Origin of the sequence: Georgenia yuyongxinii, from assembly GCF_006352065.1 — a bacterium.
Lineage (GTDB): Bacteria > Actinomycetota > Actinomycetes > Actinomycetales > Actinomycetaceae > Georgenia > Georgenia yuyongxinii.
Window position 1 is genome coordinate 3,024,686 of the sequence record NZ_CP040915.1, and the last position, 57,671, is coordinate 3,082,356.

The window sequence follows — 57,671 nt, forward strand, 5'->3', positions numbered from 1 at the left end:
GCGCCCACGTTCGCGGGGCCCTCCTCCCCGTCGACCTCGATCGTCGTGGTCTCCGGCACGTCGTTGGGCCGCAGCGGCACAGGCCGCTTGCCCATCGCCGAGCCGGCGCGACGGGGCAGGGTGAGCACGAAGGACGAGCCGATCCCGGGGCGGCCGGCCGCCTCGAGGGTGCCGCCGTGCAGGCGGGTGTCCTCCCGCGAGATGGACAGGCCCAGCCCGGTGCCCCCGGTGGTCCGGGCCCGCGCGGGGTCCGCTCGCCAGAACCGGTCGAAGACGTGCGTCGCTTCCTCGTCCGACATGCCCACACCGTGGTCGAGCACCCGCACACCGACGGCGGTGGGGGTGCGCCCGACCGTGATGTCGATGGGGCGGCCCTCGCCGTGCTCGATGGCGTTGTTCACCAGGTTGCGCACGACTCGCTCGATGCGGCGGGGGTCGATGTCGGCGGTGCAGGGTTCCTCGGGCGCGGTGACACGGACCTCCGAGCCCTTGCGTTCGGCGAGGATGGCAGACATCTCCACCACCCGGGCGACGATGTCGCGCACGTCGCGGTCCTCGACGTCGAGGACCGCGGCGCCGGCGTCGAACCGCGAGATCTCGAGCAGGTCCGCGAGCATGGACTCGAAGCGGTCCAGCTGGGTCTGCATCAGCTCGGCGGAGCGGCGGACCACCGGATCGAAGGAGTCCTTGTTGTCGTGAATGACCTCGCTGGCCATGCGGATGGTGGTCAGCGGGGTGCGCAGCTCGTGGGAGACGTCGGAGACGAAGCGCTGCTGGAGCCGGGAGAGCTCCTCCATCTGCTCGATCTGGCGCTGCAGGGACCCCGCCATCTCGTTGAAGGACTCCCCGAGCAGGGCCAGCTCGTCGCGGCCGCGCACGTCCATGCGCTCGTCGAGCATGCCGTCGGCGATGCGCTCGGCGGTGTGGGCGGCATCGGTCACCGGGCGCAGCACCCAACGGGTGATCACCCACGTCAGCGCGGCGAGCAACGCGACCAGGGCGACGGCGCCCACCGAGAGGATCCGCAGGACGAGGAAGATCGTCTGCTCCTCGGGGTCGAGCGTGTAGACCATGTACAGCTCGTACGCCCCGGCCGCGGGCAGGGTCACCGGTGACCCGACCACGATGCCCGGCCCCTCGCCGTCGGCCGTGGGCACGCTGACGGCCTGCCAGTGCTGCCCGCCGGCCCCCTGAACGGCCTGGCGCATCTCGGGGCTGACGAGGTTGCGCACGGCGCCGTTGGTGGCCGGCTCGATGATGCTCACCGAGGAGATCGCCTGGGGCGAGCGCATGAGCACGGCGCCGACCGCGCCGGAGCTGGCCGACTGCAGGGACCTGATCCACTGGACGGCGACGGACTGGACCTGCTGGCTGGTGACCGCGGTGGCGGAGTCGAAGTCCTTCTGGGCGTCGGCGGTGCGCAGGGCCGCGTCGGCGAGCATCTGCTCGACCCGCTGGTTGTACAGGCCGTCGCGGATCTGCGAGGCCAGGACGCCGCCGAGCAGCCCGAGCGCGACGAAGCCGCCGACGATCGTGGCGGTGACCACCCGCAGGCTCAGCGAGGTCCGCCAGCGCCGGGCGATGCGCAGCAGCTTGCGGCGCAGGCGGATGCGCAGGCTGCGCCGGCGGCGGGGCCGGTAGGTGGTGGCCGGGCCGGCGGGGTGCGGGATGGCGCCGAGGTCGTGCTGCGGGGCACCCGGGACGGCGGGTATGTCGGGGTCGAGCATCTCGGCGGCGAGCGCCGGGGGGATGGTGTGCTCCAGGCCGAGGCCGAGGAGGTGGTCGCCGTCGGGTGCCACGGGGTCGCCGGGGCCGGGACGGTCCTTCTCGGTCCGTCCCGGCTCGGCGGGGAGCAGCGGCCCCGCGGCCGGCTGGGTCACGCCTGCAGGGCCCCCGCCCGGTAGCCGACCCCGCGCACGGTCACGACGACCTCGGGGTGCTCCGGGTCCTTCTCGACCTTGGCGCGCAAGCGCTGCACGTGGACGTTGACCAGGCGGGTGTCCGCCGCGTGGCGGTAGCCCCAGACCTGCTCGAGCAGCACCTCACGGCTGAACACCTGCCACGGCTTGCGGGCCAGGGCGACGATGAGGTCGAACTCCAGCGGGGTCAAGGAGATGGACTCCTCCCCGCGCTTGACCTCGTGGCCGGCGACGTCGATCTCCAGGTCGCCGATGCGCAGCTTCTCCGGCTCGGGCACGTCCTGGCGGCGCAGCCGCGCGCGCACACGGGCGACGAGCTCCTTGGGCTTGAACGGCTTGGCGATGTAGTCGTCCGCGCCTGCCTCCAGCCCCGCGACGACGTCGAGCGTGTCGGACTTGGCGGTGAGCATGACGATCGGGACGTCGGACTCCGCGCGGATCGTCCGGCACACCTGGATTGCCGTCCATGCCCGGGAGCATGAGGTCGAGCAGGATCAGGTCGGGGTTCTCGGCGCGAAAGACGTCGGGCGCCAGGGCGGCCGTCGGCGCAGAAGATCGGGCTCGAAGCCCTCGGCCTCGAGCACGATGCCGATCATCTCGGCGAGCGCAACGTCGTCGTCGACCACTAGGAGACGAGAATTCATGCCCTTATGCTCCCAGATCTGCGGACATGGCCGTGCACGACGCCGCTCCCGGCGTCGTGTAGCCGGCCTCGCACCGGCCTGGGGTGGGGTTCCTGACCTGGTAGGACACCGGTCCCGTCCCGCGGGGCTTGCCCGCGACGTGAGGTGCGGCATGGGACGATTGGCCCGACTGCACGATCTGGACGCGGGACTGCCCCGCGGAGGAGGCGCCGAGATGTCGACAAACGAGCCCGTTCCGGGCGAGCCGGGCCGCGAGGCCGGTCCCGAGCGCGACGGCGGCACGCCCTGGGTGGGTCAGGGTCCCGGGTCCGCCCCGTCCGGGCAGCAGCCGCAGTACGGGCAGTACGGGCAGCCCGCCCCGCAGTTCGGCCAACAGCCACCGGCCGGTCAGCAGTACGGCCAGTACGGGCAGCAGCAGCCCACCGGCCCTCAGCCTCCCATGGGCCAGTACGGCCAGCCGGCCCCCCGGTACGGCCAGTACGGCGCCGGCATGCCGTACGCGCCCGTGCCCCAGGGGTACGGGCGCCGCACAGCCGGGCATCGTCCCGCTACGACCCATCAACGTCGGGGAGATCCTCGACGGTGCGTTCCGCTCGATCCGCGCCAACCCGAAGGTGATGTTCGGGCTGTCGCTGCTGGTCATGGGCGTGCTCGCGGTCATCGAGGCCGTCGTGCTGGCCATCTTCCTCGACGAGGCCATGCCGTTGCTGGACCCCACCGCCTCCCCGGAGGCGCTGGCAACCGTCGGCGTCGGCAGCATGCTCGGCTATCTCACGGCGACGCTGGCCATCTCCTTCGCGTCCGTGGTGCTCACCGGGCTGCTCATCATCTCGGTGAGCCAGTCGGTGCTCGGCCGTGTCATCTCAGTGCAGGACCTGTGGACCCAGGCGAAGAGCCAGGTCTGGCGGCTCATCGGGCTCACCCTGCTGCTCGGGCTGATCAGCATCGCCGTAGCAGCGGTCCTCACGCTGGTGCTCGCCCTGCTCATCGGCGGCGCGATCGCCAGCGGGAACGACGGCTCCGCCGGCGTCATGGTCGTCCTGGCCCTGCTGCTCATGCTCGCCACGGCGGTGCTCGCGGTCTTCCTCTCCGTGCGCCTCGGCCTCGCCGCCCCGGCTCTCATGCTCGAGAAGACCGGGGTGCTCACGTCGATCAAGCGTTCCTGGTCGCTGACCTCGCGGAACTTCTGGCGGATCTTCGGGGTGCTGGCCCTGGCCGTGATCATCGTGGCGGTGCTCTCCTCCATCCTGATGATCCCCGTCGCGATCATCACCGCCCTCATGCCCACCTCGGCCGTGTCGGGCGCCGCGCTGCTGGTCAGCACGGTGCTGTCCGTCCTGATCTCCGCCCTGACCACACCTTTCCTCTCGGCCGTGCTCGCGCTCGTCTACATCGACGTGCGCATGCGAAAGGAGGGCCTGGACGTCGAGCTGGCACGGGCCGCGGAGGCCGCCTGAGGTGCCAGTCGCAGTCCCTGTCCTGCTCGGTGTGCCGGTCGACCCCGACGCCGCCGAGGCGCGCCGGCTCGCTGAGGAGGAGCTCGCCAAGGCGATCTACGACCACTCCCCCAGCCTCATCGACCGGCTCCTCACCTGGCTCCAGCAGCTGTACGAGGCGCTCACCCGGCTGGGTGGGCAGACCCCCTCCGGCGTCGTCCCGCTGCTCCTCGTCCTCGCCTTCGCGGCCGTCGTGGCCCTCGGCCTGCTCCTCGGTGGTCGTGCCCGACGGCGCCGCCTAGCCCGGACCGCCGGCGCCTCGGCCGGGCTGTTCGAGGACGCCCGCACCAGCGCCGACCTCACCCGCGAGGCTGACGCCGCCGCCCGGCGCGGGGACTACTCCCTGGCCGTGCTCGAGCGCTTCCGCGCGACCATCCGGAGTCTCGACGAGCGCGCCCTGCTGGGACGACCGTCCCGGGCTGACCGCCCACGAGGCCACCGTCCTCGCGACCGCGGCGCTGCCCGGCCTCTCGGCCGAGCTGGACCGGGCCGGCCGGCTGTTCGACGACGTCCGCTACGGCCACGCCGTCGCCGACGCGCGAGACGACCAGGCCATGCGCCACCTCGCCGAGCAGGTCGGCCGCACCCACACCCGCGCCGTCGCCCCGGTGGCGGTCCCGTGAGCGCCCCCGTCACCGACCCCACCGCATCGGCTCCCGCCCGCGCCGATGCCCACGGCGCCGCAGGTCCCGAGGGCCCGTGGCCCGACGGCGCAGCCCAGCCGGCCGGGGGGTCCCGGACCCGCGCGCCCACGCCGGGCCGGTTGGTGGCGCCGGCACCGGCTCGCCGTCGTCGTCGTGGTCGCGTTCCTGCTCCTCACCGTCCTGGCGTGGGCGCTGTCGGCGCGCACCTCGGCCCGCCCGCTCGCCCCGGACAACCCCGCCCCCGACGGCGCCCGGGCAGCCGCGCAGCTGCTCTCCGACCAGGGCGTGCGCGTGCAGGAGGCCACCACCCTTGCCGAGGTGGGTACCTTGGCCGGGCCTGGCAGCACCGTGCTGATCACCGACCCGTCGCTGCTCCTGGACGACCAGCGCACCGCCCTGCTCAGCACCGGCGCGGACCTGGTGGTCGTCGGCGCGACCTTCAGCAACCTGGACGCCTTCGACGGCGACGTCACGCCCGGCGGCGCCGGCTCCGCCGAGCCCGTGACCGCCCGGTGCGCCGACCCGGACGCCGCGGCCGCCGGAGAGATCTCCTTCAGCCGCGGCTCCGTCAGCGCCGACCCGGGCTCGGCCGCCGTCGTCTGCTTCCCGGTGGGTGACAACGGCGCCGGCGCCTACGCCGTGTGGGAGCGCGGCGAGCAGACCGTGCGCTACCTCGCCGACGCCCGGCTTCTGTCGAACGCCCACCTCGCCGAGGACGGCAACGCCGCCCTGACGCTCCGGGCCCTGGGGCACCACCCGGATCTGGTCTGGTACCTGCCGTCGCCGCTGGACCTGGGCACCTCCGTCGACGAGCCGGTCCCCGCCCTGCCGGTCCGGCTGCAGCTGGTGCTGGCCGCGCTGGCCGCCGCCGCCGTCCTGCTCGCGCTCGCGCACGGCCGGGCGCTGGGCCCGGTGGTCACCGAGGTGATGCCGGTGGTGGTGCGCGCGGCCGAGACCACCCGCGGGCGTGGCCGGCTCTACCGACGTTCCCGCGCCCACGGCCACGCCGCCGCGGCGTTGCGCGCCGGCACCGCGGCGCGGCTGGCGCGGGCGCTGGGGCTCGCGCACTCGGCCGGCGCCGACACCCTGCTGGACGCCCTCACCCGGGCCACGGGGCACCCCGCCGAGCTGCTGCGTGCGCTGCTCTACGGCCCGCCCCCCACCGACGACGCCGGCCTGCTGGCGCTCACCGCCGCCCTCGACACCCTGGAAAGCGAGGTTCACCGATCGTGACCCACTCCCCCTATGGCCCGCCCCCCGCGCAGCCCGGCGCCCCGACCGTGTCCCCGGGCGGCGCACACGTCGCCCACCCGGGTGCACCCGCCCAGCCCGGCGCCCTCACCCAGCCCGGCGCCCCCGCCTCGCCCGGCGCCCCCGCCAAGCCCGGCGCCCTCGCCGGGCCGACCCACCCGGGTGCACCCTCGCCCGCCGCGCCCGCTTCGCCGTCGGCCGCCCGCGAGAAGCTCGGGCAGCTGCGCACGGAGGTGGGCAAAGCCGTCGTCGGGCAGGACGGTGCGGTCACCGGCCTGGTCATCGGGCTGCTGTGCGGCGGCCACGTGCTCCTCGAGGGCGTGCCGGGCGTCGCCAAGACCCTGCTCGTGCGGGCCCTCGCTGCGTCGCTGGACCTGGAGACCAAGCGGGTGCAGTTCACCCCCGACCTCATGCCCGGGGACGTCACCGGCTCGCTGGTCTACGACGCGCGCACCGCCGAGTTCTCCTTCCGGAGGGCCCGGTCTTCACCAACCTCTTGCTCGCCGACGAGATCAACCGCACCCCGCCCAAGACCCAGGCGTCGCTGCTGGAGGCCATGGAGGAGCGCCAGGTCTCCGTCGACGGCACCCCGCGGCGGCTGCCGGACCCGTTCATGGTCGTCGCCACCCAGAACCCCGTGGAGTACGAGGGCACGTACCCGCTGCCCGAGGCGCAGCTCGACCGGTTCCTGCTCAAGCTCGTCCTGCCGCTGCCCGAGCGCGGCGAGGAGATCGAGGTGCTGCGGCGCCACGCCGCGGACTTCAACCCCCGCGACCTCGCCGCCGCCGGCCTACGCCCGGTGGCCTCGGCCGCGGACCTCGCGGCCGCCCGCGCCGAGGTCGCCCAGGTGCAGGTGGGGCCGGAGGTGCTCGGCTACGTCGTCGACCTGGTGCGCGCCACCCGCACCTCGCCGTCGTTGTCGCTGGGCGTCTCGCCACGCGGGGCGACGGCGTTGCTCGCCACCGCGCGGGCGTGGGCGTGGCTCTCCGGGCGTGGCTACGTCACGCCCGACGACGTCAAGGCCCTCGCGCACCCCACGCTGCGCCACCGGGTGCAGCTGCGCGCCGAGGCCGAGCTCGAGGGCGTCACCGCGGAGACGGTGCTGGCCGGCGTGCTCGCCGCGGTGCCGGTGCCGCGTTGATGGTGCCCACTCCCCGGGCGGCGGCGCTGGTCGCCGCCGGCGTGGTGCCCGTGCTGCTGTGGCCGCGCTGGTCGACGTTGTGGGCGTGGCTGGCGCTGGTGGTGCTCGGGTGCCTGGTCGACGCGGCGTTGGCCGCCCCGCCCCGTGGTGTGCGTGTCCGCCGGGAGGTGCCGGCATCGGTGCGCCTCGGCGAGCCGACGACGTCGACCCTCACCGTGGCACATCCCGGCCCGCGGGTGCTGCGCGCCCTGGTGCGTGACGCGTGGCCGCCGTCGGCCGGTGCTTCCGGCAACCGGCACCGCGTCCGCGTGCCAGCCGGTGAGCGCCGTCGGGTGCGCACTTCCCTGGTGCCCACCCGCCGCGGCGATCGCCCCGCGGACCAGGTGACCGTCCGCGCCTTCGGCCCGCTCGGGCTGGCGGCGCGGCAGGCGTCCCTGCCCGCCCCGGCCACGCTGCGGGTGCTGCCGGCCTTCGCCTCCCGCAAGCACCTGCCCTCCCGGCTGGCCCGGCTGCGGGAGCTGGACGGCCGTGCGGCGGTCCAGCTGCGCGGGCAGGGCACGGAGTTCGACTCGCTGCGCGAGTACGTCATCGGCGACGACGTGCGCGCCATCGACTGGCGCGCCACCGCCCGCGGCGGCGACGTCGTCGTGCGCACATGGCGGCCCGAGCGGGACCGGCGAGTGCTGCTCGTGCTGGACGTCGCGCGGCTGTCCGCCGCCCGGCTGGGCGACGCGCCGCGTCTGGACGCCCAGATCGAGGCGGCGCTGCTGCTGGGGGCGCTGGCGTCACGGGCCGGGGACCGGGTGGACCTGGTGGCCATGGACACCCAGGTGCGTGCGCGGGTGGCCGGTGTGCACGGGCCCCGCCTGGTGGGCGCGCTGGCCTCGGCGATGGCGCCGCTGGAGCCGTCGCTGGTGGAGCTGCGGTGGACCGGGGTGACGCAGGTGGTCCGTGACACCCTCTCCCAGCGGGCGCTGGTGGTGCTGCTCTCCGCGCTCGAGCCCAGCGCGGTGACCTCGGGGCTGCTGCCGGTGGCCCAGGCGCTGAGCCGGGACCACACCGTGGTCCTCGCTTCCGCTTCGGACCCGGAGGTGGAGGCGATGCGTCGGGACCGGTCCAGCTCGGAGGCGGTGTTCGACGCCGCCGCGGCCGAGCGCGGTGAGCTCGAGCGGCAGGCCGTGGCGGCCCGGCTGCGCCGGCGCGGCGTGGAGGTGGTGGAGGCGGGCCCGGACGGCCTTGCCCCGGCCCTGGTGGACACCTATCTGGCGCTCAAGGCGGCCGGTCGGCTCTGAGGGGCGTTGGCGCGCGGCCTCGTTCGCCCTCCACTCCCCCTTCCGTTTGCCCACTCCCCTCCGCCTCCGCTGCCCTCCACCAGCCCGCCCCATTCTCATCGACGGCGCGCATGCCCCGTCATCGACCGACTGTCGCCGGGCCGAGCGAGGGTGGCCGGCCACCGTCGCTCGGCCCGGCGACAGTCGGTCGATGGAGCGAGGCCGGGACCGAAGGGCGACGGCCCCGCCACATCGTGACCCAAGGGCAACCGGCCGCCCTGGTGCCGCCCCCAGGGAAAGCGCAGAATCTGGCCATGAGGCCCTCCGGCGCGCGGTTCAGCCGCGACACGGGGCGGCGGACGCCGCTCGCCGCCGCGCTGGGCCTTGCGCTGGGCCTTGAACTGCTCCTCGGTGCGTGCAGCGGACCCGGTACGGGCACTGGTACCGCCGGGCCGGGCGGTCCCGCCGAGAACCCCGGCATCGTGCCCACGGAGACGGCGCCGACGCTGGTTGCCTCCTCTGGACCTCTCGCTCCCAAGCCGGTGCCCACCGCCCACGCCGCCGCCCCGGAGCCGTCGCCGTCACCGTCGACCACGCGGCCGCCGTCCGCCGCCCCGGCAACCGCGACCGAGCCGGCACCGAGCCTGTCCACCACGCCCACGCCAGCACCGGGCCCGAGCTCCGCGGCGTCCGGTGTGCCCGCCGCCTGGCGTGGTCAGGACGTCGAGGTGCTGCCGACGTCGTCGAACGTGGTGGCGCTGACCTTCGACGGTGGTGGGTCGGACGCGGGTGTGGCCTCGGTGCTGGCCACGCTGGACCGCTACGACGTGCCGGCGACCTTCTTCGTCACCGGCGCCTTCGCCCGCGCCTACCCCGAGGCGGTGCGGTTGATGGCCGCCGCCGGACACCCGGTGGGCAACCACTCCGACACCCACCCGTCGTTCCCGGACAGCACGAATAGCGAGATCCGTGACCAGCTGGGAAGCGCCGAGGCGTCGATCGCCGCGGTGACCGGCCGCAGCACCAAGCCGCTGTTCCGCTTCCCGTTCGGCGCCCGCACGCCCGCGGACATCGCCATCGTCAACGACGCCGGGTACATCCCCTTCCGCTGGACCGTGGACTCGCTCGGCTGGCAGGGCACCGCCAAGGGGCTCACCGCCGACGGCGTGCGCCAGCGGGTGCTCGACGCCGCCCGCCCTGGGGAGATCGTGCTCATGCACGTCGGCGCCAACCCGGACGACGGCACCACCTTCGACGCCGACGCGCTGCCCGGCATCATCGAGGGCTTCCAGGCCATGGGGTACGGGTTCGTGAACCTGCGGGAGTTCGTGGGCTGAGCAGCCGGCTCCGCAGGAGTCCCGCTCGCGTCGCCGCGAGCCGCGCGCTCAGCCCGCCTGCGCCAGCGTGTGCCCGGCGAGGTCCTCCTCGAGGTCGCCGGTCTCCCCCGCGGCCACGGCCCGCCGGCCCAGCACGATCGTGTAGGCCCAGTACCCGGCGAGCACCAGCGCACCGATGGCGACCTTCGCCCAGCCCGGCAGTGCCGACGGCGTCACGAAGCCCTCCACCAGCCCGGAGACGGCGAGCACGAGCACCAGCCCGACCGCCACGGTGATCAGCGCCCGGCCCTCCTCGGCCAGCGCCCGGGCCCGTGTGCGCCGGCCCGGCGCCACCGCCGTCCAGAACAGCTTCAGCCCCGTGCCACCGGCGATGAAGATCGCCGTGAGCTCCATGAGGCCGTGCGGGAGGATCAGCCCGAAGAACACCGTCAGGTCTCCGTGGGCCGCCATGATCGCACCCGCCTGCCCCACGCCGATCGCGTTGGCGCCGAGCACGTAGACGGGAAAGACCCCGGTGATGCCCAGGCCGATGCACTGGGCGGCGATCCAGGCGTTGTTGGTCCACACCTGTGCGGCGAAGTCCGGCGCGGGGAAGTTGGAGTAGTACGCGGCGAAGGCCTCGTCGGCGTACCGCTCGAGCTCCGCCGGGCTGCCCAGACCGGCCAGGACCGCCGGCGTGCTCGCGGTCCACGCGCCCACGACGACGGCGAGCGCCACGAACGCCACCATCACCACAACCGTCCACCACCGCACCCGGTAGAACGCGGCGGGCAGCGAGACGACGAAGAAGCGGGCGACGTCGGACAGGCGCAGCTCGTGGGCGCCGGCGATCCGGCCGCGGGCCAGCCCGAGCAGGGCGGACAGGCGCCCGACGAGGTACGGGTCGGGGGCGGCGGTGCGCACGGCGGAGAGGTGCCCGGCGGTGGCTTGGTAGAGGCGCACGAGCTCGTCGGCCTCGGCACCGGTCAGCCGCCGCTGCTTGCTGAGCTGCTCGAGCCGATCCCAGTCGGCCTCGTGCACCGCGGCGAAGGCGTCGGTGTCCACAGCCGTTACCCTGCCACACATGACCACCCCCTCCCGGCGCACCGGTCCGGAGGCCGCACTGACACGTGCCCGGCTCCACGAGGACCTCATCGTCACCGGGGAGGCCGTGGCGCTGGAGGTGCGGCCCACCTCCGTGGGCCTGCGGGTGCTCGGGGCGATGGTCGACGCCGTCGTCTACGTTCTCGCGGCCGTGGGGCTGATCGCGCTGGCCACCCAACTGCTCGAGGGACTGAACGAGGCCCAGCTGGGCGTGGTGCAGGTGAGTACCTTCGCCGTCGTCATGGTGATCGCGCCGACGGCGGTCGAGACGCTCAGCCGCGGGCGGTCCCTGGGCAAGCTCGCCACCGGCATCCGGGTGGTCCGCGACGACGGCGGACCGGTGCGTCTGCGGCACGCGCTGGCGCGGGCGCTGACCGGCGTGGGCGAGCTGTGGCTGTCGGCCGGCTCGATCGCCGTCATCGCGGCGGCGGTGAACAAGCGCGGCAAACGGCTCGGCGACCTCCTCGCCGGCACCTACGCGGTGCGGGTGCGCGAGGGCGCCCGCCGCCCCGCCCCGCTGATGATGCCGCCGGAGCTGGCCGCGTGGGCGGCCGGCGCGGACATCCGGGCCCTGCCGGACGGTCTGGGGCTCGCCGCACGCACCTACGCCTCGCGTACCTCGATGACCCCGCAGCACCGGGCCGAGCTGGGCGCGCGGCTGGCCGCGCAGGTGGAGCCGTTCGTGGCCCCGCCGCCGCCCTGGGGCACCGCGCCCGAGCGATTCCTCACCGCGGTGCTCGTGGCGCGGCGGGACCGGGAGTACGCGGCCGGGCTGCGCGCGCGGGAGCGGGAGACGACCGAGGCGGCGCAGATCGCCCGCCTCCCCCACGAGATCCCCGGCTGACCGGCCCCAGCCCCGCGAGACGTCAACTCCTCCACGAGACGTCAGGTCCTCCACGAGACGTCAAGTCCTCCACGAGACGTCACCGGCCGCGTTCCTATCGCACGCGCACGGCCAGGCCCGGGTAGTCGACCACCAGCCCGGCACCGTCGAACCGAAGCTCATGGGCCGTGTCGAACGTCGGCGCGGCATAGGCGAACCGTCGCTCACCCCCTGGCAACCGCTCGTAGGTCTGCTCGAGCCGTTCCACGGCGAGTCCGTCCGCACGGACGTACGCCGCGGGCGCGGCCGCCGGCTCGCCTGGCGCCAGCGGCAAACGGTGGACCGGCAGAGAGTTGGTCATCGCCGAGGCCTCGAGGTCGACGTCCAGGCAACCCTGCAGCCGAGGCGCCGGGCGCCCGTCCACCCGCCAGCTGCCGTGGGCGTCGCCCTCCAGCTCGACGTGGAACAGCCCGGCCACGGACCGCGAGGTCACCCGGGCGTGCAGGGTGCGCCATCCGGCGTCGACCTCGATCGTGTACTCCACTATCCACGCCTGACCAGCCTCAACGGCGGCGGTGCTGCCCTGCAACCGCCAGCCAGACCCGTGCCGCCGGAAGAACGTGACTTCGAACCCCTCGCGTGCGTCGTTATGACGCCAGGCGGCCACTGACGGTGGCGACTGCCAGGCGCCAGCCGCTGCAGACGGCGTCGGTGCCGTCACTGGGCGTCCCTCCGAAGTGGTGACACCGGCGAGCACGCGCCCGCCCTAGACCGGCCCGGGCCGGCGCCTCGTGATGTGAGAGCGACGAGCCACGCGGCCATGACATCTCGCGGAGGAGTTGACATCTCGACATCTCGCGGAGGAGTTGACATCTCGCCGGCATGTTGGCGGAGGCCTCTCAGAACCGCACCTCCTCGACGGGCACGATCGCCACGCCCTCGGCGGCGAGCTCCTCCTCGACGGCGCGCGCCAGCTCGGTGGCCGGGGCCTCGTCGTCGTACGTGGCGTGCGCGCCGCTGGGGATCGTCACGCGGAAGCCGGCCTGCAGGGCCGAGCGGCTGGTGGCGCGCACGCAGTAGTCGCTCTGCATGCCGGCGATGACGAGGTGGTCGACGCCGCGGCCGCGCAGGGTGTCGGCGAGGTCGTCGTTGGCGGCGAACGTGTCGGAGGCGGTCTTGCGCAGCGTGAGCTCGCCGGGCCGGGTGTCGAAGACCAGCCCCCAGCCGGCGGTTCCCGGCTCGTCGGGGTACCCAGGACGGCCGTCGTTCTGCACGTGGATCACCGGGCTGCCGGCCGCCCGGGCCCGGGCGAGGAGGTCCGCGAGCGCGGCGCGCACGGTCGTGGCCGCCGGTACCGCGCCGGCGCCCTCGAGCACGGTGCGTTGGGCGTCGAGCACGAGCAGCGCCGTCGTCATGACCATCAGTGTCGCCCCCGACGGCGGCGCGAACCAGAGCGAATTGTGCCTTCTCCCGGACCACCTGTGACTTCTCGACACCAACTGAACACGCGTGTAGCGTCTTGAACATGAGTTCAGCCCGGTCCTCGCGGACCGCGGCGGACCTGACCGCCCGGGCCCGGATCCGCGACGCGGCCATCCGTCGCTTCGCCACGGAGGGCATGAACGCCTCGCTCCGCAGGGTCGCCGCGGACGCCGGGGTCAGCGCGGCACTGATCCTTCACCACTTCGGCTCGCGCGCCGGACTGCGCACGGCCTGCGACGAGCACGTGCTCGCCGAGATCCGCGAGACCAAGTCCGCGGTGCTCGGCACGGGGGGCGGCAACGGCGGCGCCGCGGGCGTCATGCTGGCGCAGCTCGCCCAGGTCGAGGGCTACGCCCCGCTGGTGGGTTACGTCCTGCGCTGCATGCAGTCCGGCGGCACGCTCGCGGCCGACTTCGTCGAGCACCTCGTCGCCGACGCCGTCGCCTACCTCGAGGAGGCGGTGGCCGCCGGCACCGTCCGGCCCAGCCGCGGTCCGGAGGCCCGGGCCCGGCTGCTGGTCGAGCAGGGCATCGGCGCCCTCCTCCTCCAGCTCCCCGCCCACCAGGACCACCTCGACCTCCGGGAGCTGCCCGGCTGGCTGCGTGGCTACATGGACCGCATCGCCCTGCCGCTCCTCGAGCTTTACACCGAACCCCTGCTCATGGACGCCAGCCTGCTCGACGCCTACCTCGCGACGAGCACCCCCGCACATCCGGCCGACCCATCCCCCATCCGGAGCTCCTCATGACCGATCTTGCCCTCGAGGCCCGCGGCCTCGAGAAGTCCTTCGGCACCACCCGCGCCCTCGACGGCTTCGACCTGACCGTGCGCACCGGCGAGGTCGCCGGCTTCCTCGGACCCAACGGCGCCGGGAAGTCGACAACCATCCGCGTGCTGCTCGGGCTGCTGCGCGCCGACGCCGGCACCGCCCGGGTGCTTGGCCGCGACCCGTGGGTGGACGCCGTCGACGTGCACCGCCGCTCCGCCTACGTGGCCGGTGACACCACCCTGTGGCCCAACCTCACCGGCGGGGAGACCATCGACCTGCTCACCCGCCTGCACGGCGGCCCGGCCCGCACCCGACGGCGCGCCGAGCTGCTCGAGCGGTTCGAGCTCGACCCCACCAAGAAGGCCCGCACCTACTCCAAGGGCAACCGGCAGAAGGTGGCCCTCGTCGCGGCGCTGGCCTCCGACGCCGAGCTGTTCCTGCTCGACGAGCCGACCGCCGGCCTCGACCCCCTCATGGAGGCCGTCTTCACCGACGAGGTGCGCGCGCTGCAGAGTCAGGGGCGCACGGTGCTGCTCTCCAGCCACATCCTCGCCGAGGTGGAGAAGCTCTGCGACACCGTGACGATCATCCGCGCGGGCCGCGCCGTCGAGACCGGCACCCTCGCCCAGCTGCGCCATCTCACCCGCTCCACCATCACCGCGACGACGACGGCGGACCTTGCCTCCCTGCGCACGTTGCCCGGGGTCCACCACCTGACCCATTCGGGCGGCTACCTCGCCTTCGACGTCGACGACGTGCACATCGCCGCCGTCCTACGGGTGCTGGCCGACACGGGCGTGCAGAACCTCACCATCGCCCCGCCGTCGCTGGAGGAGCTCTTCCTGCGCCACTACGGCGACGAGCTCCGCGCACCCGAGGAGGTACCGGTGCGATGACCGTCACGCTCACCGCTCCCCCGCCCGGCGTGACGGCGCGCGGGCGGCGCACGAACCGGCCGTGGTCCGGCACCGGCGCCCTGGTGCGGCTGTACCTGCGCCTGGACCGGGTGCGGATCGTCATCTGGGTGCTCGCCCTCGGCCTGACCGTCGCCGCGACGGTGCCCGCGCTCGAGACCGCCTATCCCGACGCCGCGGCCCGCCAGACCCGCGCCACCCTCATGTCCAACCCGTCCGCCGTCCTCATGAGCGGACCCAGCTTCGGCCTGGACCACTACACCTTCGGCGCCATGGTCGCCAACGAGGTGAGCCTGACGGTGCTCGTCGCGACCTCGATCATGGCCATCCTGCTCGTCGCGCGTCACACCCGCGCCGACGAGGAGGCCGGCCGCACCGAGGTCCTGCGAGCCCTGCCGGTGGGCCGCTACGCCCCTGCCGCCGCGGCACTCGCAGCCGTGACCGTCGCCACCCTCGCCGTCGGCGCCGCGGTCGCCGCCGGGCTGGCGAGCGCCGGCCTAGAGACGGCGAGCTCGCTCGCGATGGGCCTGGGAACGGCGCTGACGGGGCTGGTGTTCGGCGCCGTCGCCGCGGTGACGACGCAGCTGACCGCGCACGCCCGGGCCGCGTCGGGCATGGCGATGGCGGTGCTGGGGGCGGCGTTCCTGGTCCGCGGCGTCGGCGACATCCTCCACACCGGCGGGTCCTGGCTGTCCTGGTTCTCCCCGCTCGCGTGGGCCCAGCAGACCCGGCTGTTCGTGGACCTGCGCTGGTGGCCGCTCGGGGTCTCCCTCGCGGCGACCCTGGTGCTGCTCGCCGTCGCCGTCTCCCTCGCCCAGCGTCGGGACCTCGGTGCCGGCCTGCTGACCGGCCGGCCCGGCCCCGCCGTCGCCCCCGCCTCGCTGCTCTCCCCGGTGGGCGTGGCCCGGCGGCTCCTGCGCGGCTCGTTCGCGGGCTGGGGCACGGGCCTGCTGTTCTTCGCCGTCGCCTTCGGTGCCCTGGCGAACTCCCTGAAGGACGCCGTCGCCGACCTGCCCAATCTGGGCCAGTGGATCGGCGCCGGCGCCGCGCTGGACGACCTGACCGCCACGTTCGCCGCGGCCATGCTCTCCTTCCTGGTGCTCGCGGTCGCGGCGTTCGCCGTCTCAGCGGTGCTGCGCCTGCGCGCGGAGGAGGAGGCCGGGCGCACCGAGCTGGTGCTGGCCTCGGGCACGTCACGGCCCGGCTGGCTGGGCGGGTGGCTGACGGTCGTGGCGGCGCAGACGCTCGTGCTGCTCGTCATCGCCGGGTCGGGCCTGGGCCTGGGCATGGCGGTGGTGACCGCGGATGCCGGCTGGGTGGGCCGCCTGGCCGTGGGCGCGCTGGCCTACCTGCCGGCGGTGGCCGTGATCGCCGGGCTCGCGGTGGCGCTCGTGGGCCTGCTGCCGCGCCTGGCCGCGCTGGTCTGGGTGCTGGTGGCCTACGTCATCTTCGTGACGTGGTTCGGCGGCCTGCTGAACCTGCCCGGGTGGGCGCACGACCTCTCGCCGCTGGCCCGCACACCGTACGTGCCGGTCGAGGACGTCGCGGCCGGTCCGCTGGTTGGTCTGGCGGTCGTCGCGGTGGTGCTGGTGGGGCTCGGGTTCGTCGGGTTCCGACGGCGCGACCTGGGCGGGTAGGCCAGGCGCCGGAAGCGGCCGGAAGCGGCCGGTCGCGCCGCGCGCGGGTCTTGGCGGCACGCGCGCCCGGTCCGCCACCCGCCCGTGCCGCGAACGACAGCGCTCGGCGAGGGCGGCCGGCGCGGCACGGCGGCCCCGGAGTCACGCCCTGTGAGGCTCCCCACCGTTTCCGCGCAGGGGCTGTGGCGGACCACCTCGCCGGGTTAGCGTCGACATCAATCCGCTACGGACGTGCCCGCGAGGGCGGCGCCAGTCGCACGGCGGTACTCTCGAATCCGACGGCGCGGGGCCATCTTCCTCCCCGCGGCAGAAGCCCGGAGAAGCGATGACGCGTCAGCTCGTGGTGACCGCGGACGATCTCGGCCTCGGCCCGCAGACCAACGCCGCGGTCGTCGACCTGCTCGCCGAGGGCCGTGCCCTGACCTCCACGACGCTCATGACCGTGGCGCCCGGCGCGGCCGACGCCGTCGCGCGCGTCCGGTCCGCCGGCATCGCCGCGCCGCGCCTGCACGTCACGATGACCAGCGCCCGCGAGATGAGCCCGTGGCGCCCGCTCGCCACCGACGTACCCACCCTGACCGACGGCCGCGGCACCTTCCACGCCGCGCTCGGTCGCCTCACCGGCACCGCCACCCCGGAGGACGTCACCCGGGAGATGACGGCGCAGCTGGCGTGGATGCGCGCCGCCGGCCTGCAGCCCGCGGCGCTCGACTCGCACTCGGGCATCCTCTACGGCGCGCGCGGCAAGAGCCTGCTCACCACCGCGATCGACTTCTGCGCCGACAACGGCCTCGGCTTCCGCCTGCCCCGCCGCCTGCCCCGGCTGGTCGACCTCGCCTGGCGCGGCCGCATCCGGCGGCGCTACGACGAGGGCGTGGCCCTGGCCGAGGCGCACGGCGTCCGGCTCCCCGAGACCATCGTCGGCTGCTGGCTGCCCGGCCGGCTGCTGCTCAGCTACGCCCAGCTGCGCGCGAACGTGCTCAGCCAGCTGCGCCAGCTGCCCGAGGGCATCTCCGAGCTGATCCTGCACCCCGCCCCCGAGGGCGTGGCGCGCCGGCTCGACCGGGCCGAGGGCCGCAAGCGGGTCTGGGAGCTACGGCTCCTGCGCGACCCGCTGTTCCTGCGCACGCTACGCAGCGAGGGCATCGGGCTCGTCCCGGCCTGGTGAGCCGCAGCCTTCTGGCCGAGTCAGCCTTGCGCGTGGCGGGCCATGAGCCGCAGGCGGTCAGGCCCGGTCCGGCCCGTCCGGCGTGAGGCTCGACGGCGCAGCTTCCGCGGGCGGTACCGTGTCCCCCGCCAAGGCGGGCTCCGCCGTCGGGCCTGCGGATGCCCTTTGGCCGGCAAGCGGCATCGGCGCCGCCCTCAGCTCGTCGTAGCGCACCGCGACCAGCCCGGCCACGATGAGAACACCACCGAGCAGCTGGACCGGCAGCGGCAGCTCCCCGATGAGCAGCCAGGAGAAGAGCACCGCGAACATCACCTCGGTGAGCCCGAAGAACGAGGCGATCTTCGAGCCCAGCCGCCGCGTGCCGGCGATGCCGGTGGCGTAGGCGAACGCCGTCGCGATGAGCGACAGGGCCGCGAGCGGGACCAGCCAGTGCACCTGCGTGCCCGCGAGCTCGACCGGCACGGCCCGCGCCCGCATCGGCATGATCCCCACCAGGCCGGCCAGCCCCAACGCGACGGTGGCCACCACCATGGCGCCGGCCGCCATCACCAGCGGCGGCAGCCCGGTGGCCGGGCGCGCGGAGAGCACGAAGTACGTGGCCAGCCCGACGGCGGCACCCAGCCCCCACAGCACGCCGCCGAGGTCGATGCGCAGGCCGCCGGTGACGTCGAGGACGAGCACCAGCCCCGCGAGCGCGAGCGCGATCCCGAGCAGGGTGAACCGCCGGGGGCGCTGGGCGTGGCGCACCCACAGCCACAGGACGACCAGCAGGAACCCGAGGTACTCCAGCAGCAGCGCCACCCCCACGGACAGGGTGGTCACCGCGTTGAAGAAGAAGAGCTGGCAGGCGGCCATGGCGATGAGGCCGTAGGTGATGATCAGCCCGGCGTTGCGGCGCAGCAGGTACCAGCGCCCGCGCAGGGCCAGCAGGGCCGGTCCGAGGAGGACGACGGCGGCCCCCGCCACCCGGGCCGTGACGGCCGCGCCGGGGCTCCAGCCGACCTCGAGCAGCGACTTCGCGAAGGCGCCGGAGGTGCCGAACGCTGCGGCGGAGGCGAGCGCGAACCACATGCCGGCGCGCAGGCGTCCCTGGTCGATGCTCACGGTTCTCCTGTTCTCGCCCTGGCCCCGACGCGCACCGGGACGGCGGCATGATGATGTCAGGAGTCAAACTCGTTACACTGCTGACAGTACTCGGACGTGGGAGAGGGGGTCAACGTGGTCTTCGCTCGCGACACGGAGGTCGCCCTGGCGACCGCGGCGTCCCTGGTCAACACCCGCGGACGGGACGAGGACCGGCTCACCACGGCCGCCGAGCTGGACGAGTTCCTCGCCGGATGGGAGTTCACCGGGGCCCGCACCCACGACGCCGTCGAGCTGGCAGCGGTGCGCGACCTGCGGCCGGTGCTGCGCCGGCTGTGGACGGCCGGCGACCCGGACGTCGTCGCCGCGGGCGTCAACGCCCTGCTGGCCGAGGCCGGTGCGCTGCCGCAGCTGGTGCGGCACGACGGCTGGGACTGGCACCTGCACGCCACCCCCCAGCAAGCCCCGCTGGCCACGCGGATGGCGGTGGAGGCGGCGATGGCGCTGGCCGACGTCGTCCGGGCCGGTGAGCTCGACCGGCTGCGGGTGTGCGCCGGCGAGCACTGCGCGGACCTGGTCGTGGACCTCTCGCGCAACCGCTCACGGCGCTACTGCGACTCCGGCTGCGGCAACCGCGCCAACGTGGCGGCCTACCGGGCACGGCGGGCGGTGCCCTGAGCCAACCTCCTCACGCGAGATGTCATCTTCTCCGCGAGACGTCATGACATGTCGCGGAGAAGATGACATCTCGCCGGGCGCGGGGTCAGTGCGGCGGCAGGTGCGCCGGGTCACCGTGATCGCGACGGCGCAGCATCGGCGCCACCACGAGCGCGGCGACGACCGCCAGCACACCCATGAGGGCCACCATGGCGAACCCGCCGCCGGAGCCGTCGGCGTCGATGAGCGAGCCTGCGACCGAGGAGCCCACGGACACGCCCACGTTCACGCCGGTGCTCAGCCAGGTCAGGCCCTCCGTGAGGCGGTGCCGGTCGACGATGTGCTGGACCATCGAGTTGCCGTTGATGATCGTCGGCGAGATCGCGAACCCGGTGACGAACATGACCGCACCCATGACGGCGAGGCTGTCGACCAGGAGAAAAAGCGCCGTGCCGACGGCGAGCGCCACCACCCCGGCGAGGAAGCGCCGCCAGGCGGGCCCGGTCCAGGTGTGCGCGCCATAGAGCAGGCCCGCGATCACCGACCCGAGAGAGAAGATGCCGAGCAGCACGCCGGCGGCACCTGGGCGGCCGTGCTCGGCGGTGAACGCGACGATCGCGACGTCCGTGGCGCCGAAGATGCCGCCGACGAACATGAACACCACGACGATCCCGGCGAGCGCGCCGGAGCGCATCACGCTGCCGGTGCGCGCCGCCGTGACGGACGCGGGCTGGACGGGCGGCTCCGTGCCGCGCTGGCCGAGGAAGGCGTAGCCGCCGACGGCGATCACCACGGCCGCGACCACGACGCCAGACCAGGGGGCGACGGAGGTGGCCAGGGTGGTGGCGACCACCGGCCCGAGGACGAACGTCGCCTCGTCGAGCGCGGACTCCAGCGAGTAGGCCCGGTGCAGGTCCCTCGGGGTCCGGACCGCACGGGTCCAGCGGGCGCGCACGAGCGCACCGATGGAGCCGATGGTCGCGCCGGAGAGGACGGCGCAGGCGTAGACCGTCCACAGCGGGGCGCCGAGCACGGCGGCGACGGCGAGCCCGGCCAGGCCCAGCGCGGAGACGGTGACGGCCGGGGTCATCACCCTGGCCTGCCCGCGGCGGTCCACCAGCCGGGCGAGCTGGGGTGCACAGATTGCCTGGGCGATGACGAACGTGGCCGACACCGTGCCGGCGGTGGCGTAGGAGCCGGTCAGGTTCGCCAGCATCAGGACGATGCCGATGCCCACCATGGAGACGGGGAACCGGGCGAGGAAGCCCGCCGCCGAGAACGCCAAGGCGCCGGGCAGCGCGAGGATCTGGCGATAAGAATTGGGCACCGCACGATTCTTCCATCGCCGCTGTGGGCGCGATATGGGGCCGATGGTGAGTTTCCGCACCGGACGGGTCCGGACCGTAGAGGCGCAACCGCGCAGGACGCTAGGTTCTCGACGAGGACGAGCGCGGAAGAGAGAGGACGCTGATGGCCTACTTCGAGCGCGTCGGCGCGTCCGCTTTCCGCGCCACCGGGCACGTCGGCGGGGCATGGAGGACCGACGAGCAGCACATCGCCCCGGCGCTCGGGCTGCTGGCCCACGCCGTCGAGCTGGACCGTGATGCGCGCCGCGACGACTCCCTGGTGGTGGGGCGCCTGTCCTACGACATCCTCGGCACGATCCCCATCGACGTCGTCGAGACCTCGGTGCGGGTGGTGCGCCCGGGCCGGACCGTCGAGCTGGTGGAGGCCACCCTCGGCCACGACGGGCGCGACGCGGTGCTGCTGCGCGCCTGGCTCATGCGGCCGGGCGACACCACCCGCGTCCACGCCACACCGCTGCCACGGATCACCCCACCGGCCGACATGCCGGTCTGGGATGCCTCGACCGTCTGGCCCGGCGGATTCGTCGCCTCGGCGGAGGTGCGGCGCGAGCAGGTGGAACCCGGCCGGGCGGCGTTCTGGGTGCGCACCCCGCTCCCGCTCGTGCACGGCGAGGAGGTCAGCCGGCTGGCCAGTGCCGCCGGCCTGTTCGACATCGCCAACGGAATGACCGTGCGCGTCGATCCCAGGGATGTCGCCTTCCCCAACGTCGACCTGACCGCGCACCTCTTCACCCAGCCCCGGGGCGACTGGCTCGGTTTCGACACCACGGTGTCCTTCGGGCCGAGCGGCCTCGGGCTCACCAGCAGCGTCATCCACGATTCCGGCGGGCCAATCGGCACGATCGCCCAGATCCTCACCGTCCGCCCCTGACGGCAGCGAGGTCGGGCCGGAGCTGCGCCGGGACGGACGACGGCGGCCGGCCGGACGTCAGCGGGTGTCGCCCAGGCGCCGCCGCCACCACCGCCGCACGCCGCCGGGCGGCGCGGCGTCGTCGGCCGGGGGCGCGGGCGCGGCGTCGTCGGCCGCTGGCGCGGCGTCGTCCGCACCGGCTCCTCCCGGCTGCCGACGCCGGTTCGGCCACTTGACGGGGAGATGGACCGAGTCAGGGTCCGGCAGCCTCCACTGCCGCCAGTGGGCCAGGATGCTCACCCCGGCGCCGACGATGATGGCTGCTAGCATCCCCAGGTTGTCCAGGCCTTGGCTGTGCAGGGGGATCGTCACCAGGCACGCGAACACGGCCGGCGTCGCGTAGAGCGTGTTGCCCCCGAAGACCGCCGGCACCTGCCCGACCGCGACGTCGCGGATCATGCCGCCGCCGACCGCCGTCGTCACGCCCAGCAGGATGGCCGGCAGGACGCCCAGCCCGGCCGCGAGCGCCTTGGTCGCGCCCGTCGCGGACCAGCACCCCAGGACGATGCCGTCCGCGACGAGGAACGTCCGGGTCCACCACCGGCCCTTGAGCGGCACGAAGAAGGCGACGGCGGCGCCGGCCAGGGCGGTGGCGAGGTAGTAGGGGTCGGTCAGAGCGACAGGCGTGCCGACCTGCAGCAGGGTGTCGCGCAGCATGCCGCCGCCCAGCGCGGAGACGATGGCGAGGATCGCGAAGCCGACGAGGTCGAAGCGTCGCTGGCGGGCGATGGTGCCGCCGAGCACCCCGTTGAGGAACACGCCGGTGAGGTCGATGCCCCGGAAGACGTTCGGGAGCACCTCACCGAGCTGTGCTGTCACGTCCGCGGCCACACCCGATAGTGTCCCCGCCCGGGCGCGAGGGCAAAGACCGCAACGCGGTGGCAGGGGCGGCACCGGCCGCGCTACCACAGCCGTGCTCCCGCGATGCGCGCCGTGCGCGCCGGGGGGATGCTGGGCGGACGACGGCGGCACAGGTGCCTGCCTGCCTGCGGTGCCCGGCGCGACAGCGCAGAGCACCTCCACACCGTCATGCGCGACAGCGCAGCGCGCCTCGACATCGTGCGGAACGCTGGCGCCACGACGCAGGTCACCACAACAACGGAGAGTGAGATGAGCGCACCAAGCGCGGAGGCGGTCCTTGGCGCCCAGGCGACCATCCGGGACTGGCAGGAGAACGTCTACCGCGACCTTCACGCTCATCCGGAGCTCGGTCACCAGGAGGAGCGCACCGCCGGGCTCGTCGCCGGAGAGCTGCGCGATCTGGGCTTCGAGGTCCACGAGAACGTGGGCACCACGGGTGTGGTGGGGGTGCTCACCAACGGGGACGGTCCGGTGGTGCTGATGCGCGCGGACATGGACGCACTGCCCGTGGCGGAGGCCACCGGGCTCCCCTACGCCAGCACGGCGCACGCCACCGACGGCGACGGCAAGGACGTCCCCGTCATGCACGCGTGCGGGCACGACGTCCACGTCGCCTGCCTGCTCGGCGCGGCCCGGTTGCTCGCGTCGTCCCGGCCGGCGTGGTCGGGCACGTTCGTGGCGCTGTTCCAGCCCGCCGAGGAGCTCGCCGACGGCGCGAGGAGCATGGTCGACGGCGGCCTGGCCTCGCTCATCCCGACGCCGGACGTGGCCCTGGCCCAGCACGTGCTCGCCTACCCGTCCGGGACCGTGGGCACCCACGCCGGGCCGTTCCTCTCCCTCGCCGAGAGCGTCCGGATCACGGTCTACGGCCGGGGCAGCCACGGCTCCATGCCGCACCTGTCGGTCGACCCGGCGGTCCTCGCCGCGATGATCGTGGTCCGGCTCCAGACCGTGGTCGCCCGCGAGATGACGCCGGGCGAGTTCGCGGTGCTGACCGTCGGCCGGATCGCGGTGGGCACCAAGAGCAACATCATCGACGACCACGCCGTGCTCGAGCTCAACCTGCGCGCCTACAGCGACGCGGCCCGCGCACGAATGCGCACCGCCATCGAGCGCATCGTCCGCGGCGAGTGCGCCGCCTCCGGGTCGCCGAAGGAGCCCGACTTCGAGACCTATGACCGTTACCCGCTCACCGACAACGACCCCGCCGTCACCGCCCGGGTCGCGCAGGCCTTCCGGGTCCACTTCGGGCAGGCGGCCGGCGACTTCGGCCGGCAGACGGCGAGCGAGGACTTCACCGACATCCCCACCGCGCTGGATGTCCCCTACACCTACTGGGCGCTCGGCGGGATCGACGCCCAGGTGTACGAGGCCGCCGCCGCACGCGGCACCGTGAGCGAGGACATCCCCGGCAACCACTCGCCACGGTTCGCCCCGGTCATCCAGCCGACCCTCGAGACCGGCACGGCCGCCGTCGTGGTGGCCGCCCTGGCGTGGTTGGGCACGTAGCGGGCGTGGCTGAGCACGCAGCAGGAGTGGCAGGGCGGTTCGGGCGGTAAGCGTTAGTCCCTACGAGAGCCGTCGGGTGATGTGAACCGTGACCTCGTCACCGATGTCCTTGCCCAGCTGCTTGCGGAGCTTGGCGCTGATCGAGAGCATGTGGCCCCCCGTGCCCGTCGGCATGAACGCAGCGGTGAGCGGCACGCCGTCGACCGTCGCGACGACCTTGACCGACCGGCCGGTTCCGAAGAGCTCGGTGGAGCCGGGCATCTCCACACACGCCCACATCTCCCCCTTGACCTCGACGCCGATGGGCGCCGAGAACTCATGGTCGAGAACCTGTGTCGTGGACATCGCGTACCTCTCCTCGCGGGATGGTCCCCCGCAACGTAGATCACACCACCGACGTCGGCCTCCTTTCCAGCTGCTTTCGTCCGATGCGGCATACTGGACGGGCCGACAACTGAATAGCCACCGAACCGCGGCGGGAGAGTCCCGCAGTTGCGGGCGCCGAAGGAGCAACCTCCCCGGGAATCTCTCAGGCCCCCAAGACCGCCGCTGGCGAGGCTCCTCTGGAAAGAAACCCCTCGGGGTTCACCGACGGTGTAAGCGGGTTTCGGCCCGCGAAAGCTCTCAGGTCCGAATGACAGAGCGGGGAACACCCACCCGCTGGCGCACCCTGACGCGCTCGTTCCCTGAGGAGTTCTGTGGCTCTGACTTCACATGCGCCCGCGCGCGTGCCGGAGACCGTTCGTCCCGGCCTCGCGCCATCCCCCGCCGCGCCGGCCCGCCTCGCGCCATCCCCCGCCGCGCCGGCCCGCCTCGCGCCATCCCCCGCCGCGCCGGCCCGCCGTGCGGCAACCACCACCACGCCGGCCCGCCGTGCGGCAACCACCAGCACGCCGGCCCGTCCGGCGGCTGCCCAGGCTGAGCCGTCGGCCACCCCAGGGCCCAACCGGCGGCTCGGCGTGCTCGCGATCGTCCTGTCCGCCACCGGCATGGGCTTCGCCGGGGTGTTCGGGCGGCTGGCGTCGCCGTCCGGCGCGGTGATCGGCGAGGCGCTGACGATGGGTCGCATGCTGGTCGGCGCGCTGGGGATGCTGACAATCCTGGCGGTGGCACGGCGGCTCGGTGTCCTGCGCCGCACCCGGCTGTCGTGGTCGGTCGTGCTCGGTGGGGTGTTCCTGGGAATCTCGCTGGCGACGCTGCTGTCCGCGACCGTGCTTATCGACCTCGCGCTCGCGGTGGCGCTGCACTACCTCGGCCCGGTCGTGGCGACCGTGCTCGCGCGCGTGCTGCTCAAGGAGTCGCTCAGCCGCCTGGAGCTGGTCTCCCTCGGCATCAGCTTCGTGGGCATGATGCTGGCCGCCGGGCTGCTCGGCGGGCAGTCTGCCGCGGCCTCCGAGGACTGGGTCCTGGGCATCGTGCTGGGCGTGGTGTCCGGCCTCACGTACGGCGCCGCGCTGCTGTGCTACCGGTACCGCGCCGACATGCCCTCGGACGTGCGCAGCTTCTGGAACTTCTTCTTCGGCACGGTGGGGACCGCGGCGCTGGTCGTTGTCACGCGGCCGGACCTGTCGGGGATGACGGCGACCCACTGGGTGTGGGCGGTCGCGTTCTTCCTGGTCTGCGGGCTGCTGGCCCTGGGGCTGCTGGTGGTCGCCGGCAAGCACCTGCGGGCATTCGAGCTCTCGAGTCTGTCCTACTGGGAGGTCGTGGTGGCGCTCCTGCTCGGGGCGGCCGTGTTCAGCGAGGCCATCTCGCCGCTCGCGGCCATCGGGGCCACGCTCATCGTCGCGGCGGCGGTCATCCCGCTGGTGGCGAGCCGGCATGCCCGAACGGCCTGAGCGGCCGCACACGCACGCTGCGGCCAAGCTCAGTCCTGCAGCCGTATCGCCTGGCGCCAGGTCAGGGCGGTGCCGCCCTGCATCACGGCGCGCTGGTAGATCCGCTCGCCCAGCCGCAGCAGCAGGTACGCGGCGGCGACCGTCAGGAGCAGCGAGGCCACCGGCTCCCACAGCGCGACGTCGTCCTTGAGCAGGCGGATCGGCATGGCCACCGAGGAGACGATCGGCACGTAGGAGGCGCCGGCTAGCCAGGGGCCCTCGGCGAACAGGCCGGCGAACAGCGCGACCATGATGATGCCGATGACCGGCCCGGTGTTGGACTGCAGGTCCTCGCTGCGGCTGGCGAGAGAGCCGAGCACGGCCCAGACGGACGCCAGCGCGAAGAAGCCGGCGATGAAGAAGACGATGAACCAGCCGGACGCACCCAGCAGCCAGCCGAGGTCCTTGGCCATCCCGGCCACGTTGACCGCCACCAGGGCGACGACGGCGTACAGCGCCACCTGCGCCAGGGCGAGGACGGAGTTGCCCAGCACCTTGCCGTAGAGAAGCTGGCGGATGGGGATCGCCGTCGCAAGGATTTCCACCACCCGGTTCTGCTTCTCCTCGAGGACGGAGCTCGCTATCGCCATGCCGAAGACGATCGCCGCCATGTAGAAGAGGAAGGCGAACGCGAAGCCCGCGGCGTTCGCCATGCCGCCGTGGTCGTTCGCGCCGAGCAGCTCGGTCTCGACCGCCGACCCGGCGGTGAGCACGTCGACGGTGGTCCCCGCCGCCTCGGCATTCGCGTCGAGGACGACGGCTGCGGCGGCGGCGCTCAGCGCCCCGCTGAGGGGGGTGCTCACCTCGTCCAGCCCGACCAGCGTCCAGCCGTCCTCCTCCTGTAGGAGGGCGGCGTCCACCTCCCTGGCGCGCACGGCGTCGCGGGCGGCGGCCGGGTCGGCGACCTCGACGGCCTCGAGCGTGTCGCCGGAGTCGTCGGTGGAGATCGCCGGCTCTGCGCGCTCGACCACGTCGCGTGCGGCGTCGGTGGCGACGGCCACGGTGTGGTCGGTGGTACGCGAGCCCATATAGGCGGAGATGCCGACGCCGGCGACGATCATCACGAGTGTGATCACCGTGGAGATCAGGAAGCTCCGGTCGGTGAGCTTGACCATGATCTCGCGCACGGTTACCACGAGCCACGGGTTCTTCACGCCCGCGGCGGGCACGGCCACGTCGGGGTCCCGCGTGGCGAGGGGTGTGGTGAGGGTGCTCATCGGGTGACCTCCCGGTAGATCTCGGACAGGGTCGGCCGGAGCGGGGTGAACTCCCGCAGGCCTCGCGCCACGGCGTGGCTTAGGACGCGGTCACGGATGGCGTCGTCGAGCTCGACGATGCCCTGGGAACCGTCGATGTCGACGACCTGGACGCCGGGCTCCTCACGCAGCCAGCCGGCATCGGGCTCGGTGGCGATGCGGAAGCGGCGAGGCCCGCGGGCGCGCAGCTCCTCGCTGGTTCCACCGGCCATGAGCGTGCCGTCGGAGAGGACCACCAGGGAGTCGCACAGCCGGTCCACCAGGTCGAGCTGGTGGCTGGAGAAGAGCACCGGCACGCCCTCGCGGAGCCGGTCGCGCAGGAGGTCGACCATGGAGTCGACGGCGACCGGGTCCAGACCGGAGAACGGCTCGTCGAGGATCAGCGCCGTCGGGCCATGCAGGAGTGAGGCGACGATCTGCACGCGCTGCTGGTTTCCCAGGGAGAGGGACTCGAGCTTGTCCTTGAGACGGTCGCCGAGGCCGAAGCGGTCGAGCATGCGGGTGGCCTCGGTCGTGGCGTCGCGGCGGGTCATGCCGCGCAGCTGGCCCAGGTAGGTGAGCTGATCGATGACCGTCTGCTTGGGGTACAGGCCGCGCTCCTCTGGCATGTAGCCGAAGCGGGCGCGGTCGGCGGCGGTGATGGGCCGCCCGCCCCACAGCACCTCGCCGCCGTGCACGGCGAGGACGCCCATGATCATGCGCATCGTGGTGGTCTTCCCGGCGCCGTTGGCGCCGACGAAGCCGGTCATCCGGCCGGGCTCGACGACGAACGAGACGTCGTCGACGGCGGTCTTGTTGCCGAACGTCCTGGTGAGGTGCCGCACCTCGAGCGCGGTCGGCGTGTGGTGGCTCATCCGGGTCCCCTTTCTGGTCCGGCATCAGCCTAGGAATCGGCCGGTGCCCGCCGCTTCCGTCGCCGGGCGGACTCCCCCACGACGGAGGCCTCCCCCACGCGGCGGAGGCGGGCCGCGGCGACGCCAGACCGGGGCGCCGTCAGGCGTCGCCCGCGAGGCCCGCGCGGTACGCGAAGACCACTGCCTGGACGCGGTCGCGGGAGTCGGTCTTGGCGAGGATGTTCGAGACGTAGGTCTTCACCGTCGACTCTCCTAGGTACAGCCGCCCGGCGATCTCCGCGTTGGACAGGCCCTCGGCGAGCAGGCCCAGGACCTCCCGCTCGCGCGGGCTGAGGGTCGCGACCGCCCGGCGCACCTCGGCGGCCGGCACGGGCGCCGGCCGCGCGGCAGCCTGGCCGGTGCGTCGACCCGCGTCGTCCCCGACCAGGCGCGAGATCACCTTGAGCGTCACCTCGGGTGCGAGCAGGGCATGGCCGCCGGCGACCGCGTGAACGGCGTCGACGAGGTCGTCGGGGTCGGCATTCTTGAGGAGGAATCCGCTGGCGCCGGCGGCGAGGGCGTCGAAGAGGTAGTCCTCGCGGTCGAACGTGGTCAGGATGATGACTCGGCCGAGCCCACGCGCGACGACCTCGCGGGTCGCCTCGATGCCATCCATCACCGGCATCTGGACGTCCATGAGCACCACGTCCGCCGGGTGCTCCGTGAGTGCGGCGAGCGCCTCGCGGCCGTTCGCCGCCTGCCCGACCACCTCGACGTCGTCCTCGACCGAGAGCACCATGGCGAAGCCGGAGCGCACGAGGGCGTGGTCGTCGACGAGCAGGACGCGGACGGGGTCGGACACGGGACTCCTTGGGGTGGCGACGGGCGGTTGGCGGGACGGGGTGGCGGTGTGGCCGGTGGTCAGGAGCCGCGGCGCAGCGGGAGACGCACCCGGACGCGCCAGCCGAAGACCTGCGCGCGTGGCCCGATCTCCGCCTCCCCGCCGTGGAGGTGCACCCGCTCGCGGATGCCGCGCAGGCCGTACCCGGAGCCGGCGCTGCCCGGCCGGGGCTGACCGTCGTCCACGACCTCCACCTCGGCCCAGCCGGCGCCGTCGGCGCCGCCCGTGCGGAGGGTCACCTGCGCTCGCGTAGCGGTGCTGTGCCGCACGACGTTGGCGAGGGACTCCTGCGCGGTGCGGTACAGCGACAGCGCGACCGGGCCCGGCACGCCGTCGAGGTCGCCGGGCCGCTGCTCCACCGCCGCCAGCTCGACGGCGAGCCCGGGACGCGCCTGCGACACCACGAGGTCGCGGAGCTCCGCCAGACCCGGCTCGGGGGCGCGCCCGCCGTCGCCGCCGCGCACGGTGTCCGTCTCGCTGCGCAGCACCCCGAGGAGCGAGCGCATCTCGCCGACGGCGCTGCGGCTGGCGTCCTCGATGGTACGCAGCGCCTCGGCGGCGGCGTCGGGCGCGCGGGTGAGCACCTTGCGGGCGGCGCCGGCCTGCACCCCGATGACCGAGACGTGGTGGGCGACCACGTCGTGCAGCTCGCGGGCGATGCGCAGGCGCTCGTCCATCACCGCGCGGCGGGCAAGCTCCGCAGCCTGCTCGCGGATGCGCTCGGCCTGAGCGGCCATCCGCTCGCGGCGCAGCGCCCCGCGCCAGGAGGTCCGCCCGACGGCGATGGCGCCGCCGAAGTACAGAAGGTTCACGGCGGCGGTGTAGAGCACGGCAGCCGTCAGCTGGGACAGCGGCCCCTGGGGCACCTCGTAGGCCTTCAGCATCTCGGCGTAGCCCGAGGTGACCGTGAACCCGATGACGAGCCAGAGCGTCATCGTCAGGAGCACGAGGCCCATCGCGATCCACAGCAGGCGCCGGTCTCGTGCCCAGGCGACGGCGGCGTACAGCGCCGCGAAGTACGCCACCTGGAAGGTGAGCTGCCCCGCCATCTCCGTGCTGAGGTACGACAGCACGACGAACCCGACGCTGGAGCCCACGAGGACGGCGAGGGGGAAGCGGCGCCGCACGGCGAGCGGGAGGATCATGACGGTTACGGCGACATAGGCGCGCCACGCCGCCTCGCCCTCGGCGCGCAACCCCATGTTCTTCGTCAGCAGCGTCATCCCGAGGGCGACGGCGAGGAACGCGGCCATGCCCACGACGTCGTTGCGCAGCTGTGCCAAGCCTGGCCGTGGCCGCTCCCACAGGGGGTCGGCTGGGTCGTTGAGCCAGGCGTTCAGCCGTTCCGGCACGGCTACGCGCACGGAGACGGGCAGGTCCATGTCCCGAACCCTAGCGACCCCGTACCAGAGGCGGCTCCGCCTTCCGGCGGAGCCCCGAACAGGCCGAGGGCCAACGGCGGGCCCGCCTCCCCCGTGCGGCGGAGGGGGCAGCACCGTGCCTGGCCCACCCGGTTGCTCGGGTCGGCGTCGCCGTCGTCAGCGACGCCTGCATACGAGCAGTCGTTTCGCCCCAGGCTGAGAGCTCGACGTCGATCGTCACCGCCTGACGGACGGCAGCCCCGGCAGGTCCCTGCGGCCGCGCCGGTCGGCCCCGGCACACGTGCCGGGGCCGCCGTCGCGGGACAGACCGGCGAGAGGATGACATCTCGCCGGAAAGGCTGTCAGTCCACCCGGTTGGCGTATGCCGGGACCGTGAGGAACGTCGGGTACTCCTCGCCCAGCGCCACCTCCGTGAACAGCTCGGCGGCCTGGGTGATGCGGGCGCGGCGGCCGCCGTCCGCCCCCGTCTCGCCGAGCTCGCCGGGCCCGTCCGGCTCCCCCGCCTCACCCAGCAGGATCGCCGTCTCCTCACTCAGGATCTTCTCGACCAGCTCCCGGGTGACCGTCCGACCGTCCGCGAGCGCCGTGCCGTGGTGAATCCACTGCCACACCTGCGACCGCGAGATCTCCGCCGTCGCCGCGTCCTCCATGAGCCCGAAGATCCCGACGGCGCCGCGGCCTTCCAGCCATGCCTCGAGGTAGCGCAGGGCCACGGCGACGTTCGTGCGCAGCCCCTCGGCGGTGACGGCCCCCGGGGTGGCGGCGACGTCGAGCAGCTCGGCCGCGCCCACCCGCACGTCGTCGCGCTTGCGGCCCATCTGGTGCGGCATGAAGCCCAGGGTGGCGTCGAAGACGTCCGCCACCGCGCCCACCATGCCCGGGTGCGCCACCCACGAGCCGTCGAACCCGGCGGCGGCCTCGCGGGACTTGTCCTCGCGGACCTTGGCGAACACCACCGCGTCGCGCTCGGGGTCCTTGGAGGGGATGAACGCGGACATCCCGCCGATCGCGTGCGCGCCGCGTCGGTGGCAGGTGCGCACCAGCAGCTCGGTGTAGGCGCGCATGAACGGCACCGTCATGGTCACGTCCGCCCGGTCGGGCAGCACGAACTCGGGCCGGGTCCGGAAGTTCTTGATGACCGAGAAGATGTAGTCCCACCGGCCGGCGTTCAGTCCGGCGGAGTGCTCGCGCAGCTCGTAGAGGATCTCCTCCATCTCGAACGCCGCGGTGATGGTCTCGATCAGGACCGTCGCGCGGATCGCGCCGCGCTCGAGCCCTAGGTAGTCCTCGGCGAAGGCGAACACGTCGTTCCACAGCCGCGCCTCGAGGTGGTTCTCGAGCTTGGCGAGGTAGAAGTACGGGCCCGCGCCGCGGCGCAGGAGCTCCTTGGCGTTGTGGAAGAAGTACAGCCCGAAGTCGACCAGCCCGCCCACCATGACCTGCCCGTCCACCCGCAGGTGCTTCTCGGTCAGGTGCCACCCGCGGGGGCGCACGACGATCGTGGCCAGCTCGCCGTCGCGCAGGGCGTACCGCTTGCCCGTGGGCCCGGTGAAGGTGATGTCGCGGCGGATCGCGTCGCGCAGGTTCACCTGCCCGTCGACCACGTTGGCGAAGTGCGGGGTGTTGGCGTCCTCGAGGTCGGCCAGCCACACCTTCGCGCCGGAGTTCAGGGCGTTGATGGTCATCTTCCGCTCGGTGGGCCCGGTGATCTCCACGCGCCGGTCCTCCAGGCCCGGCGCCGGCGGCGGCACCTGCCAGGACGGGTCCCGGCGGATGTGCGCGGTCTCGGCCCGGAAGTCCAGGGTGGCGCCGTCGGCCAGGGCCCGACGGCGGCGCTGGCGTTCGGCGAGCAGGTCCGCCCGGCGGGGGGCGAACCGGGTGTGCAGCTCGGCGAGGAACTTCAGCGCCGCCGGCGTGAGGATCTCCGCGGCACCCGGCACCGCCGGACCGACCACCTCCACGGCCGGCGCGCCCCCTGCGCGCGCCGTGTGAAAGCGCCAACCCCGAGGCGCCGAGATGTCATCTTCTCCGTGAGAAGTCATGACATGTCGCGGAGAAGATGACATCTCGCGGGCACTTTGCGCGGAGGCCGGCGACGGCGCGCTGGGGACGCTCGGTGCGACGACGTGCAGCGGGGACGCGGCGGCGGCGCGCCGGGGCGGGGCGACGGCGAGGCTGTGGGTGGTGGGTCCGGCGATGGTCATGGCCGTGTCCTCTCTTGGCGCTGCTCGTTTAGTGAAACTGCTGCTCTTCGGTGGACCCGCGCAGCGCCAGGGTGTCGCTGCCGGGGTTGAGCGCGGTGGAGACGAGGTCGAAGTAGCCCGTGCCGACCTCGCGCTGGTGCTTCGTGGCGGTGTACCCGCGCGGCTCGGCGGCGAACTCCTTCTCCTGCAGCTCGACGTAGGCGCTCATGCCCCGCGCGGCGTAGCCCTCGGCCAGCTCGAACATGCCGTGATTGAGCTGGTGGAAGCCGGCGAGGGTGATGAACTGGAACGTGTAGCCCAGCTCGCCGAGCTCGCGCTGGAAGCGGGCGATCTCCTCGTCGGTCAGGTGCTGCTTCCAGTTGAACGACGGCGAGCAGTTGTAGGCGAGCATCTTGCCCGGGTACTCGGCGCGGACGGCCTCGGCGACCTGGCGCGCCAGGCCCAGGTCCGGCGTCGACGTCTCGACCCAGATGAGGTCCGCGTACGGGGCGTAGGCCAGGGCGCGGGCCACGACGACGTCCGGGCCCGGCTCGGTGCGGTAGAAGCCCTCTGCGGTCCGCTCGCCAGTGGTGAACGCCTGGTCGCGCTCGTCGACGTCGGAGGTGATGAGGTTCGCGGCGAGGGCGTCGGTGCGGGCGACGATGATCGTGGGCACACCGAGGACGTCCGCGGCCAGGCGGGCGGCGTTGAGGGTGCGCACGTGCTGGCGGGTCGGGACCAGGACCTTGCCGCCCAGGTGCCCGCACTTCTTCTCCGAGGCGAGCTGGTCCTCGTAGTGCACGCCCGCGGCGCCAGCGGCGATGAGGGACTTGGCCAGCTCGAACGCGTTGAGCGGGCCACCGAAACCCGCCTCGGCATCGGCCACGATCGGCGCGAGCCAGTCGAAGCCCGGGTCGCGGCCCTCGGAGAAGGTGATCTCGTCGGCGCGCAGCAGGGCGTTGTTGATGCGGCGGACCACGGTGGGGACGGAGTTGACCGGATAGAGGGACTGGTCGGGGTAGGTGTTGCCGGACGTGTTCCCGTCCGCGGCGACCTGCCAGCCCGAGAGGTAGATGGCCTGCAGACCCGCGCGGACCATCTGCACCGCCTGGTTGCCGGTGATCGCCCCGAGGGCGTGCACGTAGTCCTTGGTGTGCAGCAGCTCCCACAGGCGCTCGGCGCCGCGGCGGGCGAGGGTGTGCTCCTCGCGGACGGTGCCGCGCAGCCGGACGACGTCCTCGGCGGTGTAGTCGCGGCGGATGCCGGCCCAGCGCGGGTCCGTGGCCCACTGGCGCGCGAGCTCCGCGGCCTCGGCGCGCTGCCGCTCCGTCACGCTCCGCTGCTCGGTGACGGTCCGCGGCCCGGTGCCCGGCTGCTCGGTGGTGGTCTCCTGCTCGGTGGTGGTCTCCAGCGTGCTGGTCATGTCGTTGGCTCCTCGTTCTGCGAACACCCCGGCAGGTGCGGGGTGAAATTGGCTGTGAGTACACAGTGGGGGCGTGACGGGGTTCACATCTATCGCTACTTTGGGTGAAGTTCTTTCGTTCTTCACCGAGGGAGAAGAAGTGCGCCCTGCAGTCTCATCGCCGACGGCGGAGCCTCCCGGCGGGGTCGGCTCGCCCGACCCGGCCACGCCCGCCGCCACTCCTACCGGCCTGTCCCCCGCCACCCCGGCCGAGACGCCCGAACCCGACGTCGACCTCGCCACCCTCGGCGCCCGCATCCGGCACGCCCGCCAGGCCAGCGGTCTCACGCTCGCGGCCCTGGCCCGCCAGGTGGACCGGGCGCCGTCGCTCCTGTCCCAGATCGAGAACGGCCGCAAGGAGCCGCGGCTGGCGCTGCTGGGCGCCATCGCCCGCGCGCTCGGGGTGAGCGTGGCGGACCTGATGCGCGCCGAGCCGCCGTCGCGTCGCGCGGCACTGGAGATCGCGCTGGCCCAGGCGCAGACGCGGCCGCAGTACGCCGGGCTCGGGCTGCCCGAGGTGCGGCCCAGCGCGAAGCTGCCAACCGAGGCGCTCGAGGCGCTCGTGGGCCTGCACGCCGAGGTAGGCCGGCTGGCGTCCGTGCGCTCGGCCACCCCGGAAGAGGCCCGCCGCGCCAACGCGGCACTACGCCAGCGGATGCGGTCGCGGAACAACTACTTCGCCGAGATCGAGCGGCTCGCCTCGAAGATCTCCACGGCCATCGGCCACGGCGCCGGGCCGCTGACCGAGCGCGGCGTGAACGACGTGACGGCGCACCTGGGCTTCACCCTGCACCGCGTCGCGGACCTCCCGCGGGCCACCCGCTCCGTGACCGACCTGCGCCACCGGCGCATCTTCTTGCCGGTGGCGTCCAACGGCGGGCACGACCCCCGCCACATCGTTCTGCAGACCCTCGGCCACTTCGCCCTGGGCCACGAGGACCCGCGCGGGTACGCCGACTTCCTGCGCCAGCGGGTCGAGGCCAACTACTTCGCCGCCGCGCTGCTCATGCCGGAGAAGCCGGCGGTGCAGTTCCTCAAGGGCGCCAAGGCCGCCAAGGCGCTGGCGATCGACGACCTGCGTGACGTCTTCGCCGTCTCCTACGAGACCGCCGCGCACCGCTTCACCAACCTGGCCACCGAGCACCTGGACCTGCCGGTGCACTTCATGCGGGTGGGCGAGGACGGGGTCATCTACAAGGCCTATGAGAACGACGACGTCACGTTCCCCACCGACGTCACCGGCGCCATCGAGGGGCAGATGGTGTGCCGCTACTGGGCGTCCCGAGCGGTGTTCCACAACCCCGACCGCTACTCCACGCACTACCAGTACACCGACATGGGGCGCGGCACGTACTGGTGCACCACCCACGTCGAGCGCACCGGGTCCGGGGACTTCGCCATCGACGTGGGGGTGCCGTTCGCGCACGTGAAGTGGTTCCAGGGCCGGGAGACCTCGGTACGGGCGACGTCGTCGTGCCCGGACCCGGCGTGCTGCCGCCGTCCCCCGGAGGAGCTGGCCGCCCGGTGGGGCGCGCACGCCTGGCCCAGCGCCCGCGCGCACTCGCACCTGCTGGCCGCCATCCCGCCGGGCACCTTTCCAGGCGTGGACGACACCGAGGTCTACGAGTTCCTCGACCGGCACGCCACATGACTCGCCGGGCAGTCAGCGCGGCAGGCCTCTGACATCTCGGGGTGATCGGGTGACATCTCGAGGTGATCGGGTGACATCTCGAGGTGATCGCCTGACATCTCGAGGTGATCGGACTTGCAGCTAGGCGCCGGTGCGGTGGGCCACGCCCGGCGCGCCGCCGTTCTGCTCGATCGCCACGCGGAGGATGCCGCCGGCGCGGTCGAGGGCGGTCTGGGTCTGGGCGGGAGCGAGCCCGGTGAGCAGGACGAGGATGGCCCGTTTGACCGAGCCGTCCACGCCGGTCAGCGCCGCGGCCGCCTCCCCGGCCCCCACCCCGGTGGCGCCCATGACGGTGCGCACCGACCGCGCCTGGAGCTTCTCGTTGGTCGCCTGCAGGTCGACCATGATCCCGTGGTAGGTCTTGCCCAGGCGCACCATGCTGAGGGTGCTGAGCATGTTCAGGACGAGCTTTTGCGCCGTGCCGGACTTCAGCCGGGTCGATCCCGCCACGATCTCCGGGCCGACGACGACCTCGATCGGGACATCGGCCAACGCCGCGATCGCGGAGCCCGCGTTCTGCGAGATGGCGACGGTCAGGGCCCCGACCGAGCGGGCGTGGTCGAGACCGCCGACCACGTACGGGGTGCGGCCGGAGGCGGAGATGCCGACGACGACGTCCCGGTCGGTCAGCCCGAGCCCAGCGAGCTCGGCGGCGGCCGCATCCTGGTCGTCCTCGGAGTTCTCGATCGCCCGGTGGATGGCGTCCGGCCCTCCCGCGATCAGCCCGACCACCAGTCCCGGGTCCGTGCCGAACGTGGGGGGGCACTCGCTGGCGTCGAGGACGCCGATACGGCCGGCGGTGCCCGCTCCGACGTAGATCAGCCGGCCGCCGCGCCGCATCCGCTCGACGATGCCGTCCACGGCCGCGGCGATGGCCGGCGCCTGCGCGCAGACGGCTGGCGGGACCTTGGCGTCCTCGGCGTTCATCTCCCGCACGAGCTCGATGGTGCTGAGCGTGTCGAGGTCGGCACCGGTGGTGCTGACCTCTTCCGTGGTCAGCGAGGAGAGCTCGTCCAGCAGCTGGTCGAGGCGGGCGGGGTCGTCACTGAGCACGGTGGATGTACCTCTCGTGGGGCAGATCGCGTCGAAGGGCGACGGCGCGCGCACCGTCGAGAGCTGTGCCGGCCGGGTCGGTCGGGGTCAGGCCCCGCTCGCGCAGCGCGGCGGCCAGGCGCGCCGCGAACCAGGGCGACTGGGTGAGGCCGCCGAGCACGCAGACGTGCCCGGCGGGGTCGGTGGGATCGACGGCCGCCAGGGCGGCGTCGGCCAGGTGGGCCACCGCACGCTCGGCGATGGCCAGGGCGACGGCGTCGCCCGCCTCGGCGCGGCGCAGCACTGCGGGGGCGAACCGGGCGAGCTCCTGCCCGGGGTTGGACGACGCCGAGACCCAGCGCGCGGGGTCGCTCTCGGGGGCGATGACCGCGGGCAGGTCCTCGCTCAGGGACGTGACCGGGCGCAGCCCGCTCTCAGCACCCAGGACCGCACGGATGCCCTCGCGCCCTAGCCAGGAGCCACCGCCGAGGTCACCGAGCTGGGGGCCCCAGCCGTCGACGCGCCGCAGGGTGCCGTCCGGGGACAGGCCGAGTGCGACAGCGCCGGTGCCGGCGACCAGGGTGACGCCGGCCGCGCCACCCAGCGCGCCGACGTGCGCGGTGATGGCGTCGGAGGTGACTGCGACGGGCAGGTGAAGGCGTGCGACGAGGGCTTCGGCGATCTCCCCGGCGGCGGCCGGGTCCGTCAAGGTGCCGGCGGCTCCAACGCCGACGGCGACGGGTGACTGTCCGTCCGGCAACCTGAGCTGGTCGACGAGGTCCGCGACGATGCCGGCGATCTCTGCTGGCCCGCCGTGGCTGGCAGCCCCGGCAGCGCCGGCGCGCTCGGCGGAGGCGACCGTCCCGTCGGCCGTGAGCGCGGCGAGGCGGCACCGCGTCTTGCCGAGGTCGATACACAGCGTCAGCCGGGTGTCCTGCACCATCGCCGCACCTCCTCGCTAGCCCAGGGCTGATGTAAAGCGTATACGTCGAACGGCGCTTCGCTGTAACCTATTTTCAGCACAGGGTCGCGCATACTGCAAGCACCCACCGCTCGAGAGAGGTTCACGTGAGCGTCCAGTCGACCATCGAGGCCGCCACGGGGTCTCTGTCCCCCTCGCTGCTGCGCATCGCCAACGAGATCCGGGAGAACCCGGCCATCGTGCTCGACAGCACCATCAACGAGCTCGCGGAGGCGTGCGGCACTTCGGTGGCGTCCGTCGTGCGTTTCTGCCGCGCGATCGGACTGAACGGCTACACCCAGCTGCGCATGATGCTGGCCACCGAGCTGGGCAAGGAGTCGGCCCAGTTCGGCGGTTCGACGAGCTACGGCTCGGACATCACCAAGGGCGAGTCGATGCGCGAGATGGCGCAGAAGATCGCCTCGCTCGAGATACTGGCGATCGAGGAGACGATCAACTACCTCGACTACGCCAGCCTCGAACAGGCGGTGGACGCGCTCGACAACGCCGAGCGGATCCTCCTCTACGGCATCGGCGCCAGCCAGGTCGTCGCGGAGGACCTCCAACGCAAGCTCTTCCGCATCGGCCGCAACGCCTTCGCTCCCACCGACCCCCACGAGGCCTGGGCCGCTGCCGCACTGCCGGTCACCGGGGTGGTCGCCGTCGGGTTCTCCCACCTGGGCGAGACGCACGAGACGCTCGACTTCCTCCGTCGCGCACGCGACAACGGCGCCCGGACCATCGGCGTGACGGGGGCCAAGGGCTCGACCCTGAGCAAGCTCGTCGACCACGCCCTGTTCACCGAGGTCCGCGAGACCAAGTTCCGCGCCGGCGCCATGGTCAGCCGGATCGCCCAGCTCGCCGTCGTGGACTGCATCTTCGCCGGCGTCGCGCAGCGTCGCTACGACTTCACAGTCGAGGCACTGCGGCGCACGCGCGAGGTGACCCAGAGCGCGCGGGGCAGCTGAGCCCACACCCGGGCACCAACGGACTTCCCCTCCACCGACAACCGGGCGCCTGCTCCATCGGGACCTCAGCGGCATAGCCCCCCACGTCGCCGGCCCGTCACGAAGTCACGATTCTGTAAATCAACTCCGCCGCCACACGCGCCGGTGAAAAAACTTGCCAACGTGGGCCCGATGTGATTACTGTCGAGCACGAGCAGGGCGACAAGGCCGCCGCCCGCACCGTTGAGAGGAACGCGAGTGCCCACGACCGATCTCACCGTCGCTCTCCGGACCTTCGCGCCCGGGGACGGCCGGGCCCTCGCCGAGGCGTGGACCGAGGCGGCGCCGCAGGACGCCATGACCGAGCGCCGGCTGCGCGACCTGGTGCTGCTCGACCGCAACTTCGACGCCGACGGCCTCTTCGTCGCCGAGCAGGACGGTCGCGTCGTCGGCTCCGCCTACGCGGTGCGCCGCCGGGTCGCGCACGACCGCGACGACCTGGAGCCCGGCACCGGCTGGATCCCGTACTTCTTCGTCGCGCCCGCCGCCCGCGGCAACGGGCTCGGACGCAGGCTCGTCGAGGCCGCGATGAGCTGGCTGAGGGCGCAGGGCGCCCGGGAGGTGTTCTTCTCGAACTACACCCCGAACTACGTCCTGCCCGGCCTTGACGCCGCCCGCTACCCCGCGGCCGCCCGGCTGCTGGCCTCACTCGGGTTCTCCGAGGTCGAGCACCCCAGCGCCATGGACCGTTCGCTCATCGGCTACCAGATCCCCGCGGACGTCCGGGAGCGGGTCACCCGGCTGCGCGCCGAGGGCTGGTACTTCGGATCGCCCACCGGGGACGACCTCGTGCCGCTGATCCGCATCGCCGGCGAGGCGTTCAACTCCGACTGGGCCCGGGCTATCCGCGAGGGGGTGCTCAGCGGGATGCCGCTGGAGCGGATCCTCGTCGCCAAGGACCCCGCGGGGGTGCTACTCGGCTGGGCGATGCACGGCACGTACGAGGCGGTCATCGAGCGTTTCGGACCCTTCGGGGTGCTCCCCGAGAGTCGAGGCACCGGCCTGGGCAAAGTGCTGCTGCACCTGACCCTGGAGCGGATGACCGCACTCGGCGCACACAGCGCCTGGTTCCTGTGGGCCGACGAGGGCTCCACCGCCTCCAAGCTCTATGAGCGCACCGGCTTCGCGCCGACCCGTACCTTCTCCATCCTGCGCGCCCCGCTGGGCTGAAAGCGCACCACTCGACGCGACCACAAGCCCGTCCGGCCCGGCCGGAGGCCGTAGAAAGGACCACCATGACAAAGACGGTCATCGCCGTCGGCGGCCACATCGGGGACATGGAGCTCACCGCCGGCCCCACGCTGGCCAAGGTGGTGCTCGAGGGCGGCCGCGCCATCATCGTGGACTGCACCTACGGCGAGCGCGGCCACCCGCGCCTGGCCCCCAGCGTCTACAAGGAGCAGAAACTGCACGAGGCGACGTTCTTCGCCGAGAAGATCGGGGCGGAGCTGGTCACCCTCGACTACTCCGACGGGTTCCTGCCCGATGACGAGGCCGTCGCGGAACAGGTCGCCGAGGTCATCCGCGGCGCCAAGCCGGACATCCTCATCACCCACTGGATCCGCAGCATGCACCGCGACCACGAGCGTGCCGCTCAGGCCGCGCTGCGCGGTGCCTTTCTCGCCTCCATCCCCATCGAGGAGCTCGACGCCGAGCGCCACTCCGTGCCGACGATCCTCCACGCCGAGAACTGGGAGGACATGGACGGCTTCGAGGCCGACACGTTCTTCGCCATCCCCGAGGAGGCGTACGCCCGGTGGCGAGAGGGCATCCAGGAACACGCCTTCGCACGCGGGGAGACCTACGGCTTCCGCTTCATCGACTACTACTCGGCCCTCATGGAAGTGAAGGGCTGCCTGGTCGGGGAGAAGCGGGCCGCCGCGTTCAAGACCGCCGGCAACGAGAAGTTCGCCCTCGCCGGGCCGTGACCGTCCTACCCACACCGACCCCCGATCCACAAGGAGCATCCTGATGAAGAAGTCACTGCTCGCGGCCACCAGCCTCGGCACCGCACTCGCCCTGACCCTCGCCGCGTGTTCGGGTGGCGGCAACGCCGGCGACTCCGGCACCACCGGCGGAGCGGGGGGCGACGGCGCCCAGCAGGTCACGTTCCTCACCCACTGGGGCCCGGAACAGGTGGGCATGCTCGAGGAGGCGGCCGCCGCGTTCACCGAGGACAACCCCGACATCACCGTGAAGGTGCAGGCCGTGCCGTTCGGCAACCTGCTCTCCACCCTGCGCACCCAGGGCGCCTCCCCCGACGGCCCGACCATCGTGGGCATCTACGACGCCTGGCTGCCCGAGCTGGTTCGCGACGGCCTGGCCGCCCCCGCCCCCGACGACGTCGCCGGTGAGGTGGAGGCAAACTGGCCGGAGAGCGTCGTCGGCGCCGCATCCCAGGAGGGCGCCGTCCACGGCATCCCGAACGAGGTCGACCTCTACCAGCTCAACTACAACAAGGCGATCTTCGACGAGGCCGGCGTCGCCGAGCCGCCGGCCGACTGGGACGCCCTGGTCGACGCGTCCACGAAGATCAGCGCGACCGGGCCGCAGGGCATCGGGTTCATCACTAGCTGGAACTCCGGCGCGGTGCACCCCTTCCTCTCCCTGCTCGCCTCGAACGGTGGCAGCTTCCTCAACGAGGACGGCACCGCCTCCGAGCTGACCAGCCCCGAGGCGATCGAGACCGCCGAGCTCTACCAGCGCCTGGTGGACGAGGGCCTGACGGACCCGTCGAAGTCGACCGCCAACGCCAACACCACCGGTCCGTACCTGGACAACTTCGTCAACGGCAACACCGGCATGATCATCATGGCCAACTGGTGGGAGGCCTCCCTGCAGGACGCCATGGGTGACTCCTTCAGCGACGTCGGTACCGCCCCCATCCCGGTGGGCCCGAGCGGCTCGGAGTCCTCGTCGATCTCCTACTCGTGGATGACCATGGTCAACGCTAACGCCGAGGACGCCACGCAGGGCGCCGCGTGGGAGTTCCTCAGCTGGCTCAACGGCCCGGACTCCGGCGAGGCCGGCTCCTCGGCCATGGGTGACATCCTCCTCTCGATGGGCATCCTGCCCTCGCGCAACTCGGACATCGAGGCCCACTCCGAGGAGCTGGAGACCGAGTTCCTCAGCTCCTACGTCGCCGCGCTGGACACCGCCACGCCGTTCCCGACGGTGCTCGGCGGCCCGGCCGCCACGGACGCGCTCCAGCGTCAGATCGAAGCCCTGCTCAACGGGCAGGTCGACGCGCAGACCGCGATGAAGACGGCGGCCGCCGACGTCGACGCCGCCCTGGCCTCCGCCCAGTAGCACGCCAGTGGCCGGGGCGGCAGCCCCGCCCCGGCCACGGCCCCGCACCGCCCGAACCGAACGAACCGCCCGAACCGAACGAACCGCCCGAACCGAACGAGGATGTGACGACGCAGTGACCACGCTGAAGGCCGTGGGGGAAGGGCCCGCCGTGCGGGTCCTGCCCCCGGCCCCCCGCTCCCGGAACCGACGGCGCACACAGGCAGGCTGGTCGGCGCTGTTCCTCAGCCCCACGCTGCTGATCATCGGCACCTTCATCGTGGTGCCGATGATCATGACGGTGTGGATCAGCTTCCACCAGTGGTCGATGTTCACCCCGATCAACGACATGACGTTCGTCGGCCTGGACAACTACGCCCGGCTGCTGACCGATTCCACCCGCGTGCAGGCGGTCGCCAACACGGCGGTCTACGTGGGGCTGAGCGTCCTGTTCACGGTGCCACTGGCGCTGCTCGTCTCGCTCCTGCTCTACTTCCCGACGCTGCGCGGCAAGCACGTCGTGCGCGTCATCCTCTTCGCCACCTATGTCATCCCCACGGTCGCCATCGTCATCATCTGGTCCAACATCTACGCCCCGGGGTACGGGCCGCTCAGCGCCTCGCTCGAGGCGATCGGCATCCCCTCGCCGGCGTGGCTGAGCGATCCGTCATGGGCGCTGGTCTCACTGGTCATCTTCAACGTGTGGCAGATGCTCGGCTACTACGTGATCCTGCTGACCGCGGGGCTCACCCAGATCCCCGAAGAGCTCTACGAGGCGGCGAAGCTCGACGGCGCCGGCATCGTCCGCCGGACCGTCTCCATCACGGTCCCACTTCTCCGCCGCTCCTTGGTGTTCGTCATCCTCATGACATTCATCAACTCGATCCAGGTGTTCGACCCGATCTACCTGCTCACCCAGGGTGGCCCCGCCGGCTCGACGAACGTCGTCTCCTTCGAGATCCAGCGCTCCGCCTTCCAGTACGGCGTCGCCGGCGAGGCGAGCGCCATGGCCGTGTCGCTGTTCATGATGATCGTGGTCATCGGCGCCGTGCTGGGCATCATCATGAAGGGACGCGCCAAGTGAGTACCGCCGTCGTCACCGCCTCTGCCCCCGTCCGGCCCGCCGCGGCCCGCCGGAAGCTCCCCGCACGGCAGGTCGTCACCCGGGTGGTTTTGTACCTGCTGCTCGCCGTCGTCGTGCTGATCCCGCTCTTCCCGCTGTACTGGCTGGTGATCTCCGCGTTCAAGACGCCCGCCGAGTTCGTGCAGATCCCGCCCACCCCCTTCCCCGCCGAGCCCACGCTCAACCCGCTGACGACGGCGCTGACCGACGTGCCGTTCTTCCGGTCGATGGCCAACAGCGTGATCATCGCCGGCGGCGCCACGATCTCGGTGGTCATCACCTCGATCTTCGCCGGGTACGTCTTCGCCAAGCACCAGTTCCGCGGCAAGGACGTGCTGTTCTGGGCGATCGTGTCGACGATGTTCCTGCCGCCGATCGTCACCCTCGTGCCGCTGTACCACCTGGTCTCCAGCATGGGCCTCGCGGACACCTACCTCGGCGTCATGCTGCCGTGGCTGGCCAACGCGTTCGGCATCTTCCTCATGCGGCAGTTCATCATGGAGGTGCCCGACGAGCTGATCGAGGCGGCCCGGGTGGACGGCGCCGGCGAGCTGCGGATCGTGTGGCAGTTCGTCATCCCGCTGCTGAAGCCGGCCGTGGTCACCCTCGCGGTGTTCATGTTCGTCTACGCGTGGAACAACTTCCTCTGGCCGCTGTCCATCCTGCGCTCGGAGGCGATGTACCCGGTGGTGCTCACCCTCAACCGGTTGATGTCGTACACGATGAGCTTCGAGTTCCAGAATGTCGTGATCGCCGGCGCCCTTGTGGCGTCGCTTCCCACCCTGCTGGTCTTCCTCGTGGCCCAGCGGGTCTTCGTCCAGGGGATCGCCTCCACCGGCGTGAAGGGCTGACGTTCGTGCCCGGCACGCCTGCCCCCCGGATCGCGGCGGGCGCCTCGCAGGTGGCGGCGGCCTCGCCGGTCGCGGCACGTACCTCCTCCGCGACGTCGGGGCAGGACCTGACCGACCCGCTCGTCGCGGACCTGGTCGCGGCTCTGGGCGCCGACGTGGTGCTCGCCGCCGCGGCCGACCGGCACGCCCGCGCGCACGACGCGTCCCACTTCCTGCTCGTCCCGCGCGTCGTCGTCGTGGCCCGCGACGCCGACGACGTCGCAACCACCCTCGCCGTCGGCACCCGCCACGCCACCCCGGTCACCCTGCGCTCGGGCGGGACAAGCCTGAGCGGGCAGGCCATCAGCGACGGGGTGATGGTGGACGTCCGCCGGCACTTCCGCGGTATCGAGGTGCTCGACGGCGGTGCCCGGGTACGCGTTCAGCCGGGGGTGACCGTCCGGCAGGTCAACGCCCGCCTGGCCGCGGTGGGCCGCAAGCTCGGGCCGGACCCGGCCAGCGAGGGGGCGTGCACCATCGGCGGTGTCGTGGCGAACAACTCCTCCGGCATGTCCTGCGGCACGGTGCACAACACCTACTCGACGCTGGAGTCGATGAAGCTGGTCCTGCCCAGCGGAACCGTGCTGGACACGGCCGCCCCGGACGCGGACGAACGCCTGCGCCGCCTGGAGCCCGCCCTGCACGCCCGGCTCGTGGAGCTGCGGGACCGGGTGCGGGGCGACGAGGAGTCCGTGGCGACCCTGCGCCGCCAGTTCGCCATGAAGAACACCATGGGCTACGGGCTCAACGCCTTCCTCGACCACACCACGCCGGCCGAGATCCTCGCCCACCTGCTCGTCGGCAGCGAGGGCACCCTGGGGTTCGTCACCTCGGCCGTCTTCCGCACGGTGCCGCGGCACCGGCACGCCGCCACCGGGCTGCTCGTCTTCGCCGACCTCGAGGCCGCGACGTCGGCGCTGCCGCTGCTGGTGGGCACCGGTCCGGCGGCCCTGGAGCTCATGGACGCCGCGTCACTCCGGGTGGTGCAGGCGGATGTGGACGTGCCCGAGCTGATCCGCGACCTCGCCGTCCTCGACCACGCCGCGCTCCTGGTGGAGTACCAGGAGGCCGACGGCGCCGGGCTCGACCGCGTCCGAGCGGCAGCGATCGCCGCGATCGACACCCTGCCGCTGACCGCGCCCTACGAGCTGAGCACCGACCCAGCCGGCCGGGCCGGGCTGTGGCACATCCGCAAGGGGTTGTACGCCGCCGTCGCCGGTGCCCGCCCCTCAGGGACGACCGCCCTGCTCGAGGACGTCGTCGTGCCCGTCGAGCGGCTCGCCCACACCTGCGCCGAGCTCACCACGCTGTTCGCCCACCACGGATACGCCGACGGCGTGATCTTCGGCCACGCCAAGGACGGCAACATCCACTTCATGCTCACCGGCCGGTTCGACGAACCGGCCGGGCGGGCGCGCTTCGCCGCCTTCACCGAGGACATGGTGCAGCTGGTCCTGGCCCAGGGCGGCTCCCTCAAGGCCGAGCACGGCACCGGCCGGGTCATGGCGCCGTTCGTCGAGCGGCAGTACGGCCCGGAGCTGTACGCCGTGATGCGCGAGCTCAAGGATGCCTGCGACCCGACCGGGGTGATGAATCCGGGCGTCATCATGACCGCGGACGCCACCGCGCACCTCAAGCACGTCAAGACCTCTCCGCCGGTGGAGGCAGAGGTCGACCGCTGCGTGGAGTGTGGCTACTGCGAGCCGGTGTGCCCCAGCAAGGACCTGACCCTCACGCCCCGCCAACGCATCGTGCTGCGCCGGGCGATCGCGCAGGCCCAGCTCGACGGCGACCACGAGCTCGTGGCAGAGCTCGAGCGTGACTTCGAGTATGGCGGGCTCGAGACCTGCGCGGTGGACGGCATGTGCCAGACGGCCTGCCCGGTGCTCATCAACACCGGCGACCTGGTCAAGCGTCTGCGCTCGTCCGGGCACTCCGCCCCCGAGCGCGCGGTGTGGTCCGCCGCCGCCCGGCACTGGGACGCGACGACGGTCGCCGCAGCCCGGGCCCTCGACGTCGCCGGAGCCGTGCCGGCCCCGCTCGTACGAGGTCCCAACCGGCTGGGCCGCGCCGTGATGGGTGAGGAGGTGCTGCCCTTGTGGTCGACGGATCTACCCAGGGGCGGGACGCGCCGGTCCCGCACCGCTGCTCAGGGGTCCCGGGCAGCCGCGGCGCCCCCCGTATCCGAGGCGCCCCCCGCGCCCCCCGTGCCCAGCGAGCCCGCCGCGCCCGCCGCGCCGGCCGCACCCGCCCCCGCGGCGCTTGCCGTGCCCGTCGCGCCCGAAGTACCCACCGCGCCGGCCGCACCCATCACACGGGCCGCACCCACCACACCGGCCGCAGTCGTCGCGGTCTTCCTGCCCTCGTGCCTGAGCGCCATGTTCAGCCCGGCCGGCGGCGGTCCGGGCTCCCAGCGCAGCTTCCAGGAGCTGTGCGCGCGCGCCGGCGTCGAGCTGGTCATCCCCGACGACGTGGACTCGCTGTGCTGCGGCACGCCCTGGGCGTCGAAGGGGCTCGCCGCCGGGCGGCGGGCCATGCGGGAGAAGGTGCTGGCCTCGTTGCGGGTCGCCACGCGCGACGGGGAGCTGCCGGTGGTGTGCGACGCGTCGTCGTGCACCGAAGGCCTGGAGAACCTAGTCGCGTCCGCGGGCACCAGCCGGCCGATCCGGGTCGTCGACTCGGTCGACTTTGTTGTCGAGCACGTGCTGCCGGCGTTGCGCGTGCCCGAACGCGTACCCACCATCACGGTCCACCCGACGTGCTCCTCGACGCGTCTGGGCAGCACCGACTCGCTCCTCGCCGTCGCCGGCGCGATCGCCGACGAGGTGTACGTGCCCCCCGACTGGGCCTGCTGCGCCTTCGCAGGCGACCGCGGCATGCTGCACCCCGAGCTGACCGCCTCGGCGACCGCCGCCCAGTCCCAGCAGGTCAACGAGTTCGGGGCGGTCGCGCACGCGTCATGCAACCGGACCTGCGAGATCGGGATGAGCCGGGCCACCGGTCGCGAGTACCGCGGGATCCTCGAGCTCCTCCACGAAGCGGCAGAGCCACCGCCGACGGTGTAGCCCCAGCGGCCGGCCCGGCAGGAACGGATTCCACGGCGTGCGAGCAGGCCCGATCGGGCTACCCGACCGCAGCTCGGCACACCCGAACCTGCGTCAGGAATGCTGGCAGGTCCTCGTCGCCCAACCTTGCCGGCGCCCGAGCGGGACCACACAACGGCGGCCGACCGCCGTCGCCGGGCAGCGGCGGGCAGTGGCGGGCAGCGGCGACGCCGCCCTAGTCCGTCACCTCGAAGAACCCGTGCGCACCCCGCTCGGCGTCGACCATGGCGTGGGAGACGAACGGGTAGTTGCCCGCCTCCGGGAACGTCATCTCGACAAACCCGCCCTGCGCGGCCACCAGCGGCAGCACCTGCGCGCCGCCGGTCGGGTCGCCGCCGACGTCCTGCGGCCCGCCCACGGTGTACGCCCCCTCGGTGTAGACCGTGTCGAACTGACCGCCGACCACATGGAAGGCGCTGCCGCGGGAGGGACCGGCGTCGAGCACCCACACGCGGACGCTCTCGCCCACCCGGGCGGGCAGCCGGTCGTGGTCGTACTGGTTCGCGTAGCCGTTGAAGAGCACCAGGTCGGGCGTCTCGGCGGCGATCTTCGCCGCGTCGGCGGGGCCGCCCACCTCGCCGAGGTAGGCCTCGGACTGCACGAGCACGTACTCGCGGTCCACCTCGGTCAGGTTCGGCGGGTCGATGATGACCGCGCCGAACATGCCGTTGGCGATGTGCATCGACATCGGCATCGTCGAGCAGTGGTACATCCAGATCCCGCTGCGCGTGGCGGTGAAGTTGTACGTCAGGGACTCCCCCGCCGCGATCGTGCGCATCGGCCCGTCCGGGGCGAGGGCGCCGGCGTGGAAGTCGATGGAGTGCCCGATGGTGCCGTCGTTGACCAGGGTGATCTCGAACCGGTCGCCGACCTTGCCGCGCAGCGTCGGGCCGGGCGCGGTGCCGTTGAACGTCCACCGCTCCTGCGCCACGCCGGGCGCCACCTCGGCCTGGACCTCGGTGACGGTGAAGGTCACCTGGTGCACGGTCGCGTCCGGGGCCGGCGGCAGGGCGGCGTCGTGGGCCTCGAAGTCCTCACCGGGGTCGGCCTGCAGGTCGAGCAGGTCGGTCGCGGGAGTTCCCGTGCCCGACGGCGCGCCATGCCCCGCGGCCGCGTGGTCGCCGGTGGAGGTGCCCCCGTCGTCCCCGGACGCCACCGGGGCAGCGCCGACGGCGACGATGTCCAGGGTCATGCCCATCTGGCGGTGGCCGGCCACGGAGCACCAGCCCTCGAGGTCGCGGCCGATCACGCCGACCTCGACCGTGGCGGTGCCGCCGACGCTGAGGCGGCCGGTGGACGCGCCGGTCTCGAGGACGAGGTCATGGACGTCGGTGCCGGTGTTGGTCAGCTCGATGATCAGTTCGTTGCCGGCGGGCACCTCGATGACGTCCGGGGTGAACCGCATGCCCTCGACCTGCACCTGGACGGTGGTGGTCTCGCCGGTGGCGGCGACGTCGGCGGACGCGGAGGAGGCACCGAGGCCGGCTGCGGCCGGGTCGCCGGCCACGCCGAGGACCACCGCGAGCGCCACGGCGCCCACGCCCCACGCGCCACCGAGGCGGCGACGCACCGGCGGCGCGCCGACCCGCAGGTCCCCGGTGACGAGGTCGTCGTCGCGGCGGCGGATGGCCCGGCGCCGCGCGAGGCCGGCGCGGGCCAGTAGCACGAGGAAGGCGACCATGACGGCCAGGCCGAGCATCGACGTCGTCACCCGCACCAGCGAGGGCAGCGGGAGGACGAACAGCACCAGGCACAGGTTGAGGGTGACGACGCGGGCGACGGCGGCGCGGTCCATCTCCTCGTTGACGGCGCGGACCACGGACGGGCCGCCGCCGAGCATGACCGGCGCGAGGTAGCTCAGTGCGCCGAGCAGCACCTGCCCGGCGAACCCGGCGGCGAAGGGCGCGACCAGGACGCCGAGGCCGTCGACGGCGGCGGGCCAGGTGGCGGCGGTGGCCACGACCACGCCGAGCGCGGCGACGCAGAACGCGAACCACGCGACGGCGGCGGCCGCGGACAGGCTGGCGAACGAGGCGGGCGCCTTGGTGCGCGCGATGGTGACCATCGGGCGGACCACCAGCGCGATGCCGGCCAGGTACACCACGGCACCAGCGACGGCGAGCGGGCGCAGGCCCGTGAGGGCGGCGGCGTCGACCACCAGCACGCCGGCGACGAGCACCCACAGCGCCCGCCCGGCGGCGAGCGGGGCGCCGGGGACCATCTTGGTGCGCAGCATGGTGGGCCACAGGACCACGAGGGTGCCCAGCACGGTCAGTCCGACGAACCCGAGCAGCATGGTGGTCACGTGGGCGACGTAGAGCTGGGCCTGGACGTCGGCGTCGGTGGTGGTGCGGGCGAGCAGCACGCCCAGGCCGGCCCCGGCGGCGAGGAACGCGACCGCCAGGACGTAGAACAGGGAGAGCTTGCCGAACCGGGCCATGAGCGCCCCGCGCCGCTGGCGCAGGATGACCCCGCCGTGAACGAGCGCGACCAGCGCCACCAGCGCCGCGCCGGCGGTGAGGACGGCGTCGTTGCCGGTGGTCATGCCGGCCACGACGCCGAGGGCACCGACGGTGTGCGCGGCGAGCCGGGCGACCATGAACGGCTGCCCGCCGGGCGCGGGGCGGCCGAGGAGGGTGTCGGCGAAGTGGCTGGACCAGATAAGGATCGCCGAGGTGACCGCGCCGAGCAGCATGAGGTGCGTGAGCAGCCAGGCCGACTCCGGCAGCCACCGGTGCACGACGGCGGCGACGGCGGCGGCTGCCAGCCAGGCGATGACGACGGCGTTGGCCCGCACGTGCCAGGTGCGCCGGTTCAGGCCGGGCCGGGTGGGGCGGGCTGCGCCGTCGGGGCTGAGGCCCGGGCCGGTTCCGGTGCCGGTGACGCCCGGCCGGGGTGCTGTGTCGAGGCGGGTGCCGCCGTCGCGCGGGGGGCCGACAGGGATGGTCATGAGGTGGCTCCGGTGGTGCTGGGGGTGGAACGGGCGGGCGTCCGGGGCGCGGCAAGCACCGCCCAGGCGGACACGGCGACGAACGCGAGCAGCGCGACGATGTTGCCCACGCCGCCGGCCTGCACGGCCCACTCGACGTCGCGGGCGTCGCCGACCGCGAGCCGCAGCACCAGCGAGGCGTGCATGAGTGCGGCCGGCCCGTACATCACCGGGTGGTAGGGCAGCGGGCGGCGCAGCACGGCGGGGAAGATGACCGGGGCGTGCGCCATGATCATCGAGATGACGAAGCCGAGCATGACGGCGTGCAGCACGGCGTCGTAGCCACGCCCCTCGGTCACCGCGCCGCCGAGCACCCAGATCGCCCCGCCGACCGCCAGCCACGCGTACCCGACGAGCAGGCACACGGCGATGAACCGCGGCAGGCCGGTGCCGTTGACGGTGCGGCGGGCGACGTCCTTGGCCGCCAGCCAGCCGGCCGCGACGAGCAGCGCGAGCCCGACCAGGGTGAAACCCACCTCCGGGGCGAGCAGCGCGACGACGGCGGCGCCCACCAGCGCCAGCGCGATGGCCAGCGCGGCGCGCGAGGCGGCCGGGGAGAGCATCTCCATGCGGGCGAGCTCGAGCCGCTCGCCGAAGATGGTCAGCACGAGGAAGCCCGCGAGCCACGGCGTCAGGAAAGGCACGGGCACCCCACCCGCCCACAGCACCGCGGCGCCGAGGGCCATGGCCGCGCCGAGCACCTGGATCGTCACCGCGGTGGCGGGCTGGCGGGCGAAGAGCTGGCGGTAGACCAGCAGCAGGAGCACCGCGGCCAGGACGAGCAGCCCCTGGCCGACGGCGAGCGGGGCGGCGGAGATCAGCGCCAGGCCGCCGAGGCCGGACGCGGCGGGGGCGGCGAACGCCCATGGCCGGCCCAGCGCGACGGCGCGCTCCAGGGAGATGACCGTGCCGACGAAGCCGAGGACCATGAGCGGGCCGTGCACGTCGGGGAGCCGGTCGAGGTTGAGGGCCGGGCCCAGGATCTGGGGCAGGCCGAGCAGGCCGAGGGCGGCGTCGAGGCCGAAGATCATCGCGATCGCGCCGGGCACGAGGAATACCAGCCGGAAGCCGGTGCGCTGGCGCAGCGGCCGCGGGCCCGGGGTGCCGGCCGCGCCTGTGCGCGACGAACCACCGGTACGCGACGTGCCGCCGGTGCGCGCCGGGGAGGCGGGCGGGCGGGGCTGGTGGACGGTGGGGCTCACGAGAACATCTCGCGGTGGGGGCCGATGGTCAGGCCGCCTTCGGAGTCGAAGCCGTCCCAGGGGTCGCTGGTGGGCACGCCGGTGACGGGCTCGGCCTCGGCCGCGGTGACCGGCAGCCCACGGGCCCAGCCCCGCGGCGCCGGTGGGACGCCGTCGGGCGAGCTCGTCACGTGGAGCAGGCAGGCGCCGGGCTCGGTGAACGCCTCGAGGGTGACGCGCTCGGGGGCGACGTCGCCCTCGGCGAGGATCTCCCGGGCCATGCCGAGGTGGGCGTTGCAGACCACCTCGGGGCGGTCCTTGGCCAGCTCGAGGACCGGGCAGCGGTACAGGCGCACGGTGCGCACGTCGCCGTTGCGCTCTGTCTCGGGGTCGAAGCCGGTGCGGTCGAGCAGGCGGCGCAGGTGCTCGACGGCGGCGGCCGAGCCTCGCCGCGGTGCGGCACCAGCCGCCTCGGACTCGTGCGCGGGCTCGCGCTCGAGGATGGCCCGGCCCCAGGAACGGCCGGCCTCGCGGGAGTGGTGACGCAGCACCGGGCCGTCGGGCAGCACGTTGGAAAGGTAGGAGACGAGCACCTGCGCGAGGACGGCGTACTCGGGACTGGAGAACGACGCTTCGGGCGCGTAGGTGTAGACCGACGCCGGGCGGCCGCGGCCCACGGGGGCGCGCTGGTCGCGCATGGCCAGGCCGGTGCGGACCAGCGCCTCGAGGTGCTCGCGCACGGTGTTGGGGTGCTGACCGAGCTGCTCGGCGACCTGCGCCACGGTCATCGGGTCCTGGTGCTCGACCAGGAGGTCGAGCACCGCCCGGCGCGGGGCGGAGAGCCGCTCCCGCCGATCGGAGCGCGCGGGACGAGGACCGAATTTACTCACGGTCTGACCGTACTTATTCAGGGGTAAGCACGCCAGGACATTGGTCCCAAAACCGGCACGCCATGGCGTGCCTCACGGCCGCCCACAGGTGCTGCTCCGGGTGCCAAACGGTCAAGGCATGATCCGGGGCATGATGCGGAACACCCTGCCGGAGTGGGCACAGTGGGTGTCCGCACTGCCCCCTGCCGGATTTGCAGGCACTGAGCGAGCTTGCCCGAGTAGAGGAACTTCGCATCATCGACGTGGTGTGGCAGTTCAATGTCGGGACGGTGCCGGGAAAGACCGCTCGGGAAGTCGACGGGGCCCTCAACTACGATGTCCAGGAGAACCCCGACGACGGGGAAGGAGATGCCTCATGAGCTCTAGCACGGGCGAGAGGCAGGGCGACCAGATCTGGTTGCCTGGCACCGTGGCTGACCGCATCCGTACGTCCAGTACCAATCAGATCCCTGTGATGCCATTCGAGGTCTCAGCCGCGAGGGTCGGCGTCATCATCGACCGCCGACTGGGACGTCAGACCCCCATGTGGATCAAGAAGCTCGCCGAGGCCACGCCGCACTCTTCCTGACAGTGCGGCGTGCGCCGGTCAGCTCTCGAGTCGGTGCCGCAGCTCCTCGTACTCGGCCATGCCGATCTCGCCGCGAGCGAGCCGGTCGTCCAGGACCTGCCGCGACGTGACGGCCGACGGCGCAGGTGCCGCCGCGCCGGCGAGCCCCGCGCCCGGCGGGACACCCATGCCCGGAACCGTACTCATTCCCGGGCCTACTCCGCCCAGGGCCCGGCCGCCGGGCGGCCCGCCCGGCCCGTACTCGGGCCGGTCGCCGTCCCGCAGCATCCGCACGGCCAGCAGCACGAGAACCACGATTGCCGCGATCATCAACAGCACGACAAGCAGCGCGATGATGCCGAGCAGCAGCCCGCCACCGACGCCGTAGTTGTACCTCATCACCCCACCCACCCCCTTCAGCGGCCCTGACGGTTGTCGCACCGCCGTCAGGGCCCCGGCGCCTCGTCGCGCCAGTACTCGTTGTACGCCCCAACGCGGCAGCGCGCCACAGGTCGACGGCGCGGAGCCCCGCGCCCGCCACCGCCCGGCGAATGGGCAGGAAGTGGCGTCCCAGCCGTTCCGGCCTGCGCTGTGCGGCCGCGCTCTCAGGGGGCGCGCGGTGACGCCGGTCACCGAGCGATGTGTGGCCGATCACACCGTTCACGGAGGGAACTGCGACGAGTTCCACACCAACACCACGACTTTGGTCACATTCAAGTAACGATCTTACCTGCACATTTCCATGACCTTTCCGCGTCACCATGCCGAATACCCCATGTCGATCCACTGAACCAGGGGGGTGGTCACGCTTCTGGATGTTTGCCATGGTGGAGCGTCCGTTTTTTCCTGGCCACTCCACGGCCGGTTGGACTCGCGGTGCTGACCGGCGCCGCGGGACCGCCTCGGCGGGCTGCGTCCAGCGGCCCCGGGGAACGACCCGCGAACGGGCGCGGCGCTTCCACGCGCCGCCCCCGCCGATCCACGGAAGAGGTTTACGTGAGCGCGATCCGCGCAAAGCACGTCTACAAGGTCTTCGGCCGCCGCTCCGGCGAAGCCGTCAAGCGCCTGAAGGCCGGTAAGACCCGCGACGAGGTCAAGCCCCTGGGCACCGCCGCAGTCATCGACGCGACCTTCGAGGTCAACAAGGGCGAGACCTTCGTGGTCATGGGCCTGTCGGGCTCGGGCAAGTCCACTCTGATCCGCACGCTCAACGGCCTGCTCCCTCCCACGGCCGGGACCATCGAGGTGGACGGCGACGACATCGCGGGCGTCTCCCCCGCCGAGCTGCGCGCGATCCGGCGCAAGAAGATCTCCATGGTCTTCCAGCACTTCGCCCTCCTGCCGCACCGCTCGGTGCTCGACAACGCCGCCTACCCCCTCGAGATCCAGGGCGTCGGCAAGGCGGAGCGGCGCGAGCGGGCCGCCGAGTCCCTCAAGCTGACCGGGCTGGCGGGCTGGGAGGACTCCCTGCCGTCCCAGCTCTCCGGTGGGATGCGCCAGCGCGTGGGCCTGGCCCGCGCCCTGGCCGCGGACACCGACATCCTGCTCATGGACGAGGCCTTCTCCGCCCTGGACCCGCTGATCCGACGCGAGATGCAGGACCAGCTCGTCGAGCTCCAGGCCTCCCTGGGCAAGACGATCGTCTTCATCACCCACGACCTCAACGAGGCCATGTACCTCGGCGACCGGATCGCGGTCATGCGCGACGGCCGCATCGTCCAGATCGGCACCGCCGAGCAGATCCTCACCGAGCCCGCCGACGACTACGTCATGCAGTTCGTTGCAGACGTGGACCGTTCCCGCGTGTTGACCGCGGGTTCGCTCATGCGCCGCCCCGTCGTGACCATCCACGCCGGCGCCGGCCCCGCCGTCGCCCTGCGCGAGCTGCGCGAGGCCCAGGCCTCGGCCGCCTACGTGGTCGATCGGCGCCGGGTGCTGCACGGCTCGGTGTACGACGACGAGATCCTCACCGCCCACCGCCAGGGCGCCACGACGCTCGAGGGTTTGGTCCACCCCGACTCCTCGGCCGTCAAGGCCGACGCCTCCCTGTCCGAGCTCTTCGCCCCCGCCGCGGAGGCTCGCCTGCCGCTGGCCGTGGTGGACGACGGCGGCAAGCTGCTCGGCGTCGTGCCACGCGTGGCGCTGCTCGAGGCCATGGCCCCGCCCGGCGCGCTCAGCGGGGACAGCCCGGCGAGCGCCGACAGCCCGTCGAGCGCCGAGAGCCCGGCGAGCGCCGACAGCCCGGCGAGCGCCGACAGCGCGGCCACGCCGGCCGAGAGCACGGCTCCGGCTGACGGGGCGGACGCCGCCGTCGACCACCACGCCACGAACGGAGGAGGTGCCCGATGAACTACCGCATCCCCCTGGGCGACTGGGCCGACACCTTCGTCGACTGGCTGACCGACACGTTCAACGGGCTCTTCAAGTTCATCGGCAGCGTGCTGGACTGGCTCTTCGACGTCCTGGAGCTCGTCGCCGCCGAGCCGCCGTTCTGGATCGTCGGGCTCGTCCTGGCTGCGATCGCGTTTGCCGTGAAGGGCTGGAAGCTCGCCCTCGGCGCGCTGGTCGGCTTCGCGATCATCTACGGCGTCGACCAGTGGGACGCGGCGATGTCGACGCTCGCGCTCGTGGTCGTGGCCAGCGTCTTCGCGATCGGCATCGGCGTCCCGCTGGGCATCTGGTCCGCCCGCAGCTCCACCGTCTCGGCCGTCCTGCGACCGGTGCTCGACTTCATGCAGACCATGCCCGCGTTCGTGTACCTGCTGCCCGCCGTCATCCTCTTCCGGGTGGGCGTGGTGCCCGGCATCGTCGCGACGATCATCTTCTCGATGGCGCCCGGCGTGCGGTTCACCGACCTGGGCATCCGGCAGGTGGACACGGAGGTCGTCGAGGCGGGGCACGCGTTCGGCGCGACGCCCGGCCGCATCCTGCGCCAGGTGCAGCTGCCTCTCGCACTGCCGAATATCATGGCCGGCGTCAACCAGGTGATCATGCTGGCGCTGTCCATGGTCGTCATCTCCGGCATGGTCGGCGCCCCCGGGCTCGGCCAGCCGGTCGTCCAGGCGCTGCAGAGCGTCAACATCGGGCTCGGCGTCGAGGCGGGCATCGCCGTCGTCATCCTCGCGATGTACCTCGACCGCGTGACGTCCGCGCTGGGTGAGCGCTCCCCGGTCGCGCGCGCCCTGAAGGTCCGCGCCGCGGACGCCTGACCCGCGGGTGCGCCGGCTCGTAGCCGGCGCACCGGCTTACTCCCTGTCGCGCGCCGAGTACCCGCCGCCGCGGCTCACACACCTGCCACACCGGCTAACAACCAGAGCGCACCCCCACGCTCACGGAAGGAAAACGGCAATGCAGAACACGACACGTCGCGCGGCCATCCTCGCGACCAGCACGGCCCTGGCCCTCACCCTGGCCGCCTGCTCCTCGGCCGAGGGCGATAGCACCGCGGCCGGGGACGAAAAGGGCACCATCACGATCGGTGTCCACTCCGGCTGGGAGGAGGGCATCGCCGCGTCGCACCTGTGGAAGTACATCCTCGAGGAGCAGGGCTACACGGTGGAGATGGAGACGGCCGACGCCGGCGTCGTCTTCACTGGGCTCGCCCAGGGCGACTACGACGTCAACTTCGACACCTGGCTGCCCTCCACCCACGAGTCCTACATCACGAAGTACGGCGACGACCTGGAGGACCTCGGCGTCTGGCACACCGACGCCCCGCTGACCATCGCGGTCAACGAGGACGCGCCCATCGACACCCTGGCCGAGCTCGCCGAGAACGCCGACGCCTTCGGTAACCGCATCGTCGGGATCGAGGCCGGGGCGGGCCTCACCAAGATCACCCAGGAGTCGGTCATCCCGACCTACGGCCTGGAGGGCATGGAGTACCTCATCTCCTCCACCCCGGCCATGCTCGCCGAGCTCCAGGCCGCCACCGAGGCCGGCGAGAACATCGCCGTGACGCTGTGGCGCCCGCACTGGGCCTACGACGCCTACCCGATCAAGGACCTCGAGGACCCCGAGGGCGCGCTGGGCGAGCCCGACGGCATCCACACCTACGCGCACGCCGGCTTCGGTGAGGAGTTCCCGGAGGTCGCCGAGTGGATCGGGAACTTCGAGATGGACGCCGACACCCTCTCCGAGCTCGAGAACCTCATGTTCAACGAGATGGGCGGCGAAGACAACGACGGCGCCGTCGAGCAGTGGGTGGCCGACAACCCCGACTTCATCACGGGTATCACGGGCTGACGTTTCCCCGTTTCGCGGCCGGCTGAGGCTGCGAGCTGGCAAGGAGGGCTCCCCGGCGTCGTGCCGGTGAGCCCTCCTCGTCGATTTCTGAGCTGGTCGATTGCCGGGCTGGTCGATTGCCGGGCTGGTCGATTGCCGGGCTGGTCGATTGCCGAGCCCGCGTGCTGTGTCCACAGTTCCGGGCGCAGACGATGCACCACCTGCCGCGCATAGGCAAGCCTTCTCGCCATGGCTCCGCGGGCCGATCAGACGGCGATCCGGCAACTTGCCGACAAGCAGGACGACGTGGTCAGTCGCGCGCAGATCCGTCGGCTCGGCGCGACCGACGACTGGATCGCTCATCAGCTCTCGACCGAGCGATGGCAGCTCCTCTTCCCCGGCGTCTACCTGACCAGCTCCGGCCGCCCACGTTGGCAGAGCCGGGCGCAGGCGGCACTCCTCTACGCCGGGCGCGGCGCCGTGCTCAGTCATACGAGCGCGGCCTTCCGGCACGGGCTCGTCGACCGCCCCGGCGACGTCGTCCATGTGAGCGTGCCGCATGGCCGGAGAGTGAAGCGCCAGCCCGGCTTCAAGCCGCACTACCGCCGGCAGATTCCTCCTGCCTGGGGCCGCCTTCGTGCCATCGGGCCCATAGACACGGTGCTCGACGTCGCCGACCTGCCGGGGACAAGTGCTGACGATGTGGTCGGCCTCGTCTGCCGCGCCGTCCAGCGCAACGTCGACAGCGAGCAGATCCTCAAGGCTGTCACCCGGCGCACCGGACAGCGTCACCGCAGCCTCCTGCTCGACCTGCTGGCCGTGGTCGACGAGGGGATCGAGTCGGCGCTCGAGTACCGCTATCACCGGGTGGAGCGCGCTCATGGC

49 protein-coding genes, 2 pseudogenes and 1 riboswitch (2 of these 52 running past the window's edge) are annotated in these 57,671 nt (G+C 72.9%); of the genes and pseudogenes, 30 read left to right on the forward strand and 21 right to left on the reverse strand.

Annotated features, from left to right (window positions below; genetic code table 11):
* A protein-coding gene (gene mtrB / locus FE374_RS13780; protein ID WP_269142038.1) for an MtrAB system histidine kinase MtrB crosses the window boundary here: on the reverse strand, window positions 1-1,880 show its 5' portion. 22 nt of this gene lie to the left of the window's left edge; 1,880 of the gene's 1,902 nt are visible here — the first part of the coding sequence; the start codon lies at window positions 1,878-1,880; the stop codon falls past the left edge of the window.
* A pseudogene (gene mtrA, locus FE374_RS13785) lies at window positions 1,877-2,563 on the reverse strand (MtrAB system response regulator MtrA). Before mtrA ends, mtrB begins: the two are co-directional and overlap by 4 nt.
* Before the next feature lie 617 nt (window positions 2,564-3,180).
* Between mtrA and FE374_RS13790 the strand changes: the two are divergent.
* The 7 genes and pseudogenes from FE374_RS13790 to FE374_RS20115 all read left to right on the forward strand — a co-directional run bounded on the left by FE374_RS13790 (window position 3,181) and on the right by FE374_RS20115 (window position 9,703).
* On the forward strand, window positions 3,181-4,020 hold the full coding sequence (locus FE374_RS13790; RefSeq protein ID WP_139929750.1) for a glycerophosphoryl diester phosphodiesterase membrane domain-containing protein: 840 nt from the start codon (window positions 3,181-3,183) through the stop codon (window positions 4,018-4,020).
* A 497-nt stretch (window positions 4,021-4,517) separates the two neighbouring features.
* Window positions 4,518-4,682, forward strand: a complete 165-nt coding sequence (locus FE374_RS20335) for a DUF4129 domain-containing protein (RefSeq protein WP_407925322.1) — start codon at window positions 4,518-4,520, stop codon at window positions 4,680-4,682.
* 174 nt (window positions 4,683-4,856) lie between these two features.
* Window positions 4,857-5,936, forward strand: a complete 1,080-nt coding sequence (locus tag FE374_RS13800; RefSeq protein WP_230978315.1) for a DUF4350 domain-containing protein — start codon at window positions 4,857-4,859, stop codon at window positions 5,934-5,936.
* Window positions 5,937-6,301: 365 nt separating this feature from the next.
* A pseudogene (locus FE374_RS20105) lies at window positions 6,302-6,588 on the forward strand (AAA family ATPase); the annotation flags it as partial.
* Window positions 6,568-7,095 carry an AAA family ATPase gene (locus FE374_RS20110; protein ID WP_269142074.1) on the forward strand — a complete coding sequence of 176 codons (528 nt, stop codon included), beginning with the start codon at window positions 6,568-6,570 and terminating at the stop codon, window positions 7,093-7,095. The pseudogene FE374_RS20105 and the gene FE374_RS20110, both read left to right, overlap by 21 nt.
* Window positions 7,095-8,387: a DUF58 domain-containing protein gene (locus tag FE374_RS13810; protein WP_139929752.1), complete on the forward strand. Its 1,293-nt coding sequence runs from the start codon at window positions 7,095-7,097 to the stop codon at window positions 8,385-8,387. Before FE374_RS20110 ends, FE374_RS13810 begins: the two co-directional genes overlap by 1 nt.
* Before the next feature lie 293 nt (window positions 8,388-8,680).
* Window positions 8,681-9,703: a polysaccharide deacetylase family protein gene (locus tag FE374_RS20115; RefSeq protein ID WP_139929753.1), complete on the forward strand. Its 1,023-nt coding sequence runs from the start codon at window positions 8,681-8,683 to the stop codon at window positions 9,701-9,703.
* Window positions 9,704-9,751: 48 nt separating this feature from the next.
* On the opposite strand, the gene FE374_RS13820 is transcribed toward FE374_RS20115, so the two are convergent.
* Entirely contained in the window at window positions 9,752-10,747 is a 996-nt protein-coding gene (locus tag FE374_RS13820) for a stage II sporulation protein M (RefSeq protein ID WP_139929754.1), read from the reverse strand.
* A 19-nt stretch (window positions 10,748-10,766) separates the two neighbouring features.
* Between FE374_RS13820 and FE374_RS13825 the strand changes: the two genes are divergently transcribed.
* Window positions 10,767-11,630: an RDD family protein gene (locus FE374_RS13825; protein WP_139929755.1), complete on the forward strand. Its 864-nt coding sequence runs from the start codon at window positions 10,767-10,769 to the stop codon at window positions 11,628-11,630.
* A gap of 94 nt (window positions 11,631-11,724) precedes the next feature.
* Here FE374_RS13825 and FE374_RS13830 read toward each other — a convergent pair whose 3' ends face one another.
* A complete protein-coding gene (locus FE374_RS13830) occupies window positions 11,725-12,366 on the reverse strand; it encodes a putative glycolipid-binding domain-containing protein (RefSeq protein WP_330998418.1) in 642 nt (213 codons plus the stop codon).
* A 142-nt stretch (window positions 12,367-12,508) separates the two neighbouring features.
* Window positions 12,509-13,024, reverse strand: coding sequence for an isochorismatase family protein (locus FE374_RS13835; protein WP_139929759.1), 516 nt, complete (start codon window positions 13,022-13,024; stop codon window positions 12,509-12,511).
* A gap of 110 nt (window positions 13,025-13,134) precedes the next feature.
* Here FE374_RS13835 and FE374_RS13840 point away from each other — a divergent pair, with 110 nt between their 5' ends.
* From FE374_RS13840 to FE374_RS13855, 4 genes are all read left to right on the forward strand, one after another.
* A complete protein-coding gene (locus tag FE374_RS13840) occupies window positions 13,135-13,839 on the forward strand; it encodes a TetR/AcrR family transcriptional regulator (RefSeq protein WP_139929761.1) in 705 nt (234 codons plus the stop codon).
* Window positions 13,836-14,756 carry an ABC transporter ATP-binding protein gene (locus tag FE374_RS13845; RefSeq protein ID WP_139929763.1) on the forward strand — a complete coding sequence of 307 codons (921 nt, stop codon included), beginning with the start codon at window positions 13,836-13,838 and terminating at the stop codon, window positions 14,754-14,756. The genes FE374_RS13840 and FE374_RS13845 overlap by 4 nt, the downstream gene beginning before the upstream one ends.
* Entirely contained in the window at window positions 14,753-16,411 is a 1,659-nt protein-coding gene (locus FE374_RS13850) for an ABC transporter permease (protein WP_139929764.1), read from the forward strand. Before FE374_RS13845 ends, FE374_RS13850 begins: the two co-directional genes overlap by 4 nt.
* A gap of 325 nt (window positions 16,412-16,736) precedes the next feature.
* Window positions 16,737-17,579: a carbohydrate deacetylase gene (locus tag FE374_RS13855; protein WP_139929766.1), complete on the forward strand. Its 843-nt coding sequence runs from the start codon at window positions 16,737-16,739 to the stop codon at window positions 17,577-17,579.
* Window positions 17,580-17,636: 57 nt separating this feature from the next.
* On the opposite strand, the gene FE374_RS13860 is transcribed toward FE374_RS13855, so the two are convergent.
* Window positions 17,637-18,683, reverse strand: a complete 1,047-nt coding sequence (locus FE374_RS13860) for an EamA family transporter (RefSeq protein WP_230978316.1) — start codon at window positions 18,681-18,683, stop codon at window positions 17,637-17,639.
* Between the two features lie 114 nt (window positions 18,684-18,797).
* Between FE374_RS13860 and FE374_RS13865 the strand changes: the two genes are divergently transcribed.
* On the forward strand, window positions 18,798-19,340 hold the full coding sequence (locus FE374_RS13865) for a CGNR zinc finger domain-containing protein (protein ID WP_139931603.1): 543 nt from the start codon (window positions 18,798-18,800) through the stop codon (window positions 19,338-19,340).
* Window positions 19,341-19,425: 85 nt separating this feature from the next.
* Here the strand turns inward: FE374_RS13865 and FE374_RS13870 are convergent, their stop codons facing one another.
* Complete coding sequence (locus tag FE374_RS13870) at window positions 19,426-20,646, reverse strand: MFS transporter (RefSeq protein WP_230978317.1); 1,221 nt, start codon at window positions 20,644-20,646, stop codon at window positions 19,426-19,428.
* A gap of 143 nt (window positions 20,647-20,789) precedes the next feature.
* On the opposite strand from FE374_RS13870, the gene FE374_RS13875 reads away from it, so the two are divergent.
* Window positions 20,790-21,557 (forward strand): thioesterase family protein, encoded by a 768-nt coding sequence (locus tag FE374_RS13875; protein ID WP_139929770.1) that lies wholly within the window; start codon window positions 20,790-20,792, stop codon window positions 21,555-21,557.
* Between the two features lie 57 nt (window positions 21,558-21,614).
* On the opposite strand, the gene FE374_RS13880 is transcribed toward FE374_RS13875, so the two are convergent.
* Window positions 21,615-22,427 (reverse strand): trimeric intracellular cation channel family protein, encoded by an 813-nt coding sequence (locus FE374_RS13880; RefSeq protein ID WP_230978318.1) that lies wholly within the window; start codon window positions 22,425-22,427, stop codon window positions 21,615-21,617.
* Window positions 22,428-22,706: 279 nt separating this feature from the next.
* Here FE374_RS13880 and FE374_RS13885 point away from each other — a divergent pair, with 279 nt between their 5' ends.
* Entirely contained in the window at window positions 22,707-23,966 is a 1,260-nt protein-coding gene (locus FE374_RS13885) for an amidohydrolase (RefSeq protein ID WP_139929774.1), read from the forward strand.
* A gap of 60 nt (window positions 23,967-24,026) precedes the next feature.
* Here FE374_RS13885 and FE374_RS13890 read toward each other — a convergent pair whose 3' ends face one another.
* Window positions 24,027-24,311: a DUF1905 domain-containing protein gene (locus FE374_RS13890; RefSeq protein WP_139929776.1), complete on the reverse strand. Its 285-nt coding sequence runs from the start codon at window positions 24,309-24,311 to the stop codon at window positions 24,027-24,029.
* Between the two features lie 121 nt (window positions 24,312-24,432).
* Window positions 24,433-24,522: riboswitch (glycine riboswitch) on the forward strand.
* 403 nt (window positions 24,523-24,925) lie between these two features.
* Between FE374_RS13890 and FE374_RS13895 the strand changes: the two genes are divergently transcribed.
* Window positions 24,926-25,804 (forward strand): DMT family transporter, encoded by an 879-nt coding sequence (locus tag FE374_RS13895; RefSeq protein WP_223173543.1) that lies wholly within the window; start codon window positions 24,926-24,928, stop codon window positions 25,802-25,804.
* 29 nt (window positions 25,805-25,833) lie between these two features.
* Here the strand turns inward: FE374_RS13895 and FE374_RS13900 are convergent, their stop codons facing one another.
* The 6 genes from FE374_RS13900 to aceA all read right to left on the reverse strand — a co-directional run bounded on the left by FE374_RS13900 (window position 25,834) and on the right by aceA (window position 33,821).
* Window positions 25,834-27,060, reverse strand: a complete 1,227-nt coding sequence (locus FE374_RS13900) for an ABC transporter permease (RefSeq protein WP_139929778.1) — start codon at window positions 27,058-27,060, stop codon at window positions 25,834-25,836.
* Window positions 27,057-27,953, reverse strand: coding sequence for an ABC transporter ATP-binding protein (locus FE374_RS13905; protein ID WP_139929780.1), 897 nt, complete (start codon window positions 27,951-27,953; stop codon window positions 27,057-27,059). Before FE374_RS13905 ends, FE374_RS13900 begins: the two co-directional genes overlap by 4 nt.
* Before the next feature lie 139 nt (window positions 27,954-28,092).
* Window positions 28,093-28,794 (reverse strand): response regulator, encoded by a 702-nt coding sequence (locus FE374_RS13910; protein WP_139929782.1) that lies wholly within the window; start codon window positions 28,792-28,794, stop codon window positions 28,093-28,095.
* A 59-nt stretch (window positions 28,795-28,853) separates the two neighbouring features.
* On the reverse strand, window positions 28,854-30,215 hold the full coding sequence (locus FE374_RS13915; RefSeq protein ID WP_139929784.1) for a sensor histidine kinase: 1,362 nt from the start codon (window positions 30,213-30,215) through the stop codon (window positions 28,854-28,856).
* A gap of 341 nt (window positions 30,216-30,556) precedes the next feature.
* Window positions 30,557-32,419 carry a malate synthase A gene (gene aceB / locus FE374_RS13920; RefSeq protein ID WP_230978319.1) on the reverse strand — a complete coding sequence of 621 codons (1,863 nt, stop codon included), beginning with the start codon at window positions 32,417-32,419 and terminating at the stop codon, window positions 30,557-30,559.
* A gap of 28 nt (window positions 32,420-32,447) precedes the next feature.
* Entirely contained in the window at window positions 32,448-33,821 is a 1,374-nt protein-coding gene (aceA, locus tag FE374_RS13925) for an isocitrate lyase (protein ID WP_139929787.1), read from the reverse strand.
* A gap of 139 nt (window positions 33,822-33,960) precedes the next feature.
* On the opposite strand from aceA, the gene FE374_RS13930 reads away from it, so the two are divergent.
* On the forward strand, window positions 33,961-35,511 hold the full coding sequence (locus FE374_RS13930; protein WP_230978320.1) for a helix-turn-helix domain-containing protein: 1,551 nt from the start codon (window positions 33,961-33,963) through the stop codon (window positions 35,509-35,511).
* 120 nt (window positions 35,512-35,631) lie between these two features.
* Here the strand turns inward: FE374_RS13930 and murQ are convergent, their stop codons facing one another.
* Both murQ and FE374_RS13940 read right to left on the reverse strand, forming a co-directional pair.
* Window positions 35,632-36,603 carry an N-acetylmuramic acid 6-phosphate etherase gene (murQ, locus tag FE374_RS13935; protein WP_139929789.1) on the reverse strand — a complete coding sequence of 324 codons (972 nt, stop codon included), beginning with the start codon at window positions 36,601-36,603 and terminating at the stop codon, window positions 35,632-35,634.
* A complete protein-coding gene (locus FE374_RS13940) occupies window positions 36,593-37,525 on the reverse strand; it encodes an N-acetylglucosamine kinase (RefSeq protein WP_139929791.1) in 933 nt (310 codons plus the stop codon). The genes murQ and FE374_RS13940 overlap by 11 nt, the downstream gene beginning before the upstream one ends.
* 125 nt (window positions 37,526-37,650) lie before the next feature.
* On the opposite strand from FE374_RS13940, the gene FE374_RS13945 reads away from it, so the two are divergent.
* The 7 genes from FE374_RS13945 (at window position 37,651) to FE374_RS13975 (ending at window position 46,916) form a co-directional block, all read left to right on the forward strand.
* Window positions 37,651-38,511 (forward strand): MurR/RpiR family transcriptional regulator, encoded by an 861-nt coding sequence (locus tag FE374_RS13945; protein WP_139929793.1) that lies wholly within the window; start codon window positions 37,651-37,653, stop codon window positions 38,509-38,511.
* A gap of 237 nt (window positions 38,512-38,748) precedes the next feature.
* Window positions 38,749-39,720 carry a GNAT family N-acetyltransferase gene (locus tag FE374_RS13950; RefSeq protein WP_223173544.1) on the forward strand — a complete coding sequence of 324 codons (972 nt, stop codon included), beginning with the start codon at window positions 38,749-38,751 and terminating at the stop codon, window positions 39,718-39,720.
* A 65-nt stretch (window positions 39,721-39,785) separates the two neighbouring features.
* On the forward strand, window positions 39,786-40,478 hold the full coding sequence (locus FE374_RS13955) for a PIG-L deacetylase family protein (RefSeq protein ID WP_139929795.1): 693 nt from the start codon (window positions 39,786-39,788) through the stop codon (window positions 40,476-40,478).
* A 43-nt stretch (window positions 40,479-40,521) separates the two neighbouring features.
* On the forward strand, window positions 40,522-41,859 hold the full coding sequence (locus tag FE374_RS13960) for an ABC transporter substrate-binding protein (protein WP_139929797.1): 1,338 nt from the start codon (window positions 40,522-40,524) through the stop codon (window positions 41,857-41,859).
* 115 nt (window positions 41,860-41,974) lie between these two features.
* Window positions 41,975-42,922, forward strand: a complete 948-nt coding sequence (locus FE374_RS13965) for a carbohydrate ABC transporter permease (RefSeq protein WP_139929799.1) — start codon at window positions 41,975-41,977, stop codon at window positions 42,920-42,922.
* On the forward strand, window positions 42,919-43,812 hold the full coding sequence (locus FE374_RS13970; RefSeq protein ID WP_223173545.1) for a carbohydrate ABC transporter permease: 894 nt from the start codon (window positions 42,919-42,921) through the stop codon (window positions 43,810-43,812). The genes FE374_RS13965 and FE374_RS13970 overlap by 4 nt, the downstream gene beginning before the upstream one ends.
* A 131-nt stretch (window positions 43,813-43,943) precedes the next feature.
* Window positions 43,944-46,916, forward strand: a complete 2,973-nt coding sequence (locus tag FE374_RS13975; RefSeq protein WP_230978586.1) for an FAD-binding and (Fe-S)-binding domain-containing protein — start codon at window positions 43,944-43,946, stop codon at window positions 46,914-46,916.
* Window positions 46,917-47,130: 214 nt separating this feature from the next.
* Here the strand turns inward: FE374_RS13975 and FE374_RS13980 are convergent, their stop codons facing one another.
* The 3 genes from FE374_RS13980 to FE374_RS13990 all read right to left on the reverse strand — a co-directional run bounded on the left by FE374_RS13980 (window position 47,131) and on the right by FE374_RS13990 (window position 52,015).
* Window positions 47,131-49,773, reverse strand: coding sequence for a multicopper oxidase domain-containing protein (locus tag FE374_RS13980; RefSeq protein ID WP_139931610.1), 2,643 nt, complete (start codon window positions 49,771-49,773; stop codon window positions 47,131-47,133).
* A 128-nt stretch (window positions 49,774-49,901) separates the two neighbouring features.
* Window positions 49,902-51,146, reverse strand: a complete 1,245-nt coding sequence (locus FE374_RS13985; protein WP_230978322.1) for a hypothetical protein — start codon at window positions 51,144-51,146, stop codon at window positions 49,902-49,904.
* The gene (locus FE374_RS13990; protein WP_139929801.1) at window positions 51,143-52,015 is read right to left on the reverse strand and encodes a helix-turn-helix transcriptional regulator; all 873 of its coding nucleotides are present in this window, start codon (window positions 52,013-52,015) and stop codon (window positions 51,143-51,145) included. Before FE374_RS13990 ends, FE374_RS13985 begins: the two co-directional genes overlap by 4 nt.
* 191 nt (window positions 52,016-52,206) lie before the next feature.
* Between FE374_RS13990 and FE374_RS19245 the strand changes: the two genes are divergently transcribed.
* Together FE374_RS19245 and FE374_RS13995 are read left to right on the forward strand one after the other, a co-directional pair.
* Complete coding sequence (locus FE374_RS19245) at window positions 52,207-52,374, forward strand: hypothetical protein (protein ID WP_168205691.1); 168 nt, start codon at window positions 52,207-52,209, stop codon at window positions 52,372-52,374.
* The gene (locus FE374_RS13995) at window positions 52,371-52,583 is read left to right on the forward strand and encodes a hypothetical protein (protein WP_139929803.1); all 213 of its coding nucleotides are present in this window, start codon (window positions 52,371-52,373) and stop codon (window positions 52,581-52,583) included. The genes FE374_RS19245 and FE374_RS13995 overlap by 4 nt, the downstream gene beginning before the upstream one ends.
* 18 nt (window positions 52,584-52,601) lie before the next feature.
* Here the strand turns inward: FE374_RS13995 and FE374_RS14000 are convergent, their stop codons facing one another.
* The gene (locus tag FE374_RS14000) at window positions 52,602-52,961 is read right to left on the reverse strand and encodes an SHOCT domain-containing protein (protein ID WP_139929805.1); all 360 of its coding nucleotides are present in this window, start codon (window positions 52,959-52,961) and stop codon (window positions 52,602-52,604) included.
* A 597-nt stretch (window positions 52,962-53,558) separates the two neighbouring features.
* On the opposite strand from FE374_RS14000, the gene FE374_RS14005 reads away from it, so the two are divergent.
* From FE374_RS14005 to FE374_RS14020, 4 genes are all read left to right on the forward strand, one after another.
* On the forward strand, window positions 53,559-54,911 hold the full coding sequence (locus tag FE374_RS14005; RefSeq protein ID WP_230978323.1) for a quaternary amine ABC transporter ATP-binding protein: 1,353 nt from the start codon (window positions 53,559-53,561) through the stop codon (window positions 54,909-54,911).
* Complete coding sequence (locus tag FE374_RS14010) at window positions 54,908-55,771, forward strand: ABC transporter permease (protein ID WP_139929809.1); 864 nt, start codon at window positions 54,908-54,910, stop codon at window positions 55,769-55,771. Before FE374_RS14005 ends, FE374_RS14010 begins: the two co-directional genes overlap by 4 nt.
* 139 nt (window positions 55,772-55,910) lie before the next feature.
* Window positions 55,911-56,807, forward strand: coding sequence for a glycine betaine ABC transporter substrate-binding protein (locus FE374_RS14015; protein WP_139929811.1), 897 nt, complete (start codon window positions 55,911-55,913; stop codon window positions 56,805-56,807).
* Window positions 56,808-57,035: 228 nt separating this feature from the next.
* Window positions 57,036-57,671, forward strand: the 5' portion of a protein-coding gene (locus tag FE374_RS14020) for a hypothetical protein (protein WP_139929813.1). 324 nt of this gene lie beyond the right edge of the window; only the first 636 of its 960 coding nucleotides appear in the window; the start codon lies at window positions 57,036-57,038; its stop codon lies off the right edge, out of view.

Excerpts from the sequence above, each read along its gene's own strand:
- FE374_RS13915 (WP_139929784.1), bottom strand. The coding sequence starts at position 30,215 with ATGGACCTGCCCGTCTCCGTGCGCGTAGCCGTGCCGGAACGGCTGAAC.
- aceB (WP_230978319.1), bottom strand. The coding sequence starts at position 32,419 with ATGACCATCGCCGGACCCACCACCCACAGCCTCGCCGTCGCCCCGCCC.
- FE374_RS20115 (WP_139929753.1), top strand. The coding sequence starts at position 8,681 with ATGAGGCCCTCCGGCGCGCGGTTCAGCCGCGACACGGGGCGGCGGACG.
- FE374_RS13875 (WP_139929770.1), top strand. The coding sequence starts at position 20,790 with ATGGCCTACTTCGAGCGCGTCGGCGCGTCCGCTTTCCGCGCCACCGGG.
- FE374_RS13885 (WP_139929774.1), top strand. The coding sequence starts at position 22,707 with ATGAGCGCACCAAGCGCGGAGGCGGTCCTTGGCGCCCAGGCGACCATC.
- FE374_RS13790 (WP_139929750.1), top strand. The coding sequence starts at position 3,181 with ATGTTCGGGCTGTCGCTGCTGGTCATGGGCGTGCTCGCGGTCATCGAG.
- FE374_RS14010 (WP_139929809.1), top strand. The coding sequence starts at position 54,908 with ATGAACTACCGCATCCCCCTGGGCGACTGGGCCGACACCTTCGTCGAC.
- FE374_RS13890 (WP_139929776.1), bottom strand. The coding sequence starts at position 24,311 with ATGTCCACGACACAGGTTCTCGACCATGAGTTCTCGGCGCCCATCGGC.
- FE374_RS13995 (WP_139929803.1), top strand. The coding sequence starts at position 52,371 with ATGAGCTCTAGCACGGGCGAGAGGCAGGGCGACCAGATCTGGTTGCCT.
- FE374_RS13855 (WP_139929766.1), top strand. The coding sequence starts at position 16,737 with ATGACGCGTCAGCTCGTGGTGACCGCGGACGATCTCGGCCTCGGCCCG.
- FE374_RS13825 (WP_139929755.1), top strand. The coding sequence starts at position 10,767 with ATGACCACCCCCTCCCGGCGCACCGGTCCGGAGGCCGCACTGACACGT.
- FE374_RS13840 (WP_139929761.1), top strand. The coding sequence starts at position 13,135 with ATGAGTTCAGCCCGGTCCTCGCGGACCGCGGCGGACCTGACCGCCCGG.
- FE374_RS13905 (WP_139929780.1), bottom strand. The coding sequence starts at position 27,953 with ATGAGCCACCACACGCCGACCGCGCTCGAGGTGCGGCACCTCACCAGG.
- FE374_RS14015 (WP_139929811.1), top strand. The coding sequence starts at position 55,911 with ATGCAGAACACGACACGTCGCGCGGCCATCCTCGCGACCAGCACGGCC.
- FE374_RS13850 (WP_139929764.1), top strand. The coding sequence starts at position 14,753 with ATGACCGTCACGCTCACCGCTCCCCCGCCCGGCGTGACGGCGCGCGGG.
- FE374_RS13955 (WP_139929795.1), top strand. The coding sequence starts at position 39,786 with ATGACAAAGACGGTCATCGCCGTCGGCGGCCACATCGGGGACATGGAG.
- FE374_RS13845 (WP_139929763.1), top strand. The coding sequence starts at position 13,836 with ATGACCGATCTTGCCCTCGAGGCCCGCGGCCTCGAGAAGTCCTTCGGC.
- aceA (WP_139929787.1), bottom strand. The coding sequence starts at position 33,821 with ATGACCAGCACGCTGGAGACCACCACCGAGCAGGAGACCACCACCGAG.
- FE374_RS20110 (WP_269142074.1), top strand. The coding sequence starts at position 6,568 with ATGGTCGTCGCCACCCAGAACCCCGTGGAGTACGAGGGCACGTACCCG.
- FE374_RS14000 (WP_139929805.1), bottom strand. The coding sequence starts at position 52,961 with ATGAGGTACAACTACGGCGTCGGTGGCGGGCTGCTGCTCGGCATCATC.
- FE374_RS13835 (WP_139929759.1), bottom strand. The coding sequence starts at position 13,024 with ATGACGACGGCGCTGCTCGTGCTCGACGCCCAACGCACCGTGCTCGAG.
- FE374_RS13810 (WP_139929752.1), top strand. The coding sequence starts at position 7,095 with ATGGTGCCCACTCCCCGGGCGGCGGCGCTGGTCGCCGCCGGCGTGGTG.
- FE374_RS13960 (WP_139929797.1), top strand. The coding sequence starts at position 40,522 with ATGAAGAAGTCACTGCTCGCGGCCACCAGCCTCGGCACCGCACTCGCC.
- FE374_RS13940 (WP_139929791.1), bottom strand. The coding sequence starts at position 37,525 with ATGGTGCAGGACACCCGGCTGACGCTGTGTATCGACCTCGGCAAGACG.
- FE374_RS13900 (WP_139929778.1), bottom strand. The coding sequence starts at position 27,060 with ATGAGCACCCTCACCACACCCCTCGCCACGCGGGACCCCGACGTGGCC.